The following is a 57,671-nucleotide window of genomic DNA, read 5'->3' as shown; positions in this document are numbered from 1 at the left end:
TAATTCCAATTATCACATCTCTCAGTGTACCTCCACCAATAGCCGTTACGAAAGCTAGTGTAAGTATACCAAACAAGTCTAGTCTCTTTTCCCTTCCTACCAAAGCACCTGATATAGCGAATGCCATAGTACCCAACAAGTCTAATACAAAAAATAATTCCATTTCTATTTTAAGCTTTTTGTTGACTTAAATAATTATAATCTTTTATCACTATATCAACAAACTGCAAATGTGAAGAGTTCTTACTTTTCACTCCTAGAGTTTTTTCAATTTTCGTAACCAAAGTACTCAGAAGTTTATGATTTCTTGATTTCTTAAAATCATTCATTACTTCCTTAATCAATCTTATGTCATTATCTGATAATTTCAATACCTGATGATAAGTTACGGAATAATTATCATCCAACTCTTGATATATTGTAGATTCTAAGTTTACATTGCTTTTCGTTGATATTACCGCTGTTCCAGCTACTAAATCTCCTAATCTTTGACCTTTATCACTAAAAATAACACTTAACAATCCTATTACCCCAGATCCAATCATAACATCGATGCTCCTAAAAATCCATCTCGTTAAATAATCAGCAAAAGTTGCATGATATCCATCAAGTTTAATAACTCTGAGCTTCATTATTTTTTTTCCTAAACTACTTCCATTAAACAGATTTTCTGTTAACAATGAATAAAAAACAGCTGGTAGTAAGAGAATTAAAATAATACTATAGATTGTCAAGTCATCAGAAAAATAACTAGATAAATCTAAACTATTCCAAAATATAAATACTCCAATACAGTAAATAATCAAACAACATAAATCAATTAAACTAGCAACTATTCTAGAAGATAGCGGTGCTTGGTTAAAATAAATTTTAACATTTTGAGTGGTATTGATTGTTAATTGCATCATATTTTATATTTTAGCTCATATTATGAGAGAAACGGCATTTATTAAGCAAAATAAGGATAAATGGCTTGAATATGAAAAAGCTATTTTTACTAATTTACGTACAAAACCAGATTATCTGGCTCATTTGTATATTCAGTTAATGAATGACCTATCCTATGCTCAAACATATTACCCCAAAAGTAAAACTACAGTTTATTTAAATCATTTAGCCGCACAAACTTATCAAAAAATTTACAAAACTAAGAGACTAGAAGAAAATAGAATAAAACACTTTTTTACAACAGAGATTCCACTGGTTTTATATCAGTATAGAAAATATTTATATTTCAGTTTTTTGGTTTTCTTTATTTGTGTTTTCATTGGTACCATATCTACTAAATATGACTTAAGTTTTGTTCGTCTAATTCTTGGAGACTCCTATGTTAACGAAACATTAGAGAACATAAAGAATGGTGATTCTATGGCTATCTATAAATCTGGAAATAGTTTCTCTAGCTTTATTTTTATTACGGTCAATAATCTATACGTTGGGTTAAGAATGTTTATGTATGGCATTTTTGGTGGTGTTGGAACTTTAATTTTTATGTTTTATAATGGTATAATGATAGGTTCGTTTCAATATTTCTTTATTCAACAAAATGAATTTATTTCAAGTTTAAAGGGTGTTTGGCTTCATGGAACTTTTGAGATTTCAGCTTTAATCATTGAGGCTGCTGCTGGTTTTATTATAGGTGGTAGTTTGTTTTTTCCAAAAACTTTTTCTCGAATAGACTCTTTTAAAATAGGTTTTAAAAATGCTTTTAAAATTGTTTTAAGCACTATACCGTTAACTATTCTAGCTGGTTTTATCGAAGGATACATAACTCGATATTCGAAAGAAATGCCGGATATCTTAAATTATTTGATTATCTTTTTATCACTTGTTTTAGTTGCATTTTATTTTGTTATATATCCTCGTATTCTACATAAATCCATTAACACTAAACTATTTTAAATATGTTTCAACTATATAAAAAAAGAGATGTTTCTTCTTTAATATCTGACACTATATCACTTTTTAAAAGTGAGGGTAAAACTTTTTTTAAAAACTATTTTATCATTAATGGTCCTCTGCTTGCTGTATTGGTAGTTTGTATATATCTTTTAAGTGATAATCTTTTTTCTAGTGTATTTCAAAGTAACACCAATGTTGAAGCCTTATTAGGAAATGATTTTGTTTATTCAGGCTTTTTGGTAGTGATTTTAATTATTGCTTCTATATTATTCTCTGTTATATCATACACTTTTCCAATTCTATATTTAAAAAACATCGAAAATGATGTACCTCACACACCCAGTCTTTATCTAAAACAAATAAAAAGTGTTTGTGGGAGAGCTATCGTTTTTGCTTTAGGAACCTCTTTTTTGATTTTCCCTTTATTGGTTATATGTTTATTCGTTTCTGTTTTATTAATTTTTGTTATAATCGGTATTCCTATAATATTTATTCTCTGTGCATTTTCGGTTTCATGGATTAGCATTTCTTATTATGAATATATACATAATAAAACGTCGTTTTTTAATTCCTATGGAAAAGCTTTCGATATAATTAAAGCAAATTTCTGGACTACTATTGGTAACACTATAATTGTGTATTTAATAATACAAATTGTAACCAGCATTATTAGTTTTATACCTCAATCTTATTACTATTTCAAGCTATTTACTTCTTTGAATGACGGAACATCTATTGAGGATGAACTAAGCCCTTTGTTTGCCCTTGTAATGGGATTGACTATGATAATTTCTTTAATAGCTAGTTTTATTCTAAACAGCATAATGTTAATTAATCAAGGATTGATATATTATAGTGGTAAGGAAAATGAAAAAAGTTTTAACGCTTTTAATAGTATTGAAGAGATAGGCTCAAATGAAATTTAAAAAGTTCTTAACTAGCAGTATTTTGATATTGGGAAGTTTTGTTGTGCACTCACAAACTAATCCCGTAAAATCTGAATTAGATAGTATTATTCAAGATAAAACTTTTGATAAAAAGCTAACTGATTCTTTATCTTTTAAAATCGATGAGAACACCCCTTTAACGAATTATAAATTCAAATCTAAATTCAAAAAAGAATATATCGACGACACCGAATTTCATTATAACGAAGAAGAAAACAATAGTTTAGGCGCTAAACTGAAAAGGATTTGGAACGAAATTAAAAGTTGGCTAATTAGAAATCTAATCCCTTCTTCATCAGACCTAAACTCTTTATCAATATTTGTAAAAATTGGCTTTTGGTTACTCATAATTATTTTTTTATTTTTAATCATTAAATCAATAGTTAATAGAGATATTACTTGGATTTTCACAAGAAAGAAAAAGACTATTAAAACGGCTTTTGACATAATAGAAAAAGATATCAAGTCGATTGAATTTGAAGAGCTATTGGCAAAAACCATCCAAACAAAAGATTATCGATTAGCTATTCGCTATTATTATTTATGGTTGCTCCAAACACTCTCTAAACAACAATATATAAATTGGGAATTAGAAAAAACCAATGCTGATTATTTGAACGAAATTAAAGACTTGGATTTGAAAAATGAATTCAAATATCTTTCTTATCTATACAACAATGTTTGGTATGGTGAATTTCCTTTGGAAATTGAGGTATTCAATAGTGCATCTGCTTCCTTTGTTCAGACTTTAAATAAATTAAACAAATGAATCGTACACTAGTTAAATATGTCGGCTTATTTGTTGCTGTACTCATCCTGATTATTGGATTGGAATGGAGCAAACCAAAGCGCATTGACTGGCATGACACTAGTATGTCAATCAATAGTAAAAAACCTTTTGGACTCTATATATTCGACCAACAAATTGATGGTTTACTAAATGGAAAAAAGATTCATCATGTTAGCTCCTTTTCAGATACTTACTTAAAAAACTGGAATCAAGACAGTTTGGTCAAATCTAGTTTTCTCTACATAAATTACGATGCTTATCTAAGCAAAAGTATGATGGATACAATTTTAAATTTAGCTAATAAAGGAAATTCAATTTTTATAAGTTCTGCTCAATTTGATTACAACCTGCTTGATACTTTAGGTCTATCTAGCTATCAACATTATGTTCCAGAAGAGAATACATTTTCCGTTTGGACAACAAATCAAAACTTATCTAAAGGACGCTTTAATTTAAAAAGGGCTTTTACCAATTATTGCTTTGATATTCCTGATAAAAACAAAATAAATTATGAAGTTTTAGGTTTTCAAAACACTAGTGAAAAAACAGCGCCTAACTTTTTGAAAGCACCCTTTGGTGATGGACTTATCTATCTTCACACTCAACCTCTTGCCTTTTCAAATTATAACTTATTAGAAAGTAACAATCATCTTTATGTTGAAAACATTCTTTCTTACATTCAAACTGATGATGTTTATTGGGTTGCTAAGAAAACAGATTTAACAGAACCAGTATCATATTCATTATTAAGATTTATTTTAACAAATCCAAGTCTTAAATGGTCATGGTATTTCTTCTTAATTGGATTAATAGTATTTATTTGTTTTACAGCTAAAAGAAAGCAAAGAATAATACCCATTATTCATCCTGTTAAGAATACATCCGTTGAATTTACAAAGACAATTTCTGGGTTGTATATTGAAACAAAGGATTATAAAGGAATTATGCAAAAACAAATTAACCAAACACTAGAAGAAATTCGTAGGAAATACAGAATAGATACACGCATATTAAACTCTGATTTTATCGATGTATTTGAGTCTAAATCAGGTATAGATAGAAAAAACATCCAAAATTGGATTAATATAGTCAAATACATCCAATCAAATAGTATTGTAAAAGAAGAGGAATTTCTAATAAAATTAAATCAAGCAACGGAAAAATTATGGAACTAAATAATATGGAAAACGAAGCAAAGAGAGAAGAATTACATTTTGAATCTCGTTTGGATTTGAGCAAGTTACAAAACAAAACCGCAGAAATAAAACAAGAAATTCAAAAGGTGATAGTAGGTCAAGATAAAATTATTGACCAATTATTAGTCGCTTTATTAGTAAAAGGGCACATTCTGCTTGAAGGAGTTCCTGGGGTTGCCAAAACTCTAATTGCAAAATTGCTTTCACAAACCATCTCAACTGATTTTAGTAGAATCCAATTTACCCCTGATTTAATGCCATCTGATATATTAGGAACTTCCATCTTCAATATAAAAGCTTCAGAATTCGAGTTCAAGAAAGGACCAATATTCTCTAATTTAATATTAATTGACGAAATTAATAGAGCACCTGCTAAAACTCAAGCAGCGCTTTTTGAAGTAATGGAAGAAAACCAAGTAACCATGGATGGGATTACTTATAAAATGAAACAGCCTTTCCTAACTATTGCAACTCAAAATCCTATTGAACAAGAAGGAACTTATAGATTACCAGAAGCCCAACTAGACCGCTTCCTTTTCAAAATCATCATTGACTACCCAAATTTAGAAGAAGAAATTTCAATCCTTAAAAGAGAACATATTCGAGAAGAACTTTCTAAACTAGACGAGGTTAAAAGCATATTATCTCCTCTCGATTTAATTGAATTTCAAAATTTGACTAAAAAAATTCTTATTGAAGAAAATCTTATTGAATATATCGCAAAAATTGTTCTTAACACTCGAAATAATACATACTTATTTTTAGGTGCTTCTCCACGTGCTTCCCTTGCTATCTTAAACGCTTCTAAGGGATTTGCAGCATTAAATGGAAGAGATTTCGTTACACCTGAAGATATTAAAGAAGCTGCAACTCCTGTTTTGCAACACAGAATTGTAGTTAACCCAGAACGAGAGATGGAAGGTCTAACTGCACAAGAGATAATTCACCAAATTATTGAAACCATTGATATACCAAGGTAAATAGCCAAATCATGCATATAAAAAAACTCTACCTATATCCAAGATTTTATTATTGTTTTCTAACAATAATATTTCTTTTTATTATCTCTTTTTTTATACCAAAACTATATATAGGAATTTGGGTAGTTGTTTTTATATTTTTCACCATTGTTTTAATTGATTATTTATCTCTATTCGTTTCCAGTAAAAATGGTTTTTTAGCTGAAAGAATTATTCCGAAGAGATTGTCTAATGGGGATGAAAACCCAATTGAAATAACATTACGGAACAATTATTCGTTTAAAATATTTTGCGAAATAGTAGATGAAATTCCATACCAATTTCAAAATCGAAATTTCTCAATTGAGAAAACGCTAAATAAATACACCTCTGATGTTATAAAACATACTTTACGTCCAACCGCTAGAGGAGTTTATAATTTTGGAAAATTAAACATCTACATTGGATCTCCATTGAAATTAGTTTGTAGACGTTATGTTTTTTCGGATGATAATTCAATTTCCTGTTACCCTTCTTTTATTCAAATGAAACAATTAGAACTTCTTACTTTTAGTACTTCTAAAGTACCGTTAGGTTTCAAAAAAATCAGACGAATTGGACATACGCTTGAATTTGAACAAATTAAAAATTATGTCTCTGGAGATGATATTAGAACCATCAACTGGAAATCGACCGCAAAAAACAACCAGTTAATGGTAAACCAGTATCAAGATGAGACAAGACAATCAATCTATCTTTTGATTGACAAGGGACGAGTTATGCAAATGCCTTTTAATGAATTGAACCTTTTAGACTATGCAATTAATGCCACTTTAGCGCTATCAAATATAATTCTTAGAAAAAATGATAAGGTTAGTGTCATGACTTACTCTGACAAAATAAAAACCCTAGCAACATTAAGTTCTGAAAAAGTACAAATGCAGAAAATTATGGAAATGCTTTACAGCATTGACACTAATTTCGTTGAAAGTGATTACGGCAGATTATATGCAACTATAAAACATACCATTTCACATCGTTCCTTATTGATTTTATTTACTAATTTTGAGACCATAGAAGGAATGCATAGGCAACTCCCCTATCTTAGGGCTATGTCGAGAAATCACGTGTTATTAGTAGTGTTTTTTGAGAATACTGAACTAAAAAAATTAACCTCGAAAAGGGCTACAAAAACAGAACACATTTTTGACAAAGTGATAGCTGAACAATTTATATACGACAAGAAATTAATTATTAATGAGCTTCAAAAATTTGGTATACATTCTGTGTTGACTAATCCTGAAGATTTAAGTCTAAACACCATAAATAAATACTTAGAAATAAAAGCTCGTGGCATCATTTAAAATGATAAAAAAAATAGAAAGCGTACAGAATCCTTACATTAAATCTTTAGTGCAACTTCAAGAAAAAGCTAAAGCCAGAAAACAATCAAATAGTTTTATAATTGAAGGTCAAAGAGAAATTCAATTAGCCAAAAAAGGTGGCTATGAATTAATTACAATTCTTTATTGCAATGAATTCATGAATAACATTGATATTAATCAATATGTTGAAAATCACACTGAAATTATAGAAATATCTAAAGATGTTTATCAAAAATTAGCATACAGAGATACTACTGAAGGAATTATTGCTGTTGCTCAACAAAAAACACATTTTCTAGATGATTTAAAGCTTAGTAAGAACCCTCTTATTTTAATTGCCGAAGCACTTGAAAAACCAGGTAATATTGGAGCTATTCTTCGTACAGCTGATGCTGCAAAAGTAGATGCTGTTATTATTGCAAACCCAAAAACAGAGTTATACAATCCGAACAGTATTCGTTCTAGCGTTGGCTGTGTATTTACTAATCAAATTGCACTAGACACTACAGAAAGAGTGATACAGTTCTTAAAAGATAAAGGAATATCAATCTACAGTGCAACTCTTCAAGATTCAAATGCCTATCATTTAGAGGATTTCACTACCCCAACTGCACTAGTGGTGGGAACTGAAGCAACAGGTCTTTCCTCTTTATGGAGACAAGAAAGCTCTCAAAATATAAATATACCGATGAGTGGAGAGATAGATTCGATGAATGTTTCTGTCGCTGCTGCTATATTGGTTTTTGAAGCAAAAAGACAACGTAACTTTGAATAGATCATGAAAAACTGGTTTTTATATAGCATTTTTTTAGTCTCTACCTCAATCTACTCTCAGGAAATCAACAATGAAATAGATAAAGTAACTCTTAGAGCTATGGAACTTTTTGACGTTCCAGGAATAGCAGTTGCTGTTGTCAAAGACGGAAAAGTAATCCATTCTAAAGGTTATGGAGTACGTTCTATCAAACACCAAGAAAAGGTAGACATCTATACTAATTTTGGTATTGCTTCTAACAGTAAAGCATTTACTAGTGCTGCACTGGCTATATTAATTGATCAGAACAAACTAAATTGGGACGACAAAGTTATTGAATACATACCTGAGTTTAAAATGTATAACGAATATGTTACTCAAGAATTCACTATCAGAGATCTATTAACTCATCGAAGTGGTCTAGGTTTGGGAGCAGGTGATTTAATGATCTGGCCCGATGGACATAATTTTACTTCCAAAGATATTATTCACAATATACAATTCTTAAAACCCGTGTCTTCATTTAGGACAAAATATGACTACGACAATTTACTGTATATTATTGCAGGTGTGATTATAGAGCGTGTAAGCGGAATGAGTTGGGCTTCATTTGTAGAAAAAGAGATAATGGACCCCCTACATATGACGAATAGTGCTGGTAATTGGAATAGACTAGTGGATAAATCTAATGTAATAGACCCACATGTACCAATAGATGGTAAGCTTCAAGTAATTGATCGCTACACCAATACAATATTTGACGCAGCTGCTGGGATCTACAGCAATGTGGATGATTTATCTAAATGGGTATTAATGCAATTAAATGCTGGTAAAAATGGTGATGAAATTATATTTTCAAAAAAACAGCACGCTGAAATGTGGACACCTCAAACATTGATGACCAATCAAACAATTTCTCCTTACTTTTCATTATTCAAAGCTTATGGATTAGGTTGGCAACTTACAGACGTATCAGGAAAACTTCAAGTTTCACATACTGGTGGTTTAGAGGGAATTGTTACTCAAATAACCTTGTTACCTCAAGAGAATTTAGGAATAATTGTTTTAACTAATCAACAGTCTGGTTATGCTTTTAGCGCAATAACGAATACTGTCAAAAACTATTACTTAGGCTTACCATACTTTGACTTTAATCAAGACTATTTTGATAAAAGTCATACTAATCTAAAAAATGCTGACAGTATTACAGATGCTGTTTGGTTAAAAGCTACGAACAAAAGTAAAGAGGCCATTGAACAATTGGATTCTTTGGTCGGAAAATATAAAGATAATTGGTTTGGAAGTGTATCTATTTTCAAAAAAAATGGCATATACATCTTCAAATCAGACCGTTCTCCTCAATTAATAGGTGAACTTATGTACTACGATAAAGACACGTTTACTATAAAATGGTTTAATAGATATTTCAACGCAGATGCGTTTTTATATCTTGAAAATATTCAATCAAAGTCCAATCGATTTAAAATGAAAGCGATTTCTCCTTTAACAGACTTTAGCTATGATTTCCAAGATTTAGACTTCGTTCGTCTAAATGAAATCAACTTATGACAAACAAATTTTAATTTTTATTTGCTATATAGATTAATTAATCTAAATTTGGTAAACTTTAAATTTTATTTAACATTCAACAATAGCCTACAAAAATTGTATAAATATGAACAGACTTAGTAATTTTAATTTCAATCTAAACAAACGAAAATCATTGAGTTACGCTATACTAGCTGTCTTTATGGTGTTTGGTTTTCAGTCAAATGCTCAAATCGCTAAACACAAGAGGTTTGCAAGTGACTATAAATGGAAAGTTAACTTACAAACAAACTTTATGGATACTAATTTCGATAAAGAGAAACCAGTGAATACAGAGAATTGGAGTATGTTACCTTACCCTTCAAAAATTTCCATTGAAAGAAAACTTATTGATCATTTATCAGTAGAAGTTGGTTTTTCAATGAATAAGATTGAAAAAGGAAAGAATGTAGGAGGGTTTATTACCAATGATGAATTAAATGCATTATCTATAGACGGTACTTTTAAATATAGTATTGGTGGATTATTCCAAATCCCAATAGTAGATCCATACATCGGAGTTGGTATGGGATACTCTGAAATAAATAGTGAGAGCTTTCCGACCTTCAACTATGGAGGTGGAGTTAATATTTGGTTAGCTGATACTGGCTTATTTGGAGATTATGTATATACCAGAGATAGAATTGTAAATAGATTAGGATTAACTCTAGAGGCATACGGAAAGAAAAATCTTGACAATGGTCCAGGTAGTAATCTACAATTGGCTGCTGGAGTATTTTTCGTATTCTAAGAACAAAATTAAACAAATAAAAAAACCGCTTTATAAGCGGTTTTTTTATTTGAGCGCTATTCAAATATCCCCCCCCTTTACTTGCTTTTTATATTTCTTTCTTCTACTTTTAGTACATAAGTTTTCAACAATTAATATATGACTGAGGTAGAAATTGAAAAGGAAAATAAAGCTATTGCACAAGAGTACAAAGAGCTACTTCGCATTAGTTATCAAACACTAACAGATGAAGACAAAAAATTAATAAGGAAAGCCTTTGATGTTGCTGTAGAGGCACATAAAGATCAACGAAGAAAGTCTGGAGAAGCCTATATATTTCATCCCATAGCAGTAGCTAAAATCGTAGCAGCAGAAATTGGATTAGGTCCGACCTCTATTGCGGCAGCTTTAATGCACGATGTGGTAGAAGATACTGACATAACTATTGAGCAAATTTCTAAATGGTTTAATCCAAAAATAGCTCAAATTGTAGAAGGTCTTACTAAAATGGCTATGCTTGAACCAGATACTCACATCTCCATGCAAGCTGAAAACTATAGAAAAATGCTACTGACTCTAAATGATGATGTTCGTGTTATTCTAATTAAAATTGCTGACCGTTTGCATAATATGCAAACAATGGATAGTATGGCTCCTTATAAACAAGCTAAAATAGCATCGGAGACTTTATACATTTATGCTCCTTTAGCACATCGTTTAGGTCTTTTTAATATTAAGACAAAACTAGAAGATCTAGGACTAAAATACACAGAACCTGAAGTTTATCAATCTATCGTTGATAAGATGAAAGAAACTAAGGAAGAACAAGAGGCCTATATAGAAATGACTTCCTCAGTATTAAGAGATGCTCTGAATCAAGAAGGTATTGAATACACCTTAAAAGGCAGGCCGAAATCCGTCTATTCTATTCGTAGAAAGATGAAAGCTCAAAACGTAACATTTGAAGAAGTATATGATAAGTTTGCTATCCGTATTATCTATAAATCATCTCAACATGAAGAAAAATTTATTGCTTGGAAAATCTATTCTATAGTAACAGATTTTTACAGACCTAGCCCCAGTAGATTACGAGATTGGATTTCCGCCCCTAAGTCGACTGGTTATGAAGCACTTCATATAACTGTAATGGGACCAAAAGGTCGATGGGTTGAGATTCAGATTAGAAGTGAACGTATGGATGAAATAGCCGAGAAAGGTTATGCAGCTCATTATAAATATAAGCAAGGTTTTAATGAAGAAAATAGTCTTGATATTTGGTTAAATCAACTTAAAGAAGCATTAGAAAGCGCGGAAAGCAATGCTGTTGACTTTGTTGAAGATTTTAAACTAAACTTATATTCAAAAGAAATATATGTATTTACTCCCAAAGGTGAGTTAAAGTCATTGCCTAAAGGCGCCACCGCTTTAGATTTCGCTTTTAGTATTCACTCAGAAGTTGGATTACGCACGCGAGGAACACGAGTTAATGGTCGGTTAGTACCACTAAATCATGTATTAAACAGTGGAGATCAAGTAGAAATTATCACCTCTGAACATCAAAAGCCAAACGTTAACTGGCTTGATTATGTAACAACTTCAAGGGCTAAAAATAAAATTAAAAATGTTCTCAATGAAAGCACAAAGAAGATAGCAGAAGAGGGTAAAGAACAATTGATTCGAAAATTGCGCCATCTTAAAATAACTTTAGATGAGAAGACTATAAATGAAATGGTTAATCTATTTAGATTAAAAACAAGTCAGGATTTATTCTATAGAGTTGGAGCTGGTATTATAGATAATACTCAGCTTAAAGAATACGCTTCTCAAAGAAACAACTCACTTTTTAATTTTTTCAAAAAAACAATTAAGCGACACCCATCTCCTCACTCAGAAATAACATCTATTAAAGATTCATCTAATCTTGATTTGTTAGTTTTTGGAAAAGAAAAGGAAAAACTAGATTACAAACTAGCTAGTTGTTGTAATCCTATACCTGGTGATGAGGTTTTTGGTTTTGTTACTATTAATGAAGGTATTAAAATTCATAGAGCCGATTGCCCAAATGCAATTAGTTTACAATCAAATTATGCTTATAGAATTCTACAAGCACAATGGGTTGATTCTTCAAAAGAAAACTTTGAAGCTACCATAAAGATCACAGGTTTAGACTCTATAGGTCTTACAACTCAAATAACTAAAATTATCACGAATTCTATGGGTGTAAATATTAAAAGTATTTCTTTAAGTGAAAATGCAGGAGTCTTTAATGGTCAAATCACAGTAATCGTTCCAAACAATACAGTCCTTAAGAAAATGATACTAAATATTAAGAAAATAGAAGGAGTTGACAAAGTCTTACGTTCAAATTAACGAATAGCTCATCGAAGACTTTTTCATTTAAAACATTTCTAAATTCAAAACTATAATCACAATAAAAAATAGCCTTATATTTGCAGTAATATTATCAAGATAAATGGGAACTCAGAACAACCAAGAAATAGTTAAAAATGTATTTACTAAGTATTTAGAAGAGCGAGGACATAGAAAAACTCCAGAACGCTATGCTATTTTACAGGAAATATATGATAGTGAAGATCACTTTGATATTGAATCTCTATATATCAAAATGAAGAATAAGAATTATCGGGTTAGTAGAGCGACACTTTATAATACAATTGAACTTCTATTAGAATGTGCCTTGGTGAGAAGACACCAATTCGGTCAAAATCAAGCGCACTACGAAAAGTCATATTTTGACAAACAACATGACCATATCATTTTAACCGATACGGGGGAGGTAATTGAATTTTGTGACCCAAGAATTCAAACAATAAAAAAAACGATTGAAGAAGTATTTAACATTGAAATACACAATCATTCATTATACTTATATGGTGTTAGAAAAGAGAAATCTGACATTGAAACTAAGAACGACTAACAATTAACAACACAATAAAAAATGACAGTAGATTTACTACTTGGTTTGCAATGGGGAGATGAAGGAAAAGGAAAAATAGTTGATGTCCTTACTTCTAAATACGATATTATTGCACGCTTCCAAGGCGGTCCAAATGCAGGACATACGCTAGAATTTGACGGAATTAAACATGTATTACGTACCATTCCTTCTGGGATATTTCATACCAACTCTATCAACATTATTGGAAATGGAGTAGTAATTGATCCCGTTGTATTTATTAAAGAAATTGAAGGTCTTGAAAAATTCAACATCGACTTATACAGACGATTGTTAATTTCCCGAAAAGCCCATTTAATTCTACCTACTCATCGTCTTCTTGATGCTGCTTCTGAAACAGCAAAAGGAAAAGCGAAGATTGGTTCTACTCTAAAAGGTATTGGTCCAACATATATGGATAAAACAGGTAGAAATGGACTTCGAGTAGGAGATACTGAATTGGAGGATTTTAAAACTCGTTACCGTCACTTAGCGGATAAACATGAAGCGATGATTTCTTTTCATGATGTAAATCTACAATACAATCTACAAGAATTAGAAGATGAGTTCTTTGATGCAGTTGAGCAATTGAAAAAATTCCAATTCATCGATAGTGAAGGATACATCCATAACGCTTTAAAGGAAGAAAAAAGTATACTAGCAGAAGGTGCACAAGGCTCTCTTTTAGATATTGACTTTGGTACTTATCCTTTTGTTACTTCTTCTAATACTACAGCTGCTGGAGCTTGTACAGGTTTAGGAGTTCCTCCAAATAAAGTTAAAAACGTATTCGGTATTTTTAAAGCATACACTACACGTGTTGGAAGTGGACCTTTTCCTACTGAGTTAATGGATGAAATTGGAGCAACAATGGCAAAAGCTGGTAATGAATTTGGTTCTGTTACCGGGAGAGCTAGACGTTGTGGTTGGTTAGACTTAGTTGCACTAAAATATGCTGTTCAAGTTAATGGTGTTACAGAGCTTTATATGATGAAGGGAGATGTTCTATCAGGATTTGACACACTAAAAGTTTGTACTGCTTACAAATACAAAGGTGAATTGATTGATCACTTACCTTATAATATTGAGCCTGAAAACGTATCTCCAATATACACTGAGAAAAAAGGCTGGAAAGCAGATTTAACAGGAATGACGACTTACGATGAATTACCTGTTGAATTAAAAGATTACATTAAGTTTATTGAAGATTATCTTGAGGTGCCAATAAAAATAATTTCTGTTGGACCCGATAGAACACAAACTATCCATAAACAATAATATTTCAAAAAGCATCTCTATCTTAATGAGATGCTTTTTTATTATATAATATACTCTTAATAAAAATTTAGTAGCAATTTTTTAATTACATTTGAAGAAATTTTAGTGACTTGAAGACCTATTTCCTATTTTTTATACTATTTTTTTTATCAAATACTGTATCCGCTCAGGACTCAAAAAAAATTATAATCCATCACTCCGATTTTAGTGAAATTAACGAAGCTATTATACCAGACGCAGTTATGCTTAGTGGTAATATTTCTGCGGAACATGATGGTGTATTAATACAATGTAACAAAGCTTATTTCTTCGAAAAAGAAAACTATATCAAACTATTTGGTGATGTTGTTATGAATCAAGGAGATACTATTCATATGAATAGTAAATACGCTGAATACAATGGCATCAACGGATTTGCATATGCAACTGGTGATGTGTTATTGCGTTCCCCAGATTCAACACTAGAAACAGACACTTTACACTTTGACAGAGGTCAAAATCTAGTTCATTATGATTCATTTGCTACTATTATAAACAAGGGAAACACCTTAACTAGTAAGGCAGGTAAATATTTCTTAACCGAGAAGAAATTTCAATTCTTCAATTCCGTAACAATTACCACCGATCAAGGTACTATAGTAAAATCCAATCACCTCGATTTTTATGAAGTTCCTCAGCATTCTTATGTCTTTGGACCTTCTACAATTACGAATGAGGATAATTATATCTACACAGAGAATGGATTCTATGATGTAAAAAATGATATAGGAAAACTAATTAAAAACTCTCATATTATTTATGACGATAGAAAGATTGAAGGAGATTCTATTTATTATGACAAAAACAGAGATTTCTCCTCTGCTACAAATCATGTAAGAATAACAGATACCATAAACAAGACTATCATAAAGGGTCACTATGCAGAAATGTATAGAGAAAGAGATTCCATGTTTGTCACAAAGAAAGCTTTGATAAGTGCTTTAACTGAAGAAAAAGACTCTGTCTATCTTCACGCTAAAAGAATACTTGTGACCGGAAAAACAGATCAACGGGTTATTAGAGCATTTAATGATGCCCGCATATTTAAAACAGACATGAGCGGTAAAAGCGACTCTATTCATTGGAATCAAAATATTGGTCTTACTCAAATGATAGGCCGTCCTGTTTTATGGAATGGAGAAAGCCAACTTACAGGAGAGGTCATCCACCTATTAAACAATCCAATCTCAGAACAACTCGACTCATTAAAAGTTCTGAATAATGCCTTTATGATTCAAAAAGATTCTTTAGGAACTGGTTTTAATCAAGTTAAGGGTGCTAATATGTACGGTAAGTTTAAAGAAAACAAACTCTACGAACTAGATTTGATAAAAAACGCTGAGATCATTTACTTCATGTATAATGATAATGATGAGTTTATAGGTATCAATAAAGGAATATGCAGTCAAATTCACGTTGAATTAGATAACAACAAGATTGAAACAGCAACCTTAATGGTTGCTCCTAAAAGCGAAATTTATCCAAAAGATGAGCTTCCAGAAAATGCGCAGAAACTAAAAGACTTTCAATGGAGAGGTGATGAACGTATTCTAACATTAGATGCTATTTTTCCAGAATCTGAATTAGAGTTGGAAAGTAAAGCCATTGAGAATAGTGTTATCCAAAGACAAGAAGCTGAAGAACCAATGGAGGTACTTGGCGAAACTCTGGAAGTCAATAAAGAAAAACAACCCACTAACAAGCAATAGTTAGACAATAAAAGAAACTTAAAACATAATGTTGAAAGAAGATTTTTTAAAATATCAAGCACAAACTTCCCCTAATCCTATAGGAATGAAAGTCTCTCATGCTAAAGGAAGCTATATATATGACACCAATAATCAGAAGCATTTAGATTTCGTAGCTGGTGTTTCAGCATGTACTCTAGGTCATCAACACCCAAGAGTTACCAATGCTATTAAAGACCAATTAGATAAATATGCACACGTAATGGTATATGGAGAATATATACAAGACCCCGCAGTTGCATTTTGTAAATTATTAGCTGAGCACTTACCTCCTAGCCTTAATAAAACTTATTTAGTCAATTCTGGTACTGAAGCGACAGAAGGGGCTTTGAAACTCGCAAAACGTGTAACTGGTCGCAGTCAGTTAATTTCATGTTTTAATGCATATCACGGCAATACTATGGGATCCATGAGTGTTATGGGGTTTGAAGAACGTAAACGTGCATTTAGACCATTATTACCTGATGTAGATTTTATAAACTTCAACTGTGAGGAAGATTTAAAAAAGATCACAAATAAAACTGCTTGCGTTATATTGGAAACGATTCAAGGAGGTGCTGGTTTTTTACAACCGGAAAATGGCTTCTTAACAAAAGTTAGAAAACGTTGTGACGAGGTTGGAGCTTTAATGATTTTAGATGAAATTCAACCAGGTTTTGGACGAACGGGTACTTTGTTTGGATTCGAAAACTACAATGCAATTCCAGATGTAATAGTCATGGGTAAAGGTATGGGAGGAGGAATGCCTGTAGGTGCGTTTACTGCTAATGAAAAACACATGGATTTATTATTCGACAATCCAAAGTTTGGACATATCACAACTTTTGGGGGACATCCCGTAATCGCTGCTGCTTGCTTAGCAACATTACAAGAATTAGTTGAAACAGATTTAATGCCATTAGCTTTAGAGAAGGAAAAAATATTTAGAAAGCGTCTAGTTCATCCCTTAATAACAGACATTCGAGGAAAAGGTCTAATGCTAGCACCAATGACATTAAGTGCAGATATAACCAATCGAGTAATTGTCAAATGTCAGGAAAAAGGTGTGATATTATTCTGGCTTCTTTTTGAAGGAAAAGCTATACGTATTACTCCACCTCTAACAATTTCGGAAGATGAAATCAATGAAGGGTGTAATCTTATCTTAGAAGCACTTGACGAGGTTCAAAAAGAACTCTCACTATAACATTATTTTACTTTCAAATTATTGGAATTTGAAGTAACTTTATGCAAACTCTATAATTTTACTATGTATTTAGATAACGAAGAAGAAGAGTACAATTTATCGCTTTCCCGTTTTGAATCAATGCTAAAAACCAACAAGGTCTTATTCTTTGATTCAGAAGAGTTTGAAAACATAATACTACACTATTTAGATTCTGGCAAATTGAATTTAGCTAAAAAAGCTCTTAATCTAGGTCTCGACCAGCATCCTCATTCAACAGGATTAAAATTGGTGCAGGTGGAACTTTTTATTTTCCAAGATAAATTAGAACTAGCTGATAGACTCCTAAATGAATTAGAGGAAATCGAATCTAACAACGAAGAAATTTATATCCAAAGAGCTAATATTTATTCAAAAAAAGGATTGCATCATGAAGCGATTAAATCTCTTCAAACCGCTCTTAAATATACAGAAGACTTTCCTGACGTTTATTCTTTATTAGGAATGGAGTATCTTTTTGTTGATGAAATTCAAAAAGCCAAGGAAAGCTTTATTCTGTGTCTAAAATATGATATTGAAGACCAATCCGCCTTATACAACATTGTATATTGTTTTGATTTTTTAGACGAGAATAAAGAAGCAATAACTTTCCTAGAAGAATTTATAAATAGCAATCCATATAGTGAAATAGCTTGGCATCAATTAGGACGTCAATTTTTCACTTTAAAAGATTTTGATAAAGCAGTATGGGCTTTCGATTATGCTACACTCATTGACGAGCATTTTATAGGTGCTTATATGGAAAAAGGAAAAGCTCAAGAGAAACAAAAAAAATATAAGGAAGCAATCGAAAGTTACTTAATGACTATTGAATTAGATGCTCCTACTTCATACGCCTTATTGCGAATTGGGAACTGTTATGAAAAATTGGAAGAATATGTTTTAGCAAAGAAATATTACAAAGATGCTATACATGAAGACCCATCACTAGATAAAGCATGGATTGCAATTGCCGACTTATATGTTACGCTTGAAAGATTCAAAAAAGCATTATTCTATTTGAAAAAAGCAATTCAAATTGACGACCAAAATGAAAAATATTGGGTAAGATACGCTTTGTTCAACAAAACGTTACTTCAATTTAAAGATGCTGAAATAGGTTATAAAAACGCCGCCGAATGTGGAGAGTTCTCTCTAGAACACTGGTTAGATTGGGCAGACTTATTGTGCATTTTAGGTGATTATGACGGTGCAATTGAAAAATTACTTCAAATCTCTGAATTCCACAATGACCATGCTTCTGTAGAATGTAGATTAGCAGCAGTATATTTTATTTTGAATGAATATTCAAAAGGAACTTATCACCTTACTATAGCTTTAAATAAAGATTATAAAAGTGTAGAAATCCTACAAAACAACTTCCCTCTTGTTTGGGAAAATCCAATAATTCAAAACATAATTGCCAAATACAATAAAGACAGTAAATCTTTAGATTAAACTAGTCTCACCTATAAAGAAAATTATATGAGAAAAATATTTCCTGACTACCTTATAATAACATTAAAAGGAATGGCAATTGGAGCTGCTGATGTAGTCCCTGGTGTTTCAGGGGGAACAATAGCTTTTATTTCAGGAATCTATGAAGAATTAATAAAATCAATAAACGGAGTTAATTTTAGTTTAATCACAACCTTTAAAAATGAAGGTATAAAGGCTACGTGGAGACAATTAAACGGAAGTTTTTTAGTTTCTTTATTAATAGGTGTTTTTATAAGTATTCTCAGCTTTGCAAAACTTATTACTCATTTATTACAAGAAAAACCGGTATTAGTCTGGGCGTTCTTTTTTGGATTAGTAATTGCCAGTATTGTTATAATGTGGAAGGAAGTTAGTAATTGGACTCTCAAAAATGGAATAGGATTGGTGATTGGCGCAATAGTAGCCTACCTTATCACCATAATGAAACCCTCGACAGCTATGGATTCTTATTTCTATCTTTTCATCTCTGGTTTTATAGCAATCATTGCTATGATATTACCAGGTATATCTGGTGCTTTTATTTTACTTTTAATGGGTTCTTACAAAACTGTTATAGGTCTATTAAACAGCCTACGAGAAAATACATTTAATTGGAATTGGGAGTTACTCTACCCTATTCTTCTAAAAATCATGACGTTTGCTATAGGAGCACTTCTTGGTATAAAAATATTCTCTAAAGTTTTAAATTGGATGTTTACAAATCATAAAAACTTAACCTTCTCTATTCTTATAGGTTTTATGATCGGTTCTTTGAATAAACTATGGCCATGGAAAGAAGTTCTTGAATCTACGTCGGATTCACATGGAAAAATTGTTCCACTGGTAGAAAAAAACATAAATCCAATTCATTTTGATGGAGATCCACAAATAGTCTTGGTTGGATTGCTTTGCATTTTAGGAATTTTCTTAATTTTGATGTTAGAAAAGTTAGCAAAATATAAAGTTGCATAAAACATTATGGCAAAAATCAAACTATATGGTCTTATAGGTAAAAATATATCCTATTCTTTTTCTGCTAACTATTTTAATACTAAGTTTAAAAAGGAGAAAATTTCAAATTCAGAATATACTAATTTTGATATTGACTCTATTAGCGAATTTATAAAAGTTTTAGAAAACAATGACAACCTTAGTGGTTTAAATGTCACAATCCCCTATAAGCAAGCTATCATACCCTACTTGGATGTTCTTTCAAAAAAAGCAATTCAAATAGGAGCTGTTAATACAATAAAAATTAGCAGTAAAGGCAAATTAAAAGGATACAATACTGATTGGTATGGTTTTTCCAAAGCACTAAAACCTATGCTAAAACCACACCATGATAAAGCACTAATATTAGGAACAGGAGGAGCTAGTAAAGCAATAGAATTTGCTTTAAGAAAAATGGGAATAGGTTTTAAGCTAGTTTCTAGAACTCCGCAAGAGGGTTTATATACATACGAACAAATAACAAAAGAAATTATCGCAGAACACTCCATCATTATAAATACAACTCCTCTCGGAACGTTTCCAGATATCGATAACAAGCCTGAAATACCATATGATTACCTAACACCTAATCATATAGTTTTTGACTTAATATACAACCCAGAAACAACAACATTTTTAAAATTAGCCGCCCTAAAAGGAGCTCAAACACAAAATGGGTATTTAATGCTAAAATTACAGGCCGAAAAAGCTTGGAAAATATGGAATAAGAAAAGCTTTATCCCCAACCTATCAAGAGATTAAATAATTTAAAACTGAATCTGTTTTATTCATAAAACTTTCCATTCTGTTAAAAATATTGTATCTTTCCAAATCAATTTGTACACAATAAGCATTATAAAATGTTAGAAGAAAACAATGATCACCAAGAGCAACAAACAGTTGAAGCTATAAACAGCGCGCAATCAACTAGTAATAACTCATCTCAAAAAGAAATTGCCCTTCAAAATATTGAAGATTTCAATGCAGCTGACAATGAATCTCATACTATTGAGGAAACCAGCGATCTTCCAAAAACAGATTATGAAAATCTGAGTTTAGAATTGCTTGTAGAGCAATTAAAAGAGTTAATTTCAAAATATAAAGTTACTCTTATCAAAGAGCACGTTGAAGAAATTAAAAAGACTTTTTTACAAAAGTTCAACGAACTGATGGATGATAAAAAAGATCAATTCTTGAATGACAATTCAGATGCTTCAGAACATGAATTCGACTTTCATTTTCCACTCAAAAATACTTTTGACTCTTTATTTAACGAATATAGAATCAAAAGAAGTGCACACTTTAAAGATCTTGAAAAGAATCTAATTAACAACCTTGAAAAACGATTATCAATTATCGAAAGCATTAGATCTTTGGTTGACAATTCTGAAAATATGGGTGATGCGTTAAAATCAATTTCAACTCTTAGAGAAGAATGGAAAAATGCTGGTCCTATTCCCAAAGATAAATACAACCATGTTTGGAATAATTATCATTTTCACATTGAAAGATTTTATGATCAACTACATCTAGATAGAGCATCAAGAGATCTTGATTTTAAATACAATCTAGAACAAAAACAGAAGATTATTACACGTGCTGAAGAACTTCTTAATGAAGATGACATAATCAAAGCCTATAGGGAACTAAGAACACTTCACCGAATTTGGAAAGAGGAAATAGGTCCAGTAGATCGAGAAATAAGAGAGGAAATATGGGCTAAATTCAGCGACCTAAGCAGTCAACTTTATGACAAAAAAGAAGAAGTATTTGAGCAGCTTAGACAAGTAGAATTAGACAACTTACGTATTAAAGTTTCTCTAATTTCTCAAATAGATATTATATCAAAAGAAAATTATGCATCCCACAGTGATTGGCAAAAGAAAATAGTCGAAATTGAAGATCTAAAATCTCAATTTTACACTATTGGTAAAGTTCCAGCCGAAAATACGGATGAAGTTTGGAAGCTTTTTAAACTTGCTGGTAGAAACTTCAACACTAACAAAAACAACTTTTACAAATCACTCAAGCACAACCAACAAGACAACTTAAATAAAAAGTTGGATCTTATTAAAAAGGCTGAAGAGCTCAAAAACAGTGAAGATTTCAATACAGTCACTCCTGTTATGAAAGAAATTCAAGAGGAATGGAAATCAATCGGACGTACTCCAAGAAAACATGATGCTGCTCTTTGGAAGCAATTTAGAGAAGCTTGCAATCATTATTTCAATAGGTTACATGAAGAAAGAAACAAAGAAGATGAGAATGAAGCCATTGCCTATAATAAAAAGAAAGAATACTTAGAACTTCTTAAAGGTTTCATGCTTTCAGGAGACCATAAAACAGATTTGGATGAAATTAAAAACCATATTCAGAATTGGAAATCTCTTGGAAAAGTAAGTTCTAGTAAGCGTTTTATTGAATCAAAATTCAACAGAGTACTTGATGTATTATTTAAAAAACTAAGCCTAACTAAAAGAGAAGCCGAATCTGTAAGGTTTAATAATAGAATAGATGATTTAGTTGGACAAAACGACAAATACAAAATACAACAAGAGGTGTTATTCTTACAAAGAAAAATTGAAGAAATACACTCAAATATATTACAACTAGAAAACAACATACAATTCATCTCTAATGCAACAGAAGACAATCCTTTTATTAAAGAGGTGAGAAAAAGCATTAAAAAACATGAAGATGAATTACAAAGTTGGAAATCAAAACTTGATCATCTAAAAAACATAGAGTTTTAAATCATACAAATAAAAAAAAGGCAACCTAAAAGAAGGTTGCCTTTTTTTATTATTCATAGTTATCTTATTAACCCAAAAAAGCTTTTTCAAGTTCCATTGGTGTAATATAATTTCCTGCTTGATAAACACGCATATTACCACCAGAAATTTCGTCAATTAAAATAATTTCGTCTGTTTCTTTGTCTTTTCCAAACTCCAATTTAATATCATAAAGTTCTAAATCTTTTTGAGCTAACTCTGCTTTAACAACATCACAGATTTCTTTAGTAAGGGTTTTTATTTTTTCATAATCCTCATCAGATAATACTTGCAACATAACCAATGCATCTTTTGAAATAGTTGGATCACCTCTCTCATCATCCTTGATAGTAACTTCTACAAATTTATCAAGAGGCATACCCTCCTCACAATAAGCCCCATATCTTCTAATAAAACTTCCTACAGCTCTATATCTACAGATAACCTCTAACCCTTTCCCAAAAGCCTTTGCCTGCTTAACTGTCATAGAAACTTCATCTATATCAGAAGAAATATAATGAGTAGGAATTCCCGTTTTTTCCAATTTCTCAAAGAAATAACTAGTCATTTTCAAACCAGACCTACCTACTCCATCAATTGTTAATCCGACTGTATTTGCTCCTGGATCAAATACTCCATTCACACCAGTTACATCATCTTTAAATTTTAGTAAAACTTGATTGTCTGACAACTTGTAAACATCCTTAGTCTTTCCTTTGTAAATTAATTCCATATATATTATTATGTTGTGTTTATTGTTCAAAATTACTATAAATCATTTTATTTTCTTTTTTTAGTCATTATTTTTTTGAATCTAATTACTAGTATTTTACTTTCTCAAAAATAATGCAAACTGATTGCCGATTATCACTTCTTAAACGCCCTAATCATTCTATCATTTTGCATAATATCTTTTTTCAAAACAACTTCTTTAAAAAGATCTGAATGAAACAATTTGACTGTCTCATCCCCTAAATACTGGTTTATCTCAAAAAATAACATACCTCCCTTTTTTAGTTCTGAAGATGCCAATGATACAATCTTTTCATAGAAAACTAAAGCATTATCATCCTCTACAAAAAGTGCTAAATGAGGTTCATAATTCAAAACATTATTATGAATTTCTACTTTCTCAAGATTCCTAACATAAGGAGGGTTAGAAACAATAATATCAAAAGACTCTGATAAACTTTGTAAGGCTAAGACATCTTGATGAATAAAAGTTACATCTACTTTATTTAACAAAGCGTTACTCATTGCTATTTCTAATGCCTTTTCAGAAATATCCATAGCATATATTTTAGCATTAGGCAGATGTCTCGCCAAACTAATGGCAATACAACCACTTCCCGTTCCAATGTCTAAGATTTTAATTGGCTCCCCCTTATCTGACACTGAATTAATAACCCATTCTACTAATTCTTCCGTCTCAGGCCGTGGAACCAGCACATTTTCATCAACATTAAAAATCAGCCCATAAAAATGAGCTTGCTTAAAAATATACTGAATTGGTCTTTCTTTCACTAACTGCTCTATCACTTTTTCCCATAACTCAGATTTTTTAATTTCTAAATCTCGGTCTAACATTAAATCAAACCTAGTTTTCCCTTCAATATTCTCCAAGCAAATAGAAAAAAAAGAATCTACTTCCGAGCTATCGTAAATATTTTCTAACCGACTTATAAATTCTGATTTAAACTCTCTAATTTTCATGCTAAAAATGGCTACTAGTTCTATTACTAATATTAAAAGTGTAATTTTGTGTAAAGATACTCAAATATCAATGTTTAAAGAACACTACCCCTATATATATCGTTGTTTGGAGCTTGCAAAAAACGGAGTTTTTGAAGCCTTACCCAATCCTTCTGTTGGAGCTGTAATTGTTTACAACAACCTAATAATTGGTGAAGGATCTACATCAAAATATGGTGGCCCTCATGCAGAAGTAAATGCTATTAATTCAGTAAAAAACAAAAATTTACTTTTAAAATCAACTCTTTACGTCAGTTTAGAACCTTGTAGTCATTTTGGAAAAACACCTCCTTGCGCAGATTTAATAATCAAAATGAATATTCCTAAAGTTGTAATAGGTATAACAGACCCCTTTTCCAAAGTTTGTGGCCAAGGAATAGCTAAGTTAAAACAAGCAGGAATTGAAGTCTTAGTTGGGATATTAGAAGAAGAATGTCAGGAATCAAACAAGCGTTTTCTAACATTACATCAGAAGCAAAGACCTTATATTATATTAAAATGGGCTCAAACACAGGATGGTTTCATCGCTCCACATAGCGGTGAAAACCATAAAATATTTTGGATATCAAATTCCTATTCACAACAACTCGTTCACAAATGGCGAAGTGAAGAAGTTTCTTTTTTAGTAGGAAAAGGAACAGTAGAATCTGACAACCCAAGTCTAACTACTCGTTCTTGGTTTGGCAAAAATCCACTTAGAATATTCATTGATCGGACAGCCAGTTTAGATCAACATTATACACTTAAGAACGGAGATGCTAAAACTTTATGCTTCACTGAAAACCCAAATACAACGAATAACAAACATCTTACATATATACAAATAGACTTCAGTAAAAATATAATTCCTCAAATATGTAAAACACTATTCGAAATGCAAATTGCATCAGTAGTAATAGAAGGCGGCTTAAAAACACTTCAATCTTTTATTGATTCAGGTTACTGGGACGAAGCAAGGATTTTTACAAGTCAAAATAGTATAAATCAAGGGATTAAATCACCCTTACTAAACATATACAGTAAGGTTATTTCACAAAAAATAGATAGTGATTTACTTACAATAAAATACCGTTAAAAAGCATCATGTTAGATTTAGATTTATACAAAACTATCGAAATACCATCAGAACCAGTTTTATACAAAGAAAAGAACAGCAAGTTCTTTTCCTATGCTTTTCCAATCCAAAATGAAGACGAGGTAAAATTGCACATCGAAGAAATAAAAAAACAACACCATAATGCCAGGCATTGGTGCTATGCATATCAATTGGGAACTGAACCCGAAAAAATCTACTACAGAGCCAATGATGATGGTGAACCTTCCAATACAGCTGGAATGCCAATATACGGCCAAATACAATCATTTGAAGTTACTAACATACTCATAATAGTAGTTCGTTATTTTGGAGGTATAAAACTAGGTGTTGGAGGTCTTATCACAGCATATAGAACATCTGCACAACTCGCGTTGGAAGAGTCTAAAATTATAGAAAAAACCATAGACAAAAGTTTCATTATTCAATTCGAATATAAAGACATGAATAAAGTTATGCGTGTTATCAAAGAAAAAAAACTCTCAATAATAAGTCAAACATTGGAGTTAACGTGCGAAATAGAGTTATCTATAAGAAGAAGTGAATTTCAAAAGGCCCTTGATGCTTTTAAGCCATTTTACGAAATTCAAATTTTACTACCTGAAGAAAACTAATAGATAAAGATTCTTATCTTCAATCACTTAACAAATTCAGAATACATTTCTGCAACATAAAGTTTATATTCAGGACTTAAGTCAATTGACATTTCATCAAAACCAGGTTGTGCAACAATAAAATAAGCAAAACTGGTAATGTGATTTTCTGCAATACCAAACTCTGACATCAAAATGCTTTTTGTATAAATCTCTAAAAACTTGTTTTTAGCAAACTCCTGTTTTTCGTACAGAATCGCTTTCCTTTGTTCCTTCCTTCTTCCACTAAACAAGTTCACTATTGGATCTAAACCAAATCCACTAATCCCGTCGCCAAAAAACATATTGTTAGAAGTTCTATATCTCCGTTCCGCAGGTGTATACTTAGCGATTTCTCCAAAATAGTTATCTACAAACATTTTCTTTTCAATAACAATTTCATCTAACTCATGTTCCGAAAGTACCACACCTAAATAATCTCCTTCAGTCCCATTAATAACAATACTTCGATCTGGAAAAAATTCAACTTTAAACAATAAAACATCACCTTTCGAGATATTAATAGAAAAGAAACCAGTAGAATCAGCATTAACTTCTTCACCACTAACCTTGTTTTCTACCACAACCTTACGTTGAATACCATCAGAAAAACGAACCCTACCATCTATCAATTGCACACTTTGAGCAAATGAACTAAACGTCAATAAAAACAAAAAACAGCTAAATAATTTCATACAGAAACATTAAAAATCAATATATCTAAACTTACACAAAAGAATCGAAATACACTTTTTTTTAAAGTAATTTTAGCCTTTCTTTAACAGTATCAGGAACCCCAATAGGTCTTCTTGTACTGGCATTCATAAACACTAAAACACTGGTGGCAGTTGTTAATAACTCACCTTGCTCGTTTAGTAATTCATACTCAAATTCTATCCTTACACCACTACATTTTCTGAACATAGTTCGCAACTTTAGCAACTCATCATACAATGCAGGTTTCTTATACTCTATCGACAATGATACTACTGGAAGCATAACTCCTTCTTCCTCTAACTTTTTATAAGAAATCCCAAGGTTTCTAAGCCATTCCACGCGTCCCATCTCAAAATATTGAGCATAATTCCCATGATAAACAACCCCCATTTGATCTGTCTCTGAGTAGCGAACTCGAATGTCTATTTCCGTTATTTTCATAATAATTTGATTCTATTTGTTCTTAGACAAAATTATAAGTACTTACATTATTTTTTTGACAAATACAATGTGCAAAACATTTTTTTTAAACAAAAATTGTTCACATATTTGTCTTCCCAAATAAGACTGAAACACAATCTGAATGTCAGTCTTAAAATTAACTTTTTTAAGAAAATCATAAAATGCTCGAATACACTAACAAGAATGCAAAATCTGTCTGGAATAATTGTCTTAATTTTATAAAAGATAATATTCAAGAACAAGCTTTTAAAACTTGGTTTGAACCCATCCAAGCTATTGAGCTAACAGAAAACGCATTGTATATTCAAGTTCCTAGTCAATTCTTTTACGAATGGCTAGAAGAGCATTATGTAAAAATCTTAAAAGTAGCTCTAACAAAAGAATTAGGAGCTGGAGCAAAGTTATTATATAAAATCCAAATGGAGAACGCCATTGGAAATAAACAACCCTATACAGATCAATTACCAAGTACTCAAAGAGCTCCTGTTAGAACGCAAGAACTTGATGTACCTGTTCAAAATAAAAATCCAGAACTTAAAAATCCTTTTATAATACCTGGTATTAGAAACGTTAAAATCGAATCTCAATTAAACTCAAACTATAGCTTTGATAATTTTCTTGAAGGAGATTCTAATCGTTTAGCCAGATCTGCTGGATTAGCGGTGTCTAACAAGCCAGGAGGAACTTCATTCAACCCATTGTTGATTTTTGGTGGAGTTGGTTTAGGAAAAACACATTTAGCTCATGCAATTGGTGTAGAAATCAAGGATTTATATCCTGAAAAAACAGTTTTATATATATCTGCTGAAGTTTTTACACAACAATACGTTGATTCTGTAAGAAAACAAACTAGAAATGATTTCATCTATTTCTATCAATTAATTGATGTTCTTATAGTTGATGATATTCAATTTCTTTCAGGTAAATCTGGTACCCAAGATGTTTTCTTTCACATATTCAATCATTTGCATCAAAATGGAAAGCAAGTTATTTTAACTTCTGACAAAGCTCCTGTAGACATGCAAGACATCGAACAACGTCTTCTTTCTAGATTTAAATGGGGATTATCCGCAGAGATTCAAAATCCTGACGTTGATACCCGAATTGAAATACTAAAAGGTATACTATACAGAGATGGAGTTTCAATGCCCGAAGAAATCATTGAATACGTTGCACAAAACGTAAAAACAAACGTTAGAGAGCTTGAAGGAGCTATTATATCACTAATAGCCCAATCTTCTTTTAATAAAAGAGAAATAACCTTAGAACTTGCAAAACAAGTAGTTGATAAGTTTGTTAAAAACGTAAAAAAAGAAATAACAATAGACTATATTCAAAAGGTAGTTTCCGACTATTTCCAAATGGATACAGAAACACTTTGTTCTAAGACAAGAAAAAGACATATTGTGCAAGCAAGACAACTAGCAATGTTTTTCGCTAAAAAATACACTAAAGCGTCACTAGCAAATATAGGTTCAGAAATTGGAAATAGAGATCATGCAACAGTATTACATGCTTGTAAAACTATTGACAACCTGATTGAAACAGACAAACAGTTCCGAAAATATCACGACGATATAAATAAAAAATTCAGTATCTAATGAAAACAAAGATACTCATGGTTTGTTTAGGAAATATATGTAGATCTCCTCTAGCAGAAGGTATATTGAAATCCAAACTATCAAATGAAGCATGTTATATTGATTCTGCTGGAACAGGTAATTGGCACACAGGTAAATCCCCTGATCCGCGTTCAATTGCAATAGCACATGAAATGGGAGTAGACATAACCCAACAAAGAGCAAGACAACTAACTCAAGAAGACTTTGTTAAGTTTGATTTCATCTACGCTATGGATAAAACAAATTTAGCCGACATACTTGATTTAGTCCCTAATGAAGAATTAAAAGCAAAAGTATCTCTTTTACTCAATGAATGCCATCCTGGAATGGACTACGAAGTCCCAGACCCTTATTTTGGAGGTAATGGAGGATTTTACCGTGTTTATGACATGATAGACGAAGCTTGTGAGCAAATAGCAGTAAAATTTAAGTAAAGACTCCATTCCCTATAGTCATCTAAAAAGATGAATTCTAATTCATGTTTTTTCCGAAATCTAATTCATATGAACAACTCAAACTTCGGTACCCTTTATCTTATTCCAATTACATTAGGAGATTCAAATCCGCATGATATATTACCACTTACTGTAAAAAGAACAATTGAACTCCTAGACACTTATATTGTTGAAAATGAAAAAGTAGCAAGACGCTTTATAAAAAGTATTGTTCCAGAAAAAAAACAATCGGAATTAGTGTTATTTCCATTAAACAAACATACCGAAAAGAACGAGCATTATAACTACATTCAACCTCTATTAGAAGGAAAGAGTATGGGATTAATGAGTGATGCAGGTTGCCCTGGTGTTGCTGACCCTGGAGCAGTTATAGTTAAAATAGCCCATGAAAAAAATATAAAAGTAGTACCTCTTGTTGGACCATCATCTATCTTACTTTCACTAATGGCCTCAGGAATGAACGGACAAAGTTTTGCCTTTAATGGTTATCTACCTATTGACAAGTCAGAAAAAAAACACACCTTAAAGCAATTAGAGAAACTATCTCAAGAAAAAAATCAAGCTCAACTATTCATTGAAACACCATATAGAAACAATCAGATATTGAGTGACTTAATACAAATACTAACACCACAAACTCAATTGTGTGTAGCATGTGATATTACCTTAGAATCTGAATACATAAAAACACAGAGCATCTCTGCTTGGAGCAAAACAAAGGTAGACCTACACAAACGTCCTTGTATTTTTATAATTCAAAAATCTAACTAGATTTAGTTACTAAAGAGGAATACTAGTAAAGTCTATATAAAAATCCCAACCCCATACGAGTCAGCATCTTTTTAACAAAATTCCAAAAGAATATTCTTTGACCGAAAATAGTTCCGAAAAATAACAATAACACCTTATAAACAGGAAGTATTAGTACAATTCTAAGAACCCAATAAAGAATAGGATGGTAATCCTCTCTAACTATCCCTAGAATATTTAAAATTGGCTTTGTTACATAAGCCGAAGAAGAACCAGTAATAGCAAAAACTATAAAAACTATTACTACTTGGGTGTTTGAAACCAACCCCCAACGTTGCATTAACTTGTCCATAATTTAGATTAAATCCAAACAAAAGTACAGCTTTTTATAACATAACAAAATGTTTCAAGTAAACTAAATAAATAAGTCGACTATTTAGCATATTAATTAGGGGATATATTTGAAAAAAAAAGGCTAAATAAAATTATTTAGCCTTTTTTTTTCAAACTTAAAGTTCCAGATTTGAAAGCGATTCAATAACATACTCATGCATTACTTCTCTATAATCTAAATGTGTAACAATTCTAAAAAGCCCACTACCCATTTCACTAATAGAAATATTCTTTTGTTTCAATTTTTCTAAAAATAAAGCAGGACCAACGCGATCATGTAACGAAAACACAACTATATTAGTTTGAACTGGTAAAACCTCTTTAATCCAGCTTTGCTTTGCAAGGATTAACTCAATTTGCTTTGCTCTATAGTGATCTCTCTGAAGACGACTTACATTTGATTTTAATGCATATAATGCAGCAGCAGCAAAATATCCCGTTTGTCTCATCCCTCCTCCCATTAACTTTCTAAGACGAATTGCTTTAGTAATATCTTTTTTGGACCCTACTAAAACTGAACCTATTGGAGCTCCAAGACCTTTTGAAAAACAAACTGAAATAGTATCAAACAATTCACCAAATTGTTTCGGATGAAGCTGTTTAGCAACTAGAGCATTCCATAAACGAGCACCATCTAAATGTAGTTTTAGCTCTAAAGAATCACACAGTTCTTTAATCTTAACCAATTCTTTCATGTCGTAACATGCACCTCCACCTTTATTGGTAGTATTTTCTAGAGACACTAAAGTAGTTTCTGGATAGTGTATATTCGAACAATCTGTGTATACACTTTTAATTTGTTCCGCCGTAATCCTCCCTCTATCACCAACAATTGTAGCACAGCTAACACCACTATGAAAAGCAGGTCCTCCAGACTCATAATTACAAATATGTGAGGAAGCATCGCAAATAAGTTGTTCACCTGGTTGTGTGTGCAATTTTATTGCTACTTGATTAGCCATAGTACCTGACGGAAAAAATAAAGCAGCCTCCATTCCAAATAAATCAGCTACCGCTGCTTCCAACTCATTAGTACTCCCATCCAGTTTGTAAACATCATCCCCTACTCTAGCTTTCATCATTTGACTCAACATTTCAGGGGTAGGTTTTGTAACCGTATCGCTAATTAAATTAATTTCCATAAATAAAAAGGAATAAGTATTTTTGTGGAGCTAAATATATTAAAAATATGGTAAACACAGAGCAAATTAAAGACATTATTAACCGCCTCGGGGCACTAAGAAGGTATCTTTGACGTCGATAAGAAATTAATTGAGATAACGAACGAAGAAGAAAAAACCTTTTCACCAGATTTTTGGAATAATGCTAAAGAAGCTGAAATTATTGTTAGAAATCTTAGGGCAAAGAAAAAATGGGTTGAAGGATACGAAAATGCGAAAGCAAATTTAGAAGAACTTCAAATTCTAATTGAATTTTACAATGAAGGAGATGCAACTGAAGAAGAAGTCATAGCACAATATAAGGCAACTTATACCGCTATCGAAGATCTTGAGTTTAAAAACATGCTTTCGGACGAAGGAGACAGCATGAGCGCAGTACTTCAAATCACAGCTGGAGCTGGTGGAACAGAAAGTTGCGATTGGGCAGCCATGTTAATGCGAATGTATATGATGTGGGGCGAAAAAAACAAATACAAGATAAAAGAGCTAAACTTCCAAGAAGGCGAAGTAGCGGGAGTTAAAACCGTTACCTTAGAATTTGAAGGCGATTATGCATTCGGTTATTTAAAAGGAGAGAATGGAGTTCACAGATTAGTGCGTATTTCACCCTTTGACAGTAATGCAAAAAGACATACCTCTTTTGCTTCTGTATATGTTTACCCATTAGCTGATGACAGTATACATATTGAAATCGGTGCATCTGATATCTCATGGGAAACCATGCGCTCAAGCGGAGCAGGAGGTCAGAATGTAAACAAAGTAGAAACAGCAGTACGATTGCGTCACCACCCTACTGGAATCATTATCGAGAATTCAGAAACACGTTCACAATTAGACAACAAAACAAAGGCTATGCAACTTTTAAAATCTCAACTTTACGAGATTGAATTAAAAAAGAGGCAAGCATTGCGAGACGAGATTGAAGCGGGTAAAAAGAAAATCGAATGGGGCTCACAGATTAGAAACTACGTTATGCATCCTTACAAATTAGTAAAAGATGTAAGAACATCACACGAAACTACAGACGTGGATGCAGTTATGAATGGAGAATTGGATCCCTTCTTTAAAGCCTATCTAATGATGATGGGGCAAAAAGAAGAAGACGAAACCATATAATCTAAAACTTAAAAATAGATCCTAAAGTCGGAAGATTTCTCTTCCGACTTTTTTATTTAAGCTAAGTGGAATTAATACTCCGTGAGCTATCCTTTAAAGAAAAAAAACTATTTTCCTTAAAATCAATACACATACAAACTTCAGTAGTAAAATTACAATATCACAGATTTAATATTCATCTTATTTTAGAGACCTAAAAACGTAATTTTAAAGAAGTTTTAAAATCTAATAGATTATATTTGTTGAGTAATTTAAAGTGTTATGAAGTTAATGTCCTTAAAGCTCTATCTATGAGTATAGGACATTAACTTTTTTGTCTTATACAAAAAAATTAATTCAAATTAGAATAAAATTCACTAATTTAAACTTCAATAAAAAACAATCACTTTTATTTTTTATATTGATATAGCCTATGAAATGGGAAGGAAGACGCGAAAGTAAAAACGTCAAAGACAATAGAGGAATGTCTTCTGCTGGAAAAACAGCAATTGGAGGCGGGATATTAGGTATTGTTGTTGTTTTACTTACTTTATTTGGTGGTGAAACTGGACAACAAATTGCTCCTATATTAGAGCAACTTAATCAAGGTGGAACTACAGAACAAGTTCAAACCCGAACATTAAGCAAAGAGGAGGTCAATATGGGTAGCATGGTTAAAGTTATCTTTGCAGATACAGAAGATGTATGGCACCGAATATTTCAAGAGAACGGAAAGAACTATCGAGAACCAGCGATGGTATTATTTGATAATCAAGTTAGAACTCAATGTGGCGCAGCAACGGCCGCTGTAGGACCTTTCTACTGCCCTGCTGATGAAACAGTATATATGGACTTGCGTTTTTTCGAAGAACTTCACACACGTTTCGGGGCTGAAAAAGGAGATTTTGCGATTGCTTACGTTATAGCCCATGAAGTTGGGCACCACGTCCAAACACTCCTAGGTACATCTTCTCAAGTTAGAAAACTACAACAATCTAAAAGTGAAAAAGATGCTAATCAACTTTCTGTAGCTTTAGAATTACAAGCCGATTTCTACGCAGGAGTTTGGACCAAACACATCAGTAAATACTTAGAAGCAAAAGACATAGACATAGCATTAAGTGCTGCTCAAGCAGTTGGTGATGATGCTATTCAAAAGAAGGTTCAAGGGCACGTTAATCCTGATTCATTTACACACGGAACATCAGCTCAAAGAAAAGAATGGTTCTTAAAAGGTTACAACACAGGTCAGTTATCCGAAGGTAATACTTTTGAGGAAATACAATAATAGACATCCTCTTTTAAAGCTAATAAATATCGTACTTTTGCACTTTCGCATTTTTTAATGCAGAGTAACACTATGAAAAACATTTTTAAAAGATTACAGCAAATAGATGCTGACGGATTGGAAATTAACACTCGAAACATCATTGATGAATCGTTTAAACTTTATACGAAAATTGTTGTAAAATCTGGATTAGTTCTATTATTAGTAGCCATGGTAGCTGCTATAATTGGAAGTATTGTGATTTCAACAAATTTTGAAAATCCAGAAGAAACCTTAAAAAACCTTATTACAATCAATCCTTTAAATTTTGCATTTAATGAATTGGTAGCTTATATAGTTGTATTGTCTGCAGCAACCGCGATTGGGAGTATATTAACTGCAGGTATGATACAGATGGCTGCTGATGCATCTAAAGATAAAAAAATAAAAACTTCAACAGCATTTCTATTTTTTACAAAAAAGAATGGCTTTTATGTTTTTATAGCTCATTTTTTAATCTCCCTAGCATTCACTAGTATATCATATCTTTTACAATACAGTGAATTAAGTTTAGTTTCATTAGCTTTAAATTGGATTATCAACTCTTTAACTGCATTAGTAACACCTTTACTTATTTTTGGAAACTTATCTATTACACAGGCTTTCAAATACAGTGCTCAAGTTGTTAACAAAAGTCCCTTAACGATCATTTTTCTATTAACATGGAACAGCTTTTTAGCAAGCGCTGGAATTTTATTTTTTGTAGTTGGTATATTCTTTACTCTTCCCTATTTATTTTGTGTACATTTAGTTTTGTATAAACAAACAGTGGGTCTAGAAGAAGAATACGAACAAGAAAAATATGAATAAATATAAAATTCATAAAACATAGTATAACAACACAGAAAAGGTCTGTATTACAAATTGTAATACAGACCTTTTTCTTTATAGAAGCAAAAGTATATAAAAGTCCAAATTTTTACTAATCTAGTCAAATTACACTCTAATTCTATTTGTTTATTTGTTTTCAATCAATCTAATCAACACTACGACTCTGATAATCCTAGCATTGTAATTCCAAAAATCATAAAGAAGAAAATTGCTAATACTATTGAAATTAAAAACATCACCAACTGAGCTTTAGCCCAATTAGAACGATTTTTATTTTCAGTATTGCTAAAAGCCCATATTATTAAACAAATAATATTCACTAAAGGGATCATCATAATCAGCAACGTAATAATCCATTTTTGTACTGAAACTACTTTTTCAACTTCACCTTGAGGGTGAGTTATGGTATATTCTTTCGTATTTTCCATAATTATTTTTATTTTTAACTCCAACAAATATAAATAAACTTTAACACACTATTATGAAATTGGAAATACTAAATAAATAATTCCGATTTGGAAATAAATTTATAATAGCTGCATCCCTAAAATAAAAAAGGTAAGACGGTTTTAAACTGTCTTACCTTTTATTTATAAATATTTTTTATTTATTAGCTAATTACTCGACCACTTCATCGAACCCTTCATCAGTTCCAATTAATTTTAATTCAATAGTTTTTGCAGCTGTAAATTTTAATTGACCTTTATAAGACAACTTCATATTCCCTCTTACATCAAGTTCCCATCCATCTTTATTAAACAAGCCTTTAACAGCAGTTTCTTCTATAACAACACCATTTATTGAATTTGGTAAAAAGAACTCTGCTTTATCTTTATTAGAATCGAATACTACAAAGCAACTCACATCATTATCCTCTAACTCATTCTCTTCTGGTGCTCCCTCAAGTAGTTCAATAGGGTTTAAACGAAAACCCTCAGCAAAAATACGTATACAATCATTTTTCAAACTACTCCATCTATATCCTGACTGAAAATCACAATTTTCCTTCTCATTTTCTGCATCGAAGTAGTTCTCTTCCTTTGTATAAATAGAAGAATCCTCATCAAATAAAGAATCTTTTTTTAACATAAAATCACAAGAAGAAACGAACAGGGCTAATAAAACACCCAAAAACACAGTTATTCTCATTTAATATATCTCGTTAGTATAGTTACAAATATAACCAATTAGTTGTTCACCGCTGGATATAACACGGTTTCCAGCGTGTTAAATTCTGTTGGAGTATTGTCTGAAACAAAATACTGAATCAACAATTCACCTTTTACATTCCCCGCATAAAAATCTGCGATAATCCAACGATGATTTAAAATCTTTATCTTATTAATAATGAATTTATTCCCATCAACTGGACCATATGGAACTAATGGATTTCCATTTTCTTGATGATTCAAAGCAAGAAGTTCATTGTGTATCTTTTGAACACTACCTTCGTAATCCTTAACCGGAAAATATTCTTGTGCCGTTTCATTCTGATTTAATGAAAAATAATCAGCATCAATTAAGTCCTTTTGCAAAAGATGTATAGAGTCACGAACAATATCGACACGTTTCTTTAAAATATCGAACTCCTGTTCCTTTCCATCGAAAATACGATTAGCATTTACATATTGGTACACATTATAGAATACAGATAAAACTAAAAGGCAAAAAACTACTTTTTTCATGGTATAAATTAAATATCTACTACTAGGTTATCAAACGCCAAATATACATTATCTGGTAATTCTTTTTGTACTTCTTCATGAAAACCTAAATCCTGTGAGATATGAATTAAATAAGTTTTCTGAGGTTTAACTTTATCTATAAATGCTAGAGTTTCCTCCAAATTAAAATGAGTAGGATGTGGACTTACTCTTAGACAATTAACAATCAATACTTTTGCACCTATAATCTTAACTATTTCATCATCATGAATCCATTTCACGTCAGTCAAATAAACCAAATCATCAAAACGATAACCTAAAATATCAATATCTCCGTGTTGAACACTAATGGGAATAATAGACTGATTTGTTATTGTAAATACCTCCTTGGATGATATTTCAAATGGGATTACTGAAGGTGCACCAGGATATCGATTTTCGGTAGCGAAAATATAAGCATAGCGTTGTGTCAATGCATCTAAAACTCTAGATAGCCCGAAAATAGGCATAGATCCTTGTCGAAAACAAAAAGGTCGAATATCATCCAAACCAGCAATGTGATCAGCGTGTTCATGAGTAAATAGAATAGCATCTATCTCTGTACATTTAGATATCAGCATCTGCTGTCTAAAATCAGGACCACAATCAATCAAATACGTATAATCATCACCGTATATAAGAACAGAAGTCCGTAATCTCTTGTCTCTTATATCCATGCTTTTACCTACAGGGTGGTTACTACCAATTACTGGTATGCCCTGAGAAGTTCCTGTACCTAAAAAATATACTTTCAATGCAACTTGGTTTTATACAAAAGTAAGCTTTTATCTTTTTTAAGAGCGTATTATTTGCTACGTTTGTTGGAATTACGACTTTACCATGAAAAAATTTGCTGACGATTTGGTTTTAGATGGAGACCGCCATATTGAACAACAACAGGCTATATCAGATAAGGCCTTACGAATTAATTTAAACAAAAATATTTACGGATCATTTGCTGAAATTGGTGCTGGACAAGAGACTGTACGTCATTTTTTTAGAGCAGGAGGATCTTCGAGAACCATAGCAAAAGCGATGTCTGCCTATGACAAAAGCTTTAGTGATGCTATCTATACTGTAGAAGACGACAAAAGATATGTTACAGAAAGTCGATTAATTAAAATGTTGAGTTATGAAACTAAATTAATCGAAGAACGTATTTCTCGTAATGAAAATCCAAACAGAACCTTCTTTAGCTATGCAAATACAGTAGCAACTATCGATTTTGCTAAACAATTTAAAGGTCATGGATGGGTAGGAATTAAATTCCAAACAACTCCGGGTGAAGAATACAGCGAAATAGTACTACACATACAGTTCAAAGAAACTGATTCAAAACTACAACAAGAAACCCTAGGAATATTAGGGGTTAACCTTATCTACGGAGCATTTTATCAGCATCACGATCCAAAGAAACTAATCAATTCTTTATATGACCATCTCGATAAGGACCAACTTGAAATTGATAGTATCAATTTTTCTGGACCAGCCTTCCAAGGAGTAGATAACCGATTAATGAGTTTATATTTAGTTAAAAACGGTATGACCGAAGCAGTAATGTTCGGTCCTAATGGTTTGAGTCTTTTACCCGCAACTACAATATATAGAAAAAATGTATTAGCATTACGCGGGAGCTTTAGACCTGTTACCTTGGTAAACACTAATATGTACAAAAGATCGTTGAACTCTTTTTTAGAGGAAAACAACCTAACTGAAGATAAAACTCTCGTATTATTTGAAATAACTCTCTCAAATCTATTGCATGAAGGAGTTTTAGATGAAGAAGATTTTTTACATCGTGCAGAACTTTTATGCTCATTAGGTCATACTGTAATGATTTCAAATTTCAAAGAATATTACAGAATGGTAGAATATCTATCTCAATTCACTAAAGAAAAAATAGCTCTTACAATAGGAGTTAGTAGTTTACTAAACATCTTTGATGAAAAGTATTACACCAAATTAAATGGGGGAATATTAGAAGCATTAGGAAAGCTATTCTATAAAGACTTGAAAATTTACTTATACCCAATGAAAAATGAAGAAGGAGAAATCATTAACTCTAATAATCTTAAAGTAGCACTTCATATAAAAGATCTATACAAGTACTTCAAAAAAGCGGGTAAAATTGTAGATATCGATTACGATGAAGAAAATCTAAGCATACTTTCTCGTGAAGTATTAAAGCAAATTCAACAAAGAGAAGACGGATGGGAGAAAATGCTACCAGAAGGAGTAGCTTCAATCATTAAGAATAAGGAACTGTTTGGATACAAAGAAAAACAGAAAATATAAAAAAAATGAAACAGTAGTCCAATAGGCTACTGTTTTTTTATTTTATCACATCATCCCCCTACTCTTTATTGTTTCGCTTTTACTAATTTAAATCACTAAATAATAGTAATTTTGTATTTCATTTTCCAAAAGAATCAATGATATCAATACATAACAAAACATTACAAGACTTAGAATTTCAAACGGTATTAGAAACCGTATCCGAACTTTGTACAACAGAAGCTGCCAAAGAGAAAGCCTTTGAGATAACTCCGTTTCAAAATAGTAATGAAACTATAATTTCATTACTACAAACTTCGGAGTATGTATCTTCCTTTTCCAATAACAATATTATTCCAAACCATTACTTTGATAGTTTGGATTATGAACTCAAATTTCTTGCAATTGAGGACAGCTATTTAGAAACGCATAGTTTCAAGAAAATAGCGACCTTAGTAGAAACAGCTATAACTCTATTACAATTTTTAAAGAAATTTGAAGAATATTATCCCACAATTCAGCAATATGCCTCAGAAGTAGCGATTGAAAAGAATATATTAAAAGAAATTGACGCTATTTTTGATAAATATGGTGAAATTAAAGACCAAGCCTCATTAGACCTATCTAACATTCGCAAACAAATAAACTTGGTACGCGGCAAGATAAACCAAAGCTTTGGAAGTGCACTATCACAATACATTAGCTCAGGATACTTAGATGATATAAAGGAAACGGTAGTAGAAAATCGTCGCGTATTAGCTGTTTTGGCTATGTATAGACGAAAAGTAAAAGGGACTGTACTAGGACAATCAAAAACGGGGAGCATTGTATATATGGAACCCGAAGCTAGTATGCGTTATTCTCGAGAGCTCAACAATTTAGAATATGAAGAGCGTGAAGAAATCATTAGAATCCTAAAAGTATTAACCAATGTAATTCGTCCATATAGAGAATTGATATTAAACTATCAGGATTTTCTAACACACATAGATATTACATCTGCAAAGGCGAAGTACGCATCAAAAATTAATGGCATACTCCCTGAAATCACAAAAGACAGAACATTGTATTTTCGTGAAGCATTCCATCCTATCCTGCTTTTAAACAATAATAAAAAAAATAAAAAGACCTATCCACAGACTATTCAATTAGAACAAGAAAGCAGAATTATAGTTATATCAGGTCCCAATGCAGGAGGAAAAAGTATTACACTTAAAACAGTAGGTCTACTTCAATTAATGCTACAATCAGGATTCCTAATTCCTGTACATGAACGAAGTAAAACTTTTCTATTTGATAGAATACTAACCGATATAGGTGACAATCAATCTATAGAAAACCATTTAAGTACATATAGTTACCGATTAAAGAATATGAATTATTTTCTAAAAAAATGTAATTCAAAAACCTTATTTCTTATAGATGAATTTGGAACCGGTTCTGACCCAGAATTAGGCGGTGCATTAGCAGAAACATTCCTAGAAGAATTTTACGAAAGAGAAGCCTTTGGGATTATAACCACGCATTACACCAATTTAAAAATATTAGCAGACGAACTTCCTCACACTACTAATGCTAATATGTTATTTGATGAAAAATCACTAGAACCTCTTTACAAGCTACACGTAGGTCAAGCAGGTAGCTCATTTACATTTGAAGTAGCACAGAAAAATGGTATTCCGTTCAGTCTAATAAATAGAGCAAAAAAGAAAGTTGAAGGAGAAAAGGTAAGATTCGACAAAACCATTGCTAACCTTCAAAAAGAACGTCATAAATTAGAGAAAACTTCTAAAATATTAAAGGAGGAAGAACAAAAAGCACGGACTGAAAGTCAAAAGATGGAAGTTATTAATGCTAAAATCCAAGACAAACTTGAGAGTTATCAAGAATTATTTGATTCCAATCAACGTTTAGTGTATTTAGGAATGAAATTGGATGATTTATCCGACAAGTACTTTAATAATAAAAACAAGAAATTATTAATCAGCGAACTTTTAAAGGTAGTTGAAATAGAAAACTCTAAACGTAAGGCCGTAACCGTAAAGGAGAAAAAAACAATTCAGAAGAAGCAAGAAGCCATACTAAAAGAAGTAGAAGTTAAAGTAGAAAAAATACGCGTAGAGAAGAAAGAAGAAAAAATCAAACAAAAACTAGAAGCGCAAAACAAGCCAAAGTTTGAATTGAAAGTAGGAGATCGAGTGCGTATGAATGATGGGAAAGCAGTCGGGACAATAGACGCTATTGAAAAAAACAGAGCAACAGTTAACTACGGATTTTTTGTATCTAAAGTAAATATAGACGAATTAGAAATGGTAGAACGCAAAAAATAATAAGTATGGAGACATGGCCTAGGAATAAAAAGATAATACTATTTGATGGAGTTTGTAATCTGTGTGATACAACCATACAAAAAGTTATTAAAGCTGATACCAAAGATCAATTTAGATTTGCTTCTTTAGATTCAAACATAGGAAAAGCTATTTTAGATCATATAGGTGTTGATCGTGAAAAAACAGACAGCATGGTTCTTTATGTGCCGGGAGAAGCCTACTATATAAAGTCAGAAGCAGCTATTAAAATCGCAACTTATTTAGGAGGACTGTATGGTTTATTACAACCACTCTCAATCTTTCCTAAAAACCTAACAGATTCAATCTATAACTATGTAGCAAAAAATCGTTATAAATGGTATGGTAAGAAAGAAAGCTGTATGGTTCCAACACCAGAATTAAGGGAAAAGTTCCTATAAGTCCTAATTCCCTTAATTACATATTAAAAAAAGGTAAATAATTTCACTTAAAAATTGGCAATGCTTATATTTGCCTACTCATAAAAATTATTCTAATGCATATTTCATACAATTGGTTAAAGCAATTCATTAAAATAGATATAACTCCAGAAGAAACATCTGTATTATTAACAGACCTAGGACTAGAAGTAGAAGGTTTAGAAACCTACGAAAGTTTAAAAGGCGGTTTAAAAGGAGTTGTAGTTGGACATGTATTGTCATGTGAAAAACATCCGAATGCAGACAAATTAAACGTTACAAAAGTTGATTTAGGCAATGGAGAAATTGTTCAGGTTGTTTGTGGAGCTCCCAATGTTGCTGCAGGTCAAAAAGTACCCGTTGCTACTATTGGAACAGAACTTTACGATGCCGAAGGAAATGCATTTCAAATAAAAAAGGGGAAAATAAGAGGTGAAGAAAGTTTTGGAATGATTTGTTCCGAAGTAGAACTTGGAATTGGAACCAATGGAAATGGTATTTTAGTATTAGAAGACAAATGGGAAGCAGGAACACCAGCCGCTACCCTATTTAATATAGTAACAGATTCTGTATTCGAAATCGGATTAACTCCTAACCGTTCAGACGCAATGAGTCACTGGGGAGTAGCACGTGATTTAAGAGCAGGGCTAATCCAAAACGTACCTAACAGTGCGACTAATGAAATTATCACACCATCTGTAAGTAAGTTTAAAGTTGAAAAACGCACACTTAAAATGGATGTGGTTGTTGAAGATTTCAAAAAAGCTCCTCGTTATTGTGGTGTAACCATATCTGGAATAGAAGTTAAACCTTCTCCAGAATGGCTACAGAACCGTTTGAAAGCGATAGGAATCACTCCTAAAAACAATGTAGTCGACGTAACCAATTACGTTCTTCATGATTTAGGTCAGCCTCTACACGCTTTTGACATTTCAAAAATAAAAGGAGGTAAAATAAGAGTTAAAACATTAGAAGCTGGAACTGCTTTCACTACTCTAGACGGTGTTGAAAGAAAATTACACCAAGACGATTTAATGATTTGCAACGAAAACAGTCCTATGTGTATAGCGGGAGTTTTCGGGGGACTAGACTCTGCTGTTTCTGAGAACACTACAGCAATATTTTTAGAAAGTGCTTTCTTTGATGCAGTAAGTATTCGTAAAACTGCGAAACGTCACGGTTTAAATACAGATTCATCTTTCCGTTTCGAAAGAGGAATTGACCCAAGTATTACAGAATATGCATTAAAGCATGCGGCATTATTAATACAGGATGTAGCTGGAGGAGAAATAACTTCTGACATAGTAGATCTTTATCCAAAGAGAATTGAAGATCATTCTGTTTTCTTAAATTTCAACCATATCAACCGAATTTTAGGAGAAGAAATTTCTAAAGAAACCATTAAGAAAATATTGGTAACCTTAGACATCAAAGTGACTAATATTTCAGACATGGGGCTTGGAATAACTATTCCAGCTTATCGTTGGGACGTAACAAGAGAAATTGATGTTATTGAAGAAATTCTTAGAGTTTACGGTTACAACAACATCAAGATGTCTTCAAAATTAAACGCTACTATTTCCAATAGCTCTAGATTAGACGACCACAAAGTTCAAAACATAGTAGCTAATCAATTAGTTGCTCAAGGTTTCTATGAAATCATGTCAAATTCTTTAACTACTCCAGAATATTCTAAATTATCGGAACAGTTAAAAGATACCACTCAAGTAAATGTACTAAACGCACTAAGTGCAGATTTGTCAATAATGAGACAAACATTGTTATTTGGAGGTTTAGAAGCGATGTCATATAATATCAATAGAAGACATAGTGATTTGAAATTCTTTGAATTTGGAAAATCATATAACAATATGTTTTCTAACTACGAAGAAGTAAAACACTTAGCACTATTTTCAACTGGGAATAATGTAAAAGCTTCATGGAATACAAATCAGACGCCAACAGATTTCTTTGAGTTTAAAGGGTATATCAATGCTATACTAAGCAGATTAGGAATCAGTAAATTCACTACGCAACCTATTCACAACGATGTCTTTTCAGAAGGTATTGCATATTATATAGGTAATGAAATGATAGTTGAATTCGGTATCCTTAAAAAAGCTATTTTAAAGCATTTTGATATTAAACAAGAAGTGTGCTATGCGAATTTTATTTGGGAGCAAGTATTAAAAGTACTTTCAACGAAAATTAAAGTAGCTGAAATCAATAAATTTCCAACAGTAAAAAGAGATTATGCACTTTTAGTAGATGAGCATATAACATTTGAGCAAATTTACAACTTGGCAAAACAAGTAGATAAAGCCCTTATAAATGATGTAAGTCTATTTGATGTTTACCAAGGAGACAAAGTAGCAGAAGGCAAAAAATCTTACGCGATATCAGTTTATATGCAAGATGCTAACAAAACATTGACAGATGCGCAAGTAGACAAAGTAATGTCTAAAATAAAACACCAATTAGAAACTGAGCTAGCGGCACAATTGCGATAGTACATTCTAAAACAAACATAAAAAAGGTCGATTTCATCTATTGAAATCGACCTTTTTTTATATTAATAATGACACGACTAAATCAGAAGCAGCAACAATTTAATTTTAAACTAAAGATAAACTATCGTGTATAAAAGATTTCATATATAACACTCTACATCTGAAAATGAGTAAATTAAAACAACATTCAAAGGTTAATAATTTGAAATTTAAACTGTTTTATGGTATTTTTACGATATTGAAAGTACTGAATACTACGTGTCATTTTAAAGACATATTCTACATAAAAATCAATTTACCCCATGCTATTTAAACTCTTTTACCTCTTTACTAAAATAGGCCTTTTTACTATTGGTGGTGGTTATGCTGTTATACCTCTAATCGAAAAAGAGATTGTCTCTAGAGATTGGCTATCACAAGATGAATTCTATGAACTATTAGCTATAACTGAGTCATTACCCGGAGTATTTGCAACTAATATTGCAGCCCTTGTTGGTTTTAAAATAGCAGGAATAAAAGGGGGAATTATAGCCGCTTTAGGAACAATTATAGCACCATTTTTTATAATTCTTATAATTGCCGCATTCTTTAGTAAATTCCAAGAGAACCTATATGTTTCTAAAGCTTTTAAAGCACTTAGACCTGTCGTTGTTGCCTTGATAGCTGCCCCTTGCTATAATGCCATTAAAGCGAACAAAATGACTTTAAAAAGTCTAATCATACCAATGTTGGCATTATTTCTAATGTGGGGTTTAAACGTATCTCCTATTTGGATTGTAGTGGCTGGTTGTATTGGTGGTGTTGCTTATAATGAAATAAAACAGAAGACAAACTATTTTAATAAGTAAGAATGATATTTTTTAAACTATTTTGGGTTTTCACTAAGATTGGAATATTTGGCTTTGGAGGAGGTTATGCCATGTTATCTCTAATACAAGAAGAAGTTGTAGAAAACAATCACTGGATGAGTAAAGAAGAATTTACAGATCTAGTGGCAATCTCTCAAATGACTCCTGGTCCCATTGGAATTAATACTTCGACCTACGCTGGTTATAGCGCTTTAAAATATGCTGGATATTCTCCAACTATTTCTGTTCTCGGAGCACTTGTTGCAACAATTGCTCTATGCCTCCCCTCTTTCATCATGATTTCTGTTATTTCATATTTCTTTCTAAAATTCCGTTCAAATAAGTATTTCGCATATGCAATGATTGGAATTAGACCTCTGAGTATAGCATTGATTGCATATGCAGCTTTATCTCTCACAAACAACCAAAACTTTATTGATTTACTGAGTCCCATTTTATTCATTATTGCATTTATTTGTTCAGTCAAATTTAAGTTACATCCAATATTAATACTCGCTGTTGCAGCAATAGTAGGTCTATTGGTCTATTAGAAGTACGAAAGGAAACATTTGCTTAACATCAAATAGCACTTTTTCTAATCGTAGTATTGTAATATTGCAATTCTTTAGTAATCCATTCCATTTGTTACCTCGTTACAATATAAGTTTAGTCTATCTTTAATAGTTATTTAAAATGAAGCAAAACATTCCAATAAAGGAAATAGCAAAACTCTTTCTTAAACTTGGCTTTATTGGTTTTGGAGGACCAGCCGCTCATATAGCTATGATGCAACAAGAAGTAGTAGTCAAAAGAAAATGGATGAGCGATCAACATTTTCTAGATTTATTGGGAGCAACAAATCTAATTCCTGGACCTAATAGTACAGAAATGGCGATACACATAGGATATGATAAAGGAGGCTGGAAAGGATTAATAGTTGCAGGATTGTGCTTTATTTTACCAGCAGTTTTTATTACCGGATTTTTTGCTTGGCTATATCAAAAATATGGTCACTTACCTCAATTACAATCTTTCATTTATGGCATAAAACCAGCTATTATCGCTATTATTATTGGTGCTATTTTACCACTAGCAAAGAAATCTATTAAATCAATAAAACTAGCATTTATGGGTATTGCAGTTCTAGTACTATCTTTATTTGGGTTCAGCGAAATTTACTTGATGTTTGGTTCTGGTTTACTTATAATGAGCATTTACTATATCCAAAACAATAAGTCAAAATCGATTAACAGTTTCTTTCTATTTCCGATTTCATACACAATTCAGTTCTCCTTACTATCTGAAACTAATACAAGACTATTTTGGATATTTTTAAAAATCGGTTCTATACTTTATGGAAGTGGTTATGTACTATTTGCCTTCTTGGATACAGAACTTGTGACAACTGGTTTACTAACAAGACAACAATTGATGGATGCAATAGCTGTAGGACAATTTACTCCTGGCCCTGTTTTCACATCTGTTACATTTATAGGTTATCAAATTAATGGAATTGGTGGTGCATTAGTATCTACTATTGCTATTTTTTTACCCTCCTTCATTTTAGTAGGCCTATTAAATCCATTGATGAAAAAGATGAGGCAATCAAAAGGATTATCCGTTTTCCTAGATGCCGTTAATGTTGCATCTGTAGCCTTAATTATCTCTGTATGTTTAACTATGGGTATGGAAACCGCAACCGATTGGAGAGCGCTTTTAATAGCATTAATCAGTATAGCTTTAGTGTTGAAATTTAAAAAGATAAATAGTGCATTTATTGTGCTCGGAGGAGCTATTTTGGGTTATTTGTTATACTTAATCTAAGTCGTAGTACATACCAACAAAAAATTTGTTCCTTCATAATTCCAAAATAGTATAAACAAAAAAAAGACCCCAAAACAATAAAGCTTTGAGGTCTTTCTATAAAATTAAAGTTTCAAATCAGTCTCCGATTTCCCGTCAACCGATTCCTTTCACTTATTATTCATTCACCAATTCAAATCCCCACGTTTTCCCCTTCATAGTAGCAGGAACACCTTTAACCATCCAAACTGGAGCAGCTGCTCCTTTTAAATAATGATCAAAAAACTGTTGCTGTCTAATTTGAATATCCTTTCTATTCTCTCTCTTCATTAAATTGTGTTCATCTCCATTGTAATTCAACATCCATACAGGCTTCTGCAACCTTCTCAAGGCCATAAACATTTCAATACCTTGATACCATGGAACAGCACCGTCATTATCATTGTGCATAATAACAACAGGAGTAGTCACTTTATTCATCGCAAATAATGGAGAGTTTTCTAAATATAAATCAATATTATCCCAAAGAATCTCACCTATCCTACTTTGAGTCTTTTCATATTGAAACTGTCTACTCATACCCGTTTGCCAGCGAATACCGCCATAAGCAGAAGTCATATTAACCACAGGAGCTCCAGACCATGCAGCTGCATAACGATCCGTTACTGTAATAAGATGAGCCACTTGATATCCTCCCCAGCTTTGACCTTGAATCCCAATATGATTCGAATCTACCCATGCAAAATCCTTTAAATAATCAACTCCAGAATTAATATATTCCTCTGCTGATTTACCTGGATATCCATCTATATAAGAAATATCAGGAGTAAAAACCAAATACCCATTACTGATAAAATAACTAATATTAAGTCTAGAAGGTGTTGGTGCAGGTGCTTCGTAACGATTCAAATTATCTGACAGCTTTTCATAAAAATAAACAATCATCGGATACTCTTTAGTAGCATCAAAATTTTCTGGTTTGAACAAAACACCCGTAGCATTAAAACCTTTAGGAGTAGTCCAATGAACTAATTCCGAAGTTCCCCAATTGTATTCAATCTGTTGTTGGTTCGTAGCACTGCGTTGAACCTCTGTTTTTAAATCAGTAGTATATATATTAGGACTATCCACAAAAGAAGATTTCACATAAGCATATACCTCCGCATCTTTAGCCTTTATCAAAGAATTATAGCCCAAAAAAGCATCGCTTCTCAACATTTTTGGTTCCGATGTACCTTGAAGTTTTAAACTATACAACCCAGAATCTTTTGTAAGGGTATTAAACCCAACAGCTAACAATAATTCTTTTCTTGTGTAAAAAGGTTTTTCATCATCTAACTGTAATAATTCCAACTGAATTTTCTCTTTTCTACCAAAACCATTCGTAATCATTCTTGCAGGTTTATCACCTTTTAAATCAAATTCCCAAATATCATATCGGTCTCTAATTAAAACCGTAGCATCATTATCTGTCCATCCATTAATTCCATAAGAATAAGCAACATCAGGCATATCAAACTCTTCATCAAGAAAAGAAACATTTAAACCAGTATTTAAAGGTTTTGTTTTCTCCGTTTTAACATCATAACTATACCAAATACCTGTTTCAAGGTTAATATAAACAATGTAATTTCCAAAAGGAGAAGCATAAGCCGTGCCTCTTAAATTATCCACAACGGTTTTTGCTTTTCCAGTTTGAGTATTTGTTAAAAAATAATCCTGTTTACCTGTAATATCCCATTGTCTTTCTACGCGTTTTCTAAAATCAGACCTATTCAACACATAGTCAGAATTTCCTTTATTCATCAATGTACTGTTGTTTACAGTGTCTGTAGCAAGAGTAACGAATTGTTTGTTTTTAATACCATAAACAGCCAAAAAACTTTTCTTTAAATCTTTTTCCAAATTCGCTAATTGCTGCGGTTGTAGGTAATCCTCATTATAATGCCAGATATCTAATACCGCATGATCCAAAGTAATAAGAGTAGTATCTTTAGCTATAGGCATAGGAGCAATTCCAAAAAATAGTTTTTCACCATTTTCACTAAAAACAGGAGTGTAATTTTCAGAAACCACCCAATCATTTGGCATTCCTTTTTCGAATTGATTAAGCTCTTTTACAATCTTATCCCCTAAAACATAATAAAGTGTATAAGATTTAACCAGTGCTTTTTCGTCATCTTTAGTAGCTATGAATGTCCATTGCTTACCCTTTTTATCAAAATTAAATTGAGTATATAGCATGCTATCCTCCGCAATCAAACTAAGTTTATTTGACTGAGTACTATAACTATAAACGCGATATACTGTATTCTCTTTTGCTTTTTCAGCATCCTTTTTATCTTCTTTGTCAACAGCATCCAACTTCTCATTTCCTTCAATAGAAGTGTCCTCTACCTTGTCAGAATCAACATTAATAGTAGTTTTAGTAGTGAAAACCAATCTGGTTCCCAATTCATCAAAGTAAAAATCCACAACATCCTCAAATGAAGTCGTAAAATCTTTTACAAGATTTGTATATACTAAAGTAGAGGCTTCCTTTTTATCTTTCTTTTCCTTTTTGTCTCCACCGCTTTTAACCAGACTATCCTTCTGTTTTTCTAATACATAAGCTATTAAAGCCCCACCTTTAGCAGGTATTTTAAAACTTTTAACCATTGGAATCTTTACCATCGATTTTGAATCAAGATTCAAAATTCCCAATGTATCTTTTACCAACTCGCTATCTTTCATTTTCTTAGCCTTCACAGCCTTCTGATCTTTATAAAATGGCTTTATAGAAAACACCAAAAACTTAGAATCTGAAGTAAAAACAGCTTGCTCGCCTCTATTTATTTGTTCTTTGAAACCTTTATTAATGCTTTCAATAAACAAAGTTTTATCCCCTTCTTGAACATTTACTGAATACAATAAAAAAGAACCATTATTCGAAAGTTTTTTATCACCAATCGATTGCCAAGAATCATATACACTGTGATCTAATGATTTTTTTTGTCCATAACCTGAACTCGTATTGAAACAAAGAGCTAATAACCCCATAAATGCTCCAATAGTTTTGATGTGTTGACTTCGAATTTTGATATTCTTTTTCAAACCCAAATACCTCATATTTTCTGTGTTTTAATAAGTAAGGCGCAATTTACCAATTTTAATTTTGAGAAGGTTCAAATTTGTTTATTCGATTTCTCTGTTATATGCTAGGGAGCAAAGATATAGATATATGAATGCGCTACTTAGAAAACACATTGAGGGAAAGCTGCTTTTAAAACCAACAAGTCTCCTATCACATTTATTCATGCAGCCCAAATGATTGTTTATAAAAGTTCTGTTCTGGTTATATGTAGGAACAAATTAAGAAGATAGAATTAATGTCCCCCTAACTATGCTTTACAGTTTCCCTAATACTTACCTCATTATACTTTATATCTCTATTAGTAAAGCACTATATATAACTAGTCTAAATTACATTAGGCTAATAAAATATTCTTTCCTACTTTTGCCAAGAATTAATCTAAATAAGATGTATCCCCAAAGAAGTACCAAGTTTTTATTGCAACTGCTCTTCTCATTTCTATTCTTTCAACTACAAGCACAAGAAAAGGAATCGATGAAAATACAATTTCATTTGGTGGATGATTTCAAAAAAGACTTACCCAATGTGAGCATTCAAATTTCGAATGATTCTATAAATAATTTCAACTTAACCAATGAACAAGGAAAAGCTACATTCCAATTAAATAAAGGACACTATCAAGTACAGTTTTTTCATGTTGCTTATACTGGAAAAAAAATACAACTAGAAGTAATTATAAATCAAGAAATTGAAATAGCACTCCAACAAGAAAACAATACCTTAGAAGAGGTAATCATCACGGCAACAGAAGGAAAAGACCTATCCACTAAATCTATAATAAATAGAAAAGCAATGGAACACTTACAGCCTTCTAGTTTTGCAGACCTTATGGAGTTATTACCTGGTGGGCTAGCTAAATCCCCGAACCTTACCAATCCTAATAAAGTATTAATCAGAGAATTTGGAACAGAATCCAACCAATACAACACCAGCTCAATGGGAGTTCAATTTGTAATGGATGGTCAGATTTTAAACTCAGATGTAGATATGCTTACAGCAGTCAACAATACACAAACTATAGGAAATGGAAACATAAGAGTAGCTCAAAAACTCGAAAACAACAATCAAGGAGTAGATATGAGAACCATACCTACCAATGACATTGAAAGCGTAGAAGTCATTCGCGGTATTCCAACTGTATCTTATGGCGATTTAACTTCAGGACTTATTCTTATTCACAGAAAGAGTGGACAAACCAATTGGCAAGGAAGAATAAAAACCGACGGGTTTAGTAAGTCATACTACCTTGGAAAAGGTTTTTCAATAAATCCAACATGGGATATTAATACCAGTATAGACTATTTAAATGCTCAATCCGACCCTAGGGATTTGTATGAAAACTACCATCGTGTGGCGGCATCCATCCGATCTAAGAAAACATATAATCATGGCATTAATAAATTGATTTGGAAATCTAATTTAGACTATAATATTAACCTAGATAACAGTAAAGTAGATCCAGACTCTGGATATGACAAAACGGATTATTTTAAAAACAACCGTCAAAAGATAAGCCTATCAAATAATCTAGAATATATTTTCACAGACAACAATTTGTTTAAAAACATCAAGTTAACAACAAATATCCGTCAAGGAATTGAGAATATCGACCAAAGAATATTTGTACAACACAACGGACCCACAAGTGTATCGATAACTACAGAAGAAGGTGTCAATGATGGCTATTTTCCAGAAATAAGCTTTCTTTCATATACAAGAACGGAAGGCAGACCTATAGATATCAACACTAAACTAGAAACTAATTTACAGTTTAACACCCATTTTATACAACACAATATCGAGGCGGGTCTTGATTTCAAATACGGACATAATTACGGAAGAGGAGAAATGTTTGATCCACTTAAACCACCTTCAACTTCATCCAGCCTGCGCCCCCGTTCTTATAAGGATATTCCCGCTAATCAAAACTTAGCGCTATTCGTTGGAGATAAACTACAAGCAAAAATAAACAATCACGATTTAAACTTATATGGAGGAATGCGCGTTTCCAAAATGTTAGGTTTAGAAGAATCATATGCTTTAAGCAAAAAAGTGTTTGTAGAGCCTCGACTTATTTTTCAATGGGGACTACCTGAAATAACAATTGGAAAACACGCTTTAAAAACAGATATAACAATGGGATATGGGGAACTTTTCAAACAACCCACCGCCATAATGCTATATCCAGACAAAATATATAAAGACTTCATTCAGTTGAGTTATTATCATAACAATCCCGATTTGCGTTATGTTAATTACATGACCTATATAGATGATGTTACCAATAAAGACCTTCTTGCAGCAAAAAACATTAAAAAAGAAATACGCTTCGATTTTAGCTATGCAAAACACGAATGGTTTATAACCTATTTCGACGAGAATATGGCTAATGGATTTAGAAATGACACCTACTTTTTAAGTCACAGTTACAGAAGATATGATGCTTCTAACATAATCGACCCAACAGAAAAACCTTCTATTGATAACCTACCTTATGAAGAAAGAACAGAACTCCTAAGTCGTTCTCAACATGCCAATGGTAGTGGCACTCATAAAAAAGGAATCGAATTTGGTTACTACTCCCCTCGCTTCTCTACCTTAAATACGAAATTCACACTAACAGGTGCATGGTTTAAAGTAGATTATACCAATACAATTCCCGTACACGAAAAACCAAACCGTTCTCAGAATGGACAATCAATACCCTATGTTGGAATCTATAAAAATGATGTAGGTTATTTACAATCCGGCTTGAATTACAACTTTATAGTAGACACTTATCTACCTTCTTTAGACATGAATATATCTACTTCCTTTCAAGGAGTACTATTTAAAGACGAAGAAAGAGCAAACAGAGAAGCAGCTCCAACACATTACTACGGAACAGATGGAATGATTCAACCTTTTCTAGATAGCGATCGAAATGACCCATATAAAAGGTGGTTGGTTAGAGATGTTTCTGCAACAGACAATATGAGTAAACACTACAATTTTGACATGCGAGTAAATCTTAAGATAACCAAAAGAATATATAGAGAAGTAAGAGCTTCCTTGTTTGTAGATAAACTTGTCACTTATTACAGTCCGTATACCTTCAATGGAAATAAAGTTTACCGAAAAGATCAATCTGACCCCTATTTTGGAATGGAATTAACCTATAACTTTTAATATAATGAACAAAAAACTCCTAGTATTCAGTTTTGCTTTATTCAGCCTCTCAACTACATTCACTTCTTGTAGTAGTGATGACAGTATAGTAAACAATCAAAATCAAGAAAGTATTTTAACCGTTAATCTACATGGTAAAGAAATCAAATCAATCCATGAAATGGATATTCGCTTTCTTGAAACCAACACAGGAAAAGAGACGCAATTAAAAATGCAATCCCTTTCTCAAGAATTTAAACTTCCTAAAGGCTCCTACAAGATAATTGCAGATGGAAAAGTAATTCTAGGAGGAGGAGAAGAAATGCAAGCAGGTGCAAACAGCAGTATTGACTTAATCAATGACACACACAATATCTCGATAGAACTATTCGTAAAAAGTTTCAACGAAGACTTCATTATAGAAGAGGTATTCTTCACGGGAGTAACCACCTTAGAAGGAAAAGCCTATGTAAGCAGTAAGTATTTTAAGCTGACGAACAATACAGATAAAGTATTAAGCACCGGAGGACTTTTAATTTGTCAATCAGAGTTTATCACAACAAATAACAACCACGTTACACCAGAGATCAAAGAATCAGACTTCACTGTTAAAGCGATACTTATGATACCACATGAAAACGCTAAAAACATAGAGCCAGGAGACTTTATTGTAATTGCTGATATGGCAGCAAATCACAAACAACCTAATATCCCAGCTTATGACTTAAGCGGAGCAGATTATGAATATCCAAATCTAGATAATCCAAAATTAGGTGATGTAGACAATCCAAGCGTACCGAATGCAAAAGTTATTTACAGTACTTTGAATTATAATATGTTTTTAATGCACAACAGAGGAGCTGAGAGTTACGCATTAGCGCGCTTCCCACAAGAAATAACCATTCAAAGCTGGTTAGCAGGTTATACCTATACTTATGAATACACGAATGCAACAGGAAATGTAACTACAAAAACAGCCAAAACAATTCCAAATGCATGGATTATAGATGGAATAAATTCCTCCCCAATAGAAGGATGGGAACACAATGCATTAGGTACTTCAATCGATAACGGATGGACAGGTGTAGGAGTTTTGAGTTCAGACCCAAACCGTTTTGGAAAATCTGCACGTAGAAAAGTAATAGGAACTATGGAGAATGGAAGAAACCTTTACAAAGACACCAACAATTCAACAGAAGATTTTCATAGAGATGCAGAACCAAGTTTAAAAAACGGTATAAACCATTCTTAAATAAATGAGATATATTTCCACTTGTTTCCTGATTCTATCATGTTGTTTGAATATAAACCATATTCAAGCACAAGACAGTCTTAACTTTTTTCAAAGAGAAAAAAGCAAAACCTCAATGGAATTAGAATTTCTAAAGAATTATTATGAAAACCCATCTAACAAGGTACATTATAGCTCTTTTTCATATTCAGATTTATTCGCTCAATTAGAAAATAAACAAGCAGATTTATATCAAAAACAAGAAGGAAACAATCATAAAGGAATGGGTATTCATGCCCATTCCTTTCAAAAACTAGATAGTGTAACAAGCATTTGGGGAAAAGCAAGTTATGTAAATCAGCGACAAGGAGGAATTCGATGGAACAACAGTCTAGATTTCGATAAAATTCGCCCTTATGTTATAGCAGATTCAACCGCAGCAACCACCAAATTTCAATCTTACGCCTTTCAAGGTGGCTATGCAAAGGAACTAAACAAGTGGTCATTAGGAGCAAGTTTAGGCTATCAAGCTAATATGGGATATAGAACCCGAGATCCTCGTCCAAAAAGCATTTCTTCTACTATAGATTTAAAAATGGGATTGGGATATGATATCTATAAAAACTGGTCAATTGACGTCTATACACTACTTTCAAAATACACCCAAAACACTTCTGTCAAATTTGCAAATGAAGCATCTCAGGCCTCTCTATACCAAATGCAGGGATTGGGAACATGGAATAATTATTTCAGCAATAAATCAAGCAAAGTTACTTTTGAAGAGTTGGGATATGAAATAGGATTTAATATCGCTCAAAACAAAGCCAAGAACTTTGCTATAGGAGCATCTTTTGGACAGTATAACTTAGACAAACTTGTCTTTTCAAGTATGGGGATAAATGAAGGAGGTGATGATATAAATAAGTTAAAAAAAGAACAACTTAAAATACATGCGTTAAAATTATTCCATTGGAACCAACACCAATTGGGGCTAAGATGGCAAACTAATATCACAAATCACTCGGGAATAGATATACTGTATTCAAACAACGATAAATATCTAATTCGTTTAATGGAAAAAGAAAACTATAAATTTGAAGACAATAGTCATACTATTGAAGGTTTTTATTCCTTTACGGCACCTCATTATACCCTATCAATAACACCTTATTTCAAGATTCAGCAAACAATTGAGCAATTAAAAGAAACTGGAGTTGCCCAAAAATTTCAATATCAATTTCTAGGATTAACATTTGACTATTACCAGAAATTAAACACTAAATCAGCATTGAAACTCACTCCAACATTTACCTATCGAAATGTTTCCAATAGTAGCAATATGCTGCAAACCGAAACTAGAAAAGAAAGTATACAAGAGTGGTTAAAACAAGACTATAAATACAACAGTACAAATTATATACATTGGGGAACATCGGCAACCTATCAATTTGAACCTATTAACTTTCCAATGGTCTATGTAACATTTGACTGGAATGCCATTCAGTTTAAGACAAAAGAAAACAATCAGAACATCAACATTACAATAGGAGTTACTTTTTAAGAAATAAGAAATGAAGAAGACAGTAGGATTACTAACACTTATTACAGCTTTTGGACTTTTGAGCTTTGCGCCCTTAGACCAGATACTGAACTTCAATGAACCAGAATACCAGTCCATAATAGAGAACTATAAAAAACCTATTAGTCAATGGCCACAACCAACCATAGACGAAGGAATTAATTGGAAAGAAATGGCAAGTATTCCACAGGATACCCATTATTTCAAAACACAAGACTTACCCAAGGTACAATTGGGAAAACTACTCTTTTTTGACCCTAGGCTATCGAAATCAAACCAAATATCGTGTAGTAACTGTCATGATCCAGAAATTGGATGGACAGACAAAAGAAAAGTTGCAATGGGAACTGACCATCTAATGGGAACACGTAACACCCCTAGTCTCTTTAATATAGCCAATAGAAAAATATTCTTTTGGGATGGACGAGCAACCTCTTTGGAAGAGCAAGCCCATAGTCCATTAACAGCACACAATGAAATGGCTATGGATGTTGCAGAACTACCTAACAAACTCAACAAAATAGAAGGATACAAGCCCTATTTTGAAAAAGCCTATGGAGATGGCGAGATAACCTACGAGCGTATCGTAAAAGCTTTAGCAAGTTTTCAACGAACCATCAAAAGTCAACCGAGTCGTGTAGACAAGTTTATTGATGGTAATCACAAAGCACTTAACGACCAAGAGATTTATGGAATGCACATCTTTAGAACCAAAGGAAGATGTATGAATTGCCACCATGGACAAGACTTAACAGACGATGAGTTTCACAATATAGGACTCACCTATTACAAAAGACAATATGAAGATTTGGGTAGATTCACTATAACCAAGGACCCCGAAGACGTCGGTAAATTTAAAACACCATCCCTAAGAGATTTGTTAAATACAAGACCTTGGATGCACAATGGACTTTTCGACGATTTAGAAGGCATTGTAAACATTTATAATAGTGGAATGCATATGATAGATCCAAGTCCTGAAAAGAAACTAGCAGATCCTCTATACCCAGTAACCGATTCATTGCTAAAACCATTGGAGCTTACTAAAGATGAAAAAAAATCATTAGTAGCCTTTTTAGAAGCATTATCAGGAACTCGTTATAAAATGAAAAGACCTGATTTCCCAAAGGAATAAGATTAATAAAATGAGATTAGGAGATAGATTTGAGGAATGTATTACCTGTTCCCTTTCAAAAACATTTATAGCCTATAAAAAAACGGCTTGAGTTTAAAACTCAAGCCGTTTTCAATCATACTAGTTTCTGTCGCAAAACCGTATCTTTACTTAATGTTTCTAAATTCTAAATTACATTCCAAAAGCATATCTAACTTTTAATCCGAGATAAAACGCTTTCAAACGTTGTTTTCCTTCCTCCGCTTCAATCACGCTATTGAACTTTAAAGGAGTTTCTCCCATGGGTTGATACTCTAACAATCGTTTAGATTCATCACTCCCTGAAGCTAAATCATAGTCAGCAAAGAATCCAACATAAAGCGCATTTTCACTGCCCATTTTAAGCTTAGCTCCTATTTCACCTAGAACAGAAAAGCTATCTTTTAATGAAAACTTCTGTTCTTTTTGTACCGACGGAAAAGTCCCAAACCCCAAAAACTCAGGTTCAAATAACTCTGCATCCCATTTACTAAAATA

General features: G+C 32.2%; 50 protein-coding genes and 1 pseudogene (1 of these 51 running past the window's edge). 37 read left to right on the top strand and 14 right to left on the bottom strand.

Annotated features, from left to right (window positions below):
• Positions 1-163 carry the 5' portion of a trimeric intracellular cation channel family protein gene (locus BM024_RS08715; RefSeq protein ID WP_090679332.1) on the bottom strand. 443 nt of this gene lie to the left of the window's left edge, so the window shows 163 of its 606 coding nt (coding positions 1-163); it begins with the start codon at positions 161-163; the stop codon falls past the left edge of the window.
• Positions 164-170: 7 nt separating this feature from the next.
• Complete coding sequence (locus BM024_RS08710) at positions 171-908, bottom strand: RDD family protein (RefSeq protein ID WP_090679330.1); 738 nt, start codon at positions 906-908, stop codon at positions 171-173.
• A 22-nt stretch (positions 909-930) separates the two neighbouring features.
• Between BM024_RS08710 and BM024_RS08705 the strand changes: the two genes are divergently transcribed.
• From BM024_RS08705 to BM024_RS08620, 18 genes are all read left to right on the top strand, one after another.
• On the top strand, positions 931-1,902 hold the full coding sequence (locus BM024_RS08705; protein WP_090679328.1) for a stage II sporulation protein M: 972 nt from the start codon (positions 931-933) through the stop codon (positions 1,900-1,902).
• 2 nt (positions 1,903-1,904) lie between these two features.
• On the top strand, positions 1,905-2,828 hold the full coding sequence (locus BM024_RS08700; RefSeq protein ID WP_090679327.1) for a hypothetical protein: 924 nt from the start codon (positions 1,905-1,907) through the stop codon (positions 2,826-2,828).
• Positions 2,818-3,618 (top strand): hypothetical protein, encoded by an 801-nt coding sequence (locus BM024_RS08695; protein WP_090679325.1) that lies wholly within the window; start codon positions 2,818-2,820, stop codon positions 3,616-3,618. The genes BM024_RS08700 and BM024_RS08695 overlap by 11 nt, the downstream gene beginning before the upstream one ends.
• Complete coding sequence (locus BM024_RS08690) at positions 3,615-4,814, top strand: DUF4350 domain-containing protein (RefSeq protein ID WP_090679323.1); 1,200 nt, start codon at positions 3,615-3,617, stop codon at positions 4,812-4,814. The genes BM024_RS08695 and BM024_RS08690 overlap by 4 nt, the downstream gene beginning before the upstream one ends.
• A gap of 5 nt (positions 4,815-4,819) precedes the next feature.
• Positions 4,820-5,815, top strand: coding sequence for an AAA family ATPase (locus BM024_RS08685; RefSeq protein ID WP_090679448.1), 996 nt, complete (start codon positions 4,820-4,822; stop codon positions 5,813-5,815).
• 11 nt (positions 5,816-5,826) lie between these two features.
• The gene (locus BM024_RS08680; RefSeq protein WP_090679321.1) at positions 5,827-7,158 is read left to right on the top strand and encodes a DUF58 domain-containing protein; all 1,332 of its coding nucleotides are present in this window, start codon (positions 5,827-5,829) and stop codon (positions 7,156-7,158) included.
• Position 7,159: 1 nt separating this feature from the next.
• Positions 7,160-7,954, top strand: a complete 795-nt coding sequence (locus BM024_RS08675; protein WP_177190187.1) for a TrmH family RNA methyltransferase — start codon at positions 7,160-7,162, stop codon at positions 7,952-7,954.
• A 3-nt stretch (positions 7,955-7,957) separates the two neighbouring features.
• Positions 7,958-9,502 (top strand): serine hydrolase, encoded by a 1,545-nt coding sequence (locus tag BM024_RS08670; RefSeq protein WP_090679319.1) that lies wholly within the window; start codon positions 7,958-7,960, stop codon positions 9,500-9,502.
• 106 nt (positions 9,503-9,608) lie between these two features.
• Positions 9,609-10,271, top strand: coding sequence for a hypothetical protein (locus BM024_RS08665; RefSeq protein ID WP_090679317.1), 663 nt, complete (start codon positions 9,609-9,611; stop codon positions 10,269-10,271).
• Positions 10,272-10,409: 138 nt separating this feature from the next.
• On the top strand, positions 10,410-12,620 hold the full coding sequence (locus BM024_RS08660; RefSeq protein ID WP_090679315.1) for a RelA/SpoT family protein: 2,211 nt from the start codon (positions 10,410-10,412) through the stop codon (positions 12,618-12,620).
• A gap of 103 nt (positions 12,621-12,723) precedes the next feature.
• Entirely contained in the window at positions 12,724-13,188 is a 465-nt protein-coding gene (locus BM024_RS08655; RefSeq protein ID WP_090679313.1) for a Fur family transcriptional regulator, read from the top strand.
• 21 nt (positions 13,189-13,209) lie between these two features.
• Entirely contained in the window at positions 13,210-14,484 is a 1,275-nt protein-coding gene (locus BM024_RS08650) for an adenylosuccinate synthase (RefSeq protein WP_090679311.1), read from the top strand.
• Between the two features lie 110 nt (positions 14,485-14,594).
• The gene (locus BM024_RS08645; protein ID WP_090679310.1) at positions 14,595-16,232 is read left to right on the top strand and encodes an OstA-like protein; all 1,638 of its coding nucleotides are present in this window, start codon (positions 14,595-14,597) and stop codon (positions 16,230-16,232) included.
• Between the two features lie 31 nt (positions 16,233-16,263).
• On the top strand, positions 16,264-17,457 hold the full coding sequence (locus BM024_RS08640; protein WP_177190193.1) for an aspartate aminotransferase family protein: 1,194 nt from the start codon (positions 16,264-16,266) through the stop codon (positions 17,455-17,457).
• Between the two features lie 63 nt (positions 17,458-17,520).
• Complete coding sequence (locus tag BM024_RS08635) at positions 17,521-18,933, top strand: tetratricopeptide repeat protein (RefSeq protein WP_090679306.1); 1,413 nt, start codon at positions 17,521-17,523, stop codon at positions 18,931-18,933.
• A 27-nt stretch (positions 18,934-18,960) separates the two neighbouring features.
• Positions 18,961-19,926 carry a DUF368 domain-containing protein gene (locus BM024_RS08630; RefSeq protein WP_090679304.1) on the top strand — a complete coding sequence of 322 codons (966 nt, stop codon included), beginning with the start codon at positions 18,961-18,963 and terminating at the stop codon, positions 19,924-19,926.
• Between the two features lie 6 nt (positions 19,927-19,932).
• Entirely contained in the window at positions 19,933-20,706 is a 774-nt protein-coding gene (locus tag BM024_RS08625; RefSeq protein ID WP_090679302.1) for a shikimate dehydrogenase family protein, read from the top strand.
• 98 nt (positions 20,707-20,804) lie between these two features.
• Entirely contained in the window at positions 20,805-22,697 is a 1,893-nt protein-coding gene (locus BM024_RS08620) for a DUF349 domain-containing protein (protein ID WP_090679301.1), read from the top strand.
• A 67-nt stretch (positions 22,698-22,764) separates the two neighbouring features.
• Here BM024_RS08620 and BM024_RS08615 read toward each other — a convergent pair whose 3' ends face one another.
• Together BM024_RS08615 and prmC are read right to left on the bottom strand one after the other, a co-directional pair.
• On the bottom strand, positions 22,765-23,448 hold the full coding sequence (locus BM024_RS08615; protein ID WP_090679299.1) for a phosphoribosylaminoimidazolesuccinocarboxamide synthase: 684 nt from the start codon (positions 23,446-23,448) through the stop codon (positions 22,765-22,767).
• Positions 23,449-23,582: 134 nt separating this feature from the next.
• Positions 23,583-24,428 carry a peptide chain release factor N(5)-glutamine methyltransferase gene (gene prmC, locus BM024_RS08610; RefSeq protein ID WP_090679297.1) on the bottom strand — a complete coding sequence of 282 codons (846 nt, stop codon included), beginning with the start codon at positions 24,426-24,428 and terminating at the stop codon, positions 23,583-23,585.
• 70 nt (positions 24,429-24,498) lie between these two features.
• Here prmC and ribD point away from each other — a divergent pair, with 70 nt between their 5' ends.
• Together ribD and BM024_RS08600 are read left to right on the top strand one after the other, a co-directional pair.
• Positions 24,499-25,542, top strand: coding sequence for a bifunctional diaminohydroxyphosphoribosylaminopyrimidine deaminase/5-amino-6-(5-phosphoribosylamino)uracil reductase RibD (gene ribD / locus BM024_RS08605; RefSeq protein WP_317040020.1), 1,044 nt, complete (start codon positions 24,499-24,501; stop codon positions 25,540-25,542).
• 8 nt (positions 25,543-25,550) lie between these two features.
• The gene (locus BM024_RS08600) at positions 25,551-26,174 is read left to right on the top strand and encodes an IMPACT family protein (protein WP_090679295.1); all 624 of its coding nucleotides are present in this window, start codon (positions 25,551-25,553) and stop codon (positions 26,172-26,174) included.
• A 23-nt stretch (positions 26,175-26,197) separates the two neighbouring features.
• Here the strand turns inward: BM024_RS08600 and BM024_RS08595 are convergent, their stop codons facing one another.
• Together BM024_RS08595 and BM024_RS08590 are read right to left on the bottom strand one after the other, a co-directional pair.
• Positions 26,198-26,887 (bottom strand): hypothetical protein, encoded by a 690-nt coding sequence (locus tag BM024_RS08595; protein ID WP_090679293.1) that lies wholly within the window; start codon positions 26,885-26,887, stop codon positions 26,198-26,200.
• Positions 26,888-26,948: 61 nt separating this feature from the next.
• Positions 26,949-27,350, bottom strand: a complete 402-nt coding sequence (locus BM024_RS08590; protein WP_090679292.1) for an acyl-CoA thioesterase — start codon at positions 27,348-27,350, stop codon at positions 26,949-26,951.
• 182 nt (positions 27,351-27,532) lie between these two features.
• Here BM024_RS08590 and dnaA point away from each other — a divergent pair, with 182 nt between their 5' ends.
• The 3 genes from dnaA (at position 27,533) to BM024_RS08575 (ending at position 30,219) form a co-directional block, all read left to right on the top strand.
• On the top strand, positions 27,533-28,972 hold the full coding sequence (gene dnaA / locus BM024_RS08585; RefSeq protein WP_090679290.1) for a chromosomal replication initiator protein DnaA: 1,440 nt from the start codon (positions 27,533-27,535) through the stop codon (positions 28,970-28,972).
• The gene (locus BM024_RS08580; RefSeq protein WP_090679288.1) at positions 28,972-29,427 is read left to right on the top strand and encodes a low molecular weight protein-tyrosine-phosphatase; all 456 of its coding nucleotides are present in this window, start codon (positions 28,972-28,974) and stop codon (positions 29,425-29,427) included. The genes dnaA and BM024_RS08580 overlap by 1 nt, the downstream gene beginning before the upstream one ends.
• Positions 29,428-29,496: 69 nt before the next feature.
• Positions 29,497-30,219, top strand: coding sequence for an SAM-dependent methyltransferase (locus BM024_RS08575; protein WP_090679286.1), 723 nt, complete (start codon positions 29,497-29,499; stop codon positions 30,217-30,219).
• A 22-nt stretch (positions 30,220-30,241) separates the two neighbouring features.
• Here the strand turns inward: BM024_RS08575 and BM024_RS08570 are convergent, their stop codons facing one another.
• Positions 30,242-30,550, bottom strand: a complete 309-nt coding sequence (locus tag BM024_RS08570) for a DUF6787 family protein (protein WP_090679282.1) — start codon at positions 30,548-30,550, stop codon at positions 30,242-30,244.
• Between the two features lie 157 nt (positions 30,551-30,707).
• Positions 30,708-31,733: a threonine aldolase family protein gene (locus BM024_RS08565; RefSeq protein WP_090679280.1), complete on the bottom strand. Its 1,026-nt coding sequence runs from the start codon at positions 31,731-31,733 to the stop codon at positions 30,708-30,710.
• Between the two features lie 47 nt (positions 31,734-31,780).
• Here BM024_RS08565 and prfB point away from each other — a divergent pair.
• From prfB to BM024_RS08550, 3 genes are all read left to right on the top strand, one after another.
• A protein-coding gene (gene prfB, locus BM024_RS08560) for a peptide chain release factor 2 (protein ID WP_143077745.1) occupies positions 31,781-32,888 on the top strand; the annotation gives its coding sequence in 2 pieces (ribosomal slippage) (positions 31,781-31,843 and positions 31,845-32,888; 1,107 coding nt in all).
• A gap of 412 nt (positions 32,889-33,300) precedes the next feature.
• Positions 33,301-34,155: a KPN_02809 family neutral zinc metallopeptidase gene (gene ypfJ, locus BM024_RS08555; RefSeq protein ID WP_090679276.1), complete on the top strand. Its 855-nt coding sequence runs from the start codon at positions 33,301-33,303 to the stop codon at positions 34,153-34,155.
• A gap of 72 nt (positions 34,156-34,227) precedes the next feature.
• Entirely contained in the window at positions 34,228-35,004 is a 777-nt protein-coding gene (locus BM024_RS08550) for a hypothetical protein (RefSeq protein ID WP_090679274.1), read from the top strand.
• 176 nt (positions 35,005-35,180) lie between these two features.
• Here the strand turns inward: BM024_RS08550 and BM024_RS08545 are convergent, their stop codons facing one another.
• The 4 genes from BM024_RS08545 to BM024_RS08530 all read right to left on the bottom strand — a co-directional run bounded on the left by BM024_RS08545 (position 35,181) and on the right by BM024_RS08530 (position 37,483).
• Positions 35,181-35,453 (bottom strand): hypothetical protein, encoded by a 273-nt coding sequence (locus tag BM024_RS08545; protein ID WP_090679272.1) that lies wholly within the window; start codon positions 35,451-35,453, stop codon positions 35,181-35,183.
• 190 nt (positions 35,454-35,643) lie between these two features.
• Positions 35,644-36,174 carry a hypothetical protein gene (locus BM024_RS08540; RefSeq protein ID WP_090679270.1) on the bottom strand — a complete coding sequence of 177 codons (531 nt, stop codon included), beginning with the start codon at positions 36,172-36,174 and terminating at the stop codon, positions 35,644-35,646.
• A 38-nt stretch (positions 36,175-36,212) separates the two neighbouring features.
• Complete coding sequence (locus tag BM024_RS08535) at positions 36,213-36,710, bottom strand: hydrolase (RefSeq protein WP_090679268.1); 498 nt, start codon at positions 36,708-36,710, stop codon at positions 36,213-36,215.
• An 8-nt stretch (positions 36,711-36,718) separates the two neighbouring features.
• Complete coding sequence (locus tag BM024_RS08530; RefSeq protein WP_090679266.1) at positions 36,719-37,483, bottom strand: MBL fold metallo-hydrolase; 765 nt, start codon at positions 37,481-37,483, stop codon at positions 36,719-36,721.
• An 85-nt stretch (positions 37,484-37,568) separates the two neighbouring features.
• On the opposite strand from BM024_RS08530, the gene BM024_RS08525 reads away from it, so the two are divergent.
• The 7 genes from BM024_RS08525 (at position 37,569) to chrA (ending at position 46,951) form a co-directional block, all read left to right on the top strand.
• Positions 37,569-39,023, top strand: coding sequence for a nicotinate-nucleotide adenylyltransferase (locus tag BM024_RS08525; protein WP_090679264.1), 1,455 nt, complete (start codon positions 37,569-37,571; stop codon positions 39,021-39,023).
• A gap of 137 nt (positions 39,024-39,160) precedes the next feature.
• Positions 39,161-41,332, top strand: a complete 2,172-nt coding sequence (locus BM024_RS08520; protein WP_090679262.1) for an endonuclease MutS2 — start codon at positions 39,161-39,163, stop codon at positions 41,330-41,332.
• Positions 41,333-41,337: 5 nt separating this feature from the next.
• Positions 41,338-41,751, top strand: coding sequence for a thiol-disulfide oxidoreductase DCC family protein (locus tag BM024_RS08515; RefSeq protein WP_090679259.1), 414 nt, complete (start codon positions 41,338-41,340; stop codon positions 41,749-41,751).
• A 95-nt stretch (positions 41,752-41,846) separates the two neighbouring features.
• Complete coding sequence (gene pheT / locus BM024_RS08510) at positions 41,847-44,279, top strand: phenylalanine--tRNA ligase subunit beta (RefSeq protein WP_090679256.1); 2,433 nt, start codon at positions 41,847-41,849, stop codon at positions 44,277-44,279.
• Between the two features lie 302 nt (positions 44,280-44,581).
• Complete coding sequence (locus tag BM024_RS08505; RefSeq protein WP_090679254.1) at positions 44,582-45,127, top strand: chromate transporter; 546 nt, start codon at positions 44,582-44,584, stop codon at positions 45,125-45,127.
• 2 nt (positions 45,128-45,129) lie between these two features.
• A complete protein-coding gene (locus BM024_RS08500) occupies positions 45,130-45,678 on the top strand; it encodes a chromate transporter (RefSeq protein ID WP_090679252.1) in 549 nt (182 codons plus the stop codon).
• A gap of 142 nt (positions 45,679-45,820) precedes the next feature.
• Positions 45,821-46,951, top strand: coding sequence for a chromate efflux transporter (chrA, locus tag BM024_RS08495; protein ID WP_090679250.1), 1,131 nt, complete (start codon positions 45,821-45,823; stop codon positions 46,949-46,951).
• A 156-nt stretch (positions 46,952-47,107) separates the two neighbouring features.
• On the opposite strand, the gene BM024_RS08490 is transcribed toward chrA, so the two are convergent.
• Positions 47,108-49,969 (bottom strand): alpha/beta hydrolase family protein, encoded by a 2,862-nt coding sequence (locus BM024_RS08490; RefSeq protein ID WP_090679443.1) that lies wholly within the window; start codon positions 49,967-49,969, stop codon positions 47,108-47,110.
• A 568-nt stretch (positions 49,970-50,537) separates the two neighbouring features.
• Between BM024_RS08490 and BM024_RS08485 the strand changes: the two genes are divergently transcribed.
• From BM024_RS08485 to BM024_RS08470, 4 genes are all read left to right on the top strand, one after another.
• Positions 50,538-53,231: a TonB-dependent receptor plug domain-containing protein gene (locus BM024_RS08485; RefSeq protein WP_245753880.1), complete on the top strand. Its 2,694-nt coding sequence runs from the start codon at positions 50,538-50,540 to the stop codon at positions 53,229-53,231.
• 4 nt (positions 53,232-53,235) lie between these two features.
• On the top strand, positions 53,236-54,462 hold the full coding sequence (locus BM024_RS08480; RefSeq protein WP_090679245.1) for a DUF4876 domain-containing protein: 1,227 nt from the start codon (positions 53,236-53,238) through the stop codon (positions 54,460-54,462).
• A 115-nt stretch (positions 54,463-54,577) separates the two neighbouring features.
• A complete protein-coding gene (locus tag BM024_RS08475) occupies positions 54,578-56,002 on the top strand; it encodes a DUF6850 family outer membrane beta-barrel protein (RefSeq protein ID WP_090679243.1) in 1,425 nt (474 codons plus the stop codon).
• A gap of 10 nt (positions 56,003-56,012) precedes the next feature.
• On the top strand, positions 56,013-57,155 hold the full coding sequence (locus tag BM024_RS08470; RefSeq protein WP_090679241.1) for a cytochrome-c peroxidase: 1,143 nt from the start codon (positions 56,013-56,015) through the stop codon (positions 57,153-57,155).
• A 171-nt stretch (positions 57,156-57,326) separates the two neighbouring features.
• Here the strand turns inward: BM024_RS08470 and BM024_RS13715 are convergent.
• Positions 57,327-57,671 (bottom strand): annotated as a pseudogene (locus tag BM024_RS13715) (hypothetical protein); the annotation flags it as partial.

The organism is Myroides guanonis (assembly GCF_900114085.1).
Classification (GTDB): Bacteria; Bacteroidota; Bacteroidia; order Flavobacteriales; family Flavobacteriaceae; genus Flavobacterium; species Flavobacterium guanonis.
The sequence above is the reverse complement of the archived record's forward strand: the minus strand, read 5'-3'. Positions and strand labels throughout refer to the sequence as shown.

Coding starts and splice junctions, on each gene's coding strand:
- BM024_RS08655 (WP_090679313.1), top strand. CDS start 12,724: ATGGGAACTCAGAACAACCAAGAAATAGTTAAAAATGTATTTACTAAG.
- BM024_RS08490 (WP_090679443.1), bottom strand. CDS start 49,969: ATGGGGTTATTAGCTCTTTGTTTCAATACGAGTTCAGGTTATGGACAA.
- BM024_RS08630 (WP_090679304.1), top strand. CDS start 18,961: ATGAGAAAAATATTTCCTGACTACCTTATAATAACATTAAAAGGAATG.
- BM024_RS08710 (WP_090679330.1), bottom strand. CDS start 908: ATGATGCAATTAACAATCAATACCACTCAAAATGTTAAAATTTATTTT.
- BM024_RS08685 (WP_090679448.1), top strand. CDS start 4,820: ATGGAAAACGAAGCAAAGAGAGAAGAATTACATTTTGAATCTCGTTTG.
- BM024_RS08515 (WP_090679259.1), top strand. CDS start 41,338: ATGGAGACATGGCCTAGGAATAAAAAGATAATACTATTTGATGGAGTT.
- BM024_RS08620 (WP_090679301.1), top strand. CDS start 20,805: ATGTTAGAAGAAAACAATGATCACCAAGAGCAACAAACAGTTGAAGCT.
- BM024_RS08635 (WP_090679306.1), top strand. CDS start 17,521: ATGTATTTAGATAACGAAGAAGAAGAGTACAATTTATCGCTTTCCCGT.
- BM024_RS08535 (WP_090679268.1), bottom strand. CDS start 36,710: ATGAAAAAAGTAGTTTTTTGCCTTTTAGTTTTATCTGTATTCTATAAT.
- BM024_RS08480 (WP_090679245.1), top strand. CDS start 53,236: ATGAACAAAAAACTCCTAGTATTCAGTTTTGCTTTATTCAGCCTCTCA.
- BM024_RS08695 (WP_090679325.1), top strand. CDS start 2,818: ATGAAATTTAAAAAGTTCTTAACTAGCAGTATTTTGATATTGGGAAGT.
- ribD (WP_317040020.1), top strand. CDS start 24,499: ATGTTTAAAGAACACTACCCCTATATATATCGTTGTTTGGAGCTTGCA.
- BM024_RS08690 (WP_090679323.1), top strand. CDS start 3,615: ATGAATCGTACACTAGTTAAATATGTCGGCTTATTTGTTGCTGTACTC.
- BM024_RS08700 (WP_090679327.1), top strand. CDS start 1,905: ATGTTTCAACTATATAAAAAAAGAGATGTTTCTTCTTTAATATCTGAC.
- BM024_RS08675 (WP_177190187.1), top strand. CDS start 7,160: ATGATAAAAAAAATAGAAAGCGTACAGAATCCTTACATTAAATCTTTA.
- BM024_RS08475 (WP_090679243.1), top strand. CDS start 54,578: ATGGAATTAGAATTTCTAAAGAATTATTATGAAAACCCATCTAACAAG.
- BM024_RS08665 (WP_090679317.1), top strand. CDS start 9,609: ATGAACAGACTTAGTAATTTTAATTTCAATCTAAACAAACGAAAATCA.
- BM024_RS08565 (WP_090679280.1), bottom strand. CDS start 31,733: ATGGAAATTAATTTAATTAGCGATACGGTTACAAAACCTACCCCTGAA.
- BM024_RS08590 (WP_090679292.1), bottom strand. CDS start 27,350: ATGAAAATAACGGAAATAGACATTCGAGTTCGCTACTCAGAGACAGAT.
- BM024_RS08670 (WP_090679319.1), top strand. CDS start 7,958: ATGAAAAACTGGTTTTTATATAGCATTTTTTTAGTCTCTACCTCAATC.
- BM024_RS08580 (WP_090679288.1), top strand. CDS start 28,972: ATGAAAACAAAGATACTCATGGTTTGTTTAGGAAATATATGTAGATCT.
- BM024_RS08680 (WP_090679321.1), top strand. CDS start 5,827: ATGCATATAAAAAAACTCTACCTATATCCAAGATTTTATTATTGTTTT.
- BM024_RS08545 (WP_090679272.1), bottom strand. CDS start 35,453: ATGGAAAATACGAAAGAATATACCATAACTCACCCTCAAGGTGAAGTT.
- BM024_RS08500 (WP_090679252.1), top strand. CDS start 45,130: ATGATATTTTTTAAACTATTTTGGGTTTTCACTAAGATTGGAATATTT.
- BM024_RS08570 (WP_090679282.1), bottom strand. CDS start 30,550: ATGGACAAGTTAATGCAACGTTGGGGGTTGGTTTCAAACACCCAAGTA.
- ypfJ (WP_090679276.1), top strand. CDS start 33,301: ATGAAATGGGAAGGAAGACGCGAAAGTAAAAACGTCAAAGACAATAGA.
- dnaA (WP_090679290.1), top strand. CDS start 27,533: ATGCTCGAATACACTAACAAGAATGCAAAATCTGTCTGGAATAATTGT.
- BM024_RS08540 (WP_090679270.1), bottom strand. CDS start 36,174: ATGAGAATAACTGTGTTTTTGGGTGTTTTATTAGCCCTGTTCGTTTCT.
- pheT (WP_090679256.1), top strand. CDS start 41,847: ATGCATATTTCATACAATTGGTTAAAGCAATTCATTAAAATAGATATA.
- BM024_RS08660 (WP_090679315.1), top strand. CDS start 10,410: ATGACTGAGGTAGAAATTGAAAAGGAAAATAAAGCTATTGCACAAGAG.
- BM024_RS08575 (WP_090679286.1), top strand. CDS start 29,497: ATGAACAACTCAAACTTCGGTACCCTTTATCTTATTCCAATTACATTA.
- BM024_RS08505 (WP_090679254.1), top strand. CDS start 44,582: ATGCTATTTAAACTCTTTTACCTCTTTACTAAAATAGGCCTTTTTACT.
- BM024_RS08525 (WP_090679264.1), top strand. CDS start 37,569: ATGAAAAAATTTGCTGACGATTTGGTTTTAGATGGAGACCGCCATATT.
- BM024_RS08600 (WP_090679295.1), top strand. CDS start 25,551: ATGTTAGATTTAGATTTATACAAAACTATCGAAATACCATCAGAACCA.
- BM024_RS08625 (WP_090679302.1), top strand. CDS start 19,933: ATGGCAAAAATCAAACTATATGGTCTTATAGGTAAAAATATATCCTAT.
- BM024_RS08705 (WP_090679328.1), top strand. CDS start 931: ATGAGAGAAACGGCATTTATTAAGCAAAATAAGGATAAATGGCTTGAA.
- BM024_RS08615 (WP_090679299.1), bottom strand. CDS start 23,448: ATGGAATTAATTTACAAAGGAAAGACTAAGGATGTTTACAAGTTGTCA.
- BM024_RS08595 (WP_090679293.1), bottom strand. CDS start 26,887: ATGAAATTATTTAGCTGTTTTTTGTTTTTATTGACGTTTAGTTCATTT.
- BM024_RS08520 (WP_090679262.1), top strand. CDS start 39,161: ATGATATCAATACATAACAAAACATTACAAGACTTAGAATTTCAAACG.
- BM024_RS08470 (WP_090679241.1), top strand. CDS start 56,013: ATGAAGAAGACAGTAGGATTACTAACACTTATTACAGCTTTTGGACTT.
- BM024_RS08485 (WP_245753880.1), top strand. CDS start 50,538: ATGAAAATACAATTTCATTTGGTGGATGATTTCAAAAAAGACTTACCC.
- chrA (WP_090679250.1), top strand. CDS start 45,821: ATGAAGCAAAACATTCCAATAAAGGAAATAGCAAAACTCTTTCTTAAA.
- BM024_RS08550 (WP_090679274.1), top strand. CDS start 34,228: ATGAAAAACATTTTTAAAAGATTACAGCAAATAGATGCTGACGGATTG.
- prmC (WP_090679297.1), bottom strand. CDS start 24,428: ATGAAAATTAGAGAGTTTAAATCAGAATTTATAAGTCGGTTAGAAAAT.
- BM024_RS08650 (WP_090679311.1), top strand. CDS start 13,210: ATGACAGTAGATTTACTACTTGGTTTGCAATGGGGAGATGAAGGAAAA.